Origin of the sequence: Faecalicatena contorta (assembly GCF_001404335.1) — a bacterium.
GTDB lineage: Bacteria > Bacillota > Clostridia > Lachnospirales > Lachnospiraceae > Faecalicatena > Faecalicatena contortus_B.
In genome coordinates this window covers 1-42,300 of sequence record NZ_CYZU01000049.1, presented here as the reverse complement: position 1 = coordinate 42,300, position 42,300 = coordinate 1, and the positions used below count along the sequence as shown (strand labels likewise).

Annotated in this window: 37 protein-coding genes; 8 read left to right on the top strand and 29 right to left on the bottom strand. The window is 46.3% G+C overall.

Translation table 11 applies throughout. The features are described from left to right. Positions 1 to 156: 156 nt before the first annotated feature. Positions 157 to 1,329, bottom strand: a complete 1,173-nt coding sequence (locus tag ARB69_RS19725; protein ID WP_055154794.1) for a DUF4179 domain-containing protein — start codon at positions 1,327 to 1,329, stop codon at positions 157 to 159. Then, positions 1,326 to 1,859: a sigma-70 family RNA polymerase sigma factor gene (locus tag ARB69_RS19720; protein ID WP_055154793.1), complete on the bottom strand. Its 534-nt coding sequence runs from the start codon at positions 1,857 to 1,859 to the stop codon at positions 1,326 to 1,328. Before ARB69_RS19720 ends, ARB69_RS19725 begins: the two co-directional genes overlap by 4 nt. 335 nt (positions 1,860 to 2,194) lie before the next feature. Here ARB69_RS19720 and ARB69_RS27265 point away from each other — a divergent pair, with 335 nt between their 5' ends. Next, on the top strand, positions 2,195 to 2,332 hold the full coding sequence (locus ARB69_RS27265; protein WP_167702515.1) for a hypothetical protein: 138 nt from the start codon (positions 2,195 to 2,197) through the stop codon (positions 2,330 to 2,332). 369 nt (positions 2,333 to 2,701) lie between these two features. Here the strand turns inward: ARB69_RS27265 and ARB69_RS19715 are convergent, their stop codons facing one another. The 6 genes from ARB69_RS19715 to ARB69_RS19685 all read right to left on the bottom strand — a co-directional run bounded on the left by ARB69_RS19715 (position 2,702) and on the right by ARB69_RS19685 (position 9,058). After that, the gene (locus ARB69_RS19715; RefSeq protein WP_055154792.1) at positions 2,702 to 3,157 is read right to left on the bottom strand and encodes a DUF3788 domain-containing protein; all 456 of its coding nucleotides are present in this window, start codon (positions 3,155 to 3,157) and stop codon (positions 2,702 to 2,704) included. 107 nt (positions 3,158 to 3,264) lie between these two features. Beyond that, entirely contained in the window at positions 3,265 to 4,083 is an 819-nt protein-coding gene (locus ARB69_RS19710) for a MerR family transcriptional regulator (protein ID WP_050641091.1), read from the bottom strand. 634 nt (positions 4,084 to 4,717) lie between these two features. Further along, positions 4,718 to 5,443 (bottom strand): transposase, encoded by a 726-nt coding sequence (locus tag ARB69_RS19700; RefSeq protein ID WP_242857642.1) that lies wholly within the window; start codon positions 5,441 to 5,443, stop codon positions 4,718 to 4,720. An 86-nt stretch (positions 5,444 to 5,529) separates the two neighbouring features. Next, positions 5,530 to 6,510 (bottom strand): ISL3 family transposase, encoded by a 981-nt coding sequence (locus ARB69_RS19695; RefSeq protein ID WP_055154790.1) that lies wholly within the window; start codon positions 6,508 to 6,510, stop codon positions 5,530 to 5,532. A gap of 287 nt (positions 6,511 to 6,797) precedes the next feature. Beyond that, a complete protein-coding gene (locus ARB69_RS19690; protein WP_055154789.1) occupies positions 6,798 to 8,030 on the bottom strand; it encodes a [Fe-Fe] hydrogenase large subunit C-terminal domain-containing protein in 1,233 nt (410 codons plus the stop codon). Between the two features lie 140 nt (positions 8,031 to 8,170). Then, positions 8,171 to 9,058 carry a DegV family protein gene (locus tag ARB69_RS19685; protein ID WP_055154788.1) on the bottom strand — a complete coding sequence of 296 codons (888 nt, stop codon included), beginning with the start codon at positions 9,056 to 9,058 and terminating at the stop codon, positions 8,171 to 8,173. 283 nt (positions 9,059 to 9,341) lie between these two features. On the opposite strand from ARB69_RS19685, the gene ARB69_RS19680 reads away from it, so the two are divergent. Then, positions 9,342 to 10,406, top strand: coding sequence for a uroporphyrinogen decarboxylase family protein (locus ARB69_RS19680; protein WP_055154787.1), 1,065 nt, complete (start codon positions 9,342 to 9,344; stop codon positions 10,404 to 10,406). A gap of 8 nt (positions 10,407 to 10,414) precedes the next feature. On the opposite strand, the gene ARB69_RS19675 is transcribed toward ARB69_RS19680, so the two are convergent. The 3 genes from ARB69_RS19675 to ARB69_RS19665 form a co-directional block, all read right to left on the bottom strand. After that, the gene (locus tag ARB69_RS19675) at positions 10,415 to 11,356 is read right to left on the bottom strand and encodes a CPBP family intramembrane glutamic endopeptidase (RefSeq protein WP_055154786.1); all 942 of its coding nucleotides are present in this window, start codon (positions 11,354 to 11,356) and stop codon (positions 10,415 to 10,417) included. A gap of 88 nt (positions 11,357 to 11,444) precedes the next feature. Next, positions 11,445 to 14,228 (bottom strand): ATP-binding protein, encoded by a 2,784-nt coding sequence (locus ARB69_RS19670; protein WP_242857641.1) that lies wholly within the window; start codon positions 14,226 to 14,228, stop codon positions 11,445 to 11,447. A gap of 106 nt (positions 14,229 to 14,334) precedes the next feature. Next, positions 14,335 to 14,781, bottom strand: a complete 447-nt coding sequence (locus ARB69_RS19665; protein ID WP_050641096.1) for a MarR family winged helix-turn-helix transcriptional regulator — start codon at positions 14,779 to 14,781, stop codon at positions 14,335 to 14,337. 163 nt (positions 14,782 to 14,944) lie between these two features. Between ARB69_RS19665 and ARB69_RS19660 the strand changes: the two genes are divergently transcribed. Beyond that, a complete protein-coding gene (locus ARB69_RS19660) occupies positions 14,945 to 16,633 on the top strand; it encodes an FUSC family protein (RefSeq protein WP_055154784.1) in 1,689 nt (562 codons plus the stop codon). Here the strand turns inward: ARB69_RS19660 and ARB69_RS19655 are convergent. The 5 genes from ARB69_RS19655 to ARB69_RS19635 all read right to left on the bottom strand — a co-directional run bounded on the left by ARB69_RS19655 (position 16,614) and on the right by ARB69_RS19635 (position 24,765). Continuing rightward, positions 16,614 to 19,937 carry a PAS domain-containing protein gene (locus ARB69_RS19655; protein WP_055154783.1) on the bottom strand — a complete coding sequence of 1,108 codons (3,324 nt, stop codon included), beginning with the start codon at positions 19,935 to 19,937 and terminating at the stop codon, positions 16,614 to 16,616. The two genes, ARB69_RS19660 and ARB69_RS19655, sit on opposite strands and share 20 nt — an antisense overlap. 129 nt (positions 19,938 to 20,066) lie before the next feature. Further along, positions 20,067 to 21,122 carry a zinc-ribbon domain-containing protein gene (locus ARB69_RS19650; RefSeq protein WP_167702514.1) on the bottom strand — a complete coding sequence of 352 codons (1,056 nt, stop codon included), beginning with the start codon at positions 21,120 to 21,122 and terminating at the stop codon, positions 20,067 to 20,069. 46 nt (positions 21,123 to 21,168) lie between these two features. Continuing rightward, positions 21,169 to 22,416: a zinc-ribbon domain-containing protein gene (locus tag ARB69_RS19645; protein ID WP_055154781.1), complete on the bottom strand. Its 1,248-nt coding sequence runs from the start codon at positions 22,414 to 22,416 to the stop codon at positions 21,169 to 21,171. A 454-nt stretch (positions 22,417 to 22,870) separates the two neighbouring features. Then, positions 22,871 to 23,827 (bottom strand): hypothetical protein, encoded by a 957-nt coding sequence (locus ARB69_RS19640; protein ID WP_055154780.1) that lies wholly within the window; start codon positions 23,825 to 23,827, stop codon positions 22,871 to 22,873. A gap of 77 nt (positions 23,828 to 23,904) precedes the next feature. After that, a complete protein-coding gene (locus ARB69_RS19635) occupies positions 23,905 to 24,765 on the bottom strand; it encodes a helix-turn-helix domain-containing protein (RefSeq protein WP_055154779.1) in 861 nt (286 codons plus the stop codon). Positions 24,766 to 25,192: 427 nt separating this feature from the next. Between ARB69_RS19635 and ARB69_RS19630 the strand changes: the two genes are divergently transcribed. Both ARB69_RS19630 and ARB69_RS19625 read left to right on the top strand, forming a co-directional pair. Next, complete coding sequence (locus tag ARB69_RS19630) at positions 25,193 to 26,722, top strand: DUF1538 domain-containing protein (protein WP_334291951.1); 1,530 nt, start codon at positions 25,193 to 25,195, stop codon at positions 26,720 to 26,722. Between the two features lie 23 nt (positions 26,723 to 26,745). Then, the gene (locus ARB69_RS19625) at positions 26,746 to 27,432 is read left to right on the top strand and encodes a P-II family nitrogen regulator (protein ID WP_050641103.1); all 687 of its coding nucleotides are present in this window, start codon (positions 26,746 to 26,748) and stop codon (positions 27,430 to 27,432) included. A gap of 31 nt (positions 27,433 to 27,463) precedes the next feature. On the opposite strand, the gene ARB69_RS19620 is transcribed toward ARB69_RS19625, so the two are convergent. From ARB69_RS19620 to ARB69_RS19600, 5 genes are all read right to left on the bottom strand, one after another. After that, positions 27,464 to 27,925, bottom strand: coding sequence for a GNAT family N-acetyltransferase (locus ARB69_RS19620; protein ID WP_050641104.1), 462 nt, complete (start codon positions 27,923 to 27,925; stop codon positions 27,464 to 27,466). Continuing rightward, positions 27,909 to 28,472, bottom strand: coding sequence for a GNAT family N-acetyltransferase (locus ARB69_RS19615; RefSeq protein ID WP_055154778.1), 564 nt, complete (start codon positions 28,470 to 28,472; stop codon positions 27,909 to 27,911). The genes ARB69_RS19620 and ARB69_RS19615 overlap by 17 nt, the downstream gene beginning before the upstream one ends. 93 nt (positions 28,473 to 28,565) lie before the next feature. Continuing rightward, on the bottom strand, positions 28,566 to 29,312 hold the full coding sequence (locus tag ARB69_RS19610; protein WP_055154777.1) for an EFR1 family ferrodoxin: 747 nt from the start codon (positions 29,310 to 29,312) through the stop codon (positions 28,566 to 28,568). Between the two features lie 215 nt (positions 29,313 to 29,527). Beyond that, positions 29,528 to 30,148 (bottom strand): sugar O-acetyltransferase, encoded by a 621-nt coding sequence (locus ARB69_RS19605; RefSeq protein ID WP_050641107.1) that lies wholly within the window; start codon positions 30,146 to 30,148, stop codon positions 29,528 to 29,530. Positions 30,149 to 30,208: 60 nt separating this feature from the next. Further along, entirely contained in the window at positions 30,209 to 31,564 is a 1,356-nt protein-coding gene (locus ARB69_RS19600; RefSeq protein WP_055154776.1) for an MATE family efflux transporter, read from the bottom strand. A 224-nt stretch (positions 31,565 to 31,788) separates the two neighbouring features. Between ARB69_RS19600 and ARB69_RS19595 the strand changes: the two genes are divergently transcribed. Beyond that, positions 31,789 to 32,685, top strand: a complete 897-nt coding sequence (locus ARB69_RS19595) for an AraC family transcriptional regulator (protein ID WP_055154775.1) — start codon at positions 31,789 to 31,791, stop codon at positions 32,683 to 32,685. Between the two features lie 88 nt (positions 32,686 to 32,773). On the opposite strand, the gene ARB69_RS19590 is transcribed toward ARB69_RS19595, so the two are convergent. Next, on the bottom strand, positions 32,774 to 35,002 hold the full coding sequence (locus ARB69_RS19590) for a HelD family protein (RefSeq protein ID WP_055154774.1): 2,229 nt from the start codon (positions 35,000 to 35,002) through the stop codon (positions 32,774 to 32,776). A 706-nt stretch (positions 35,003 to 35,708) separates the two neighbouring features. Here ARB69_RS19590 and ARB69_RS19585 point away from each other — a divergent pair. Continuing rightward, positions 35,709 to 36,284, top strand: coding sequence for a MarR family winged helix-turn-helix transcriptional regulator (locus ARB69_RS19585; RefSeq protein ID WP_050641111.1), 576 nt, complete (start codon positions 35,709 to 35,711; stop codon positions 36,282 to 36,284). Between the two features lie 162 nt (positions 36,285 to 36,446). Here the strand turns inward: ARB69_RS19585 and ARB69_RS19580 are convergent, their stop codons facing one another. The 4 genes from ARB69_RS19580 to ARB69_RS19565 all read right to left on the bottom strand — a co-directional run bounded on the left by ARB69_RS19580 (position 36,447) and on the right by ARB69_RS19565 (position 39,602). Then, positions 36,447 to 37,190 (bottom strand): ABC transporter permease, encoded by a 744-nt coding sequence (locus tag ARB69_RS19580; protein ID WP_055154773.1) that lies wholly within the window; start codon positions 37,188 to 37,190, stop codon positions 36,447 to 36,449. Further along, positions 37,177 to 37,911 carry an ABC transporter ATP-binding protein gene (locus tag ARB69_RS19575; RefSeq protein WP_055154772.1) on the bottom strand — a complete coding sequence of 245 codons (735 nt, stop codon included), beginning with the start codon at positions 37,909 to 37,911 and terminating at the stop codon, positions 37,177 to 37,179. Before ARB69_RS19575 ends, ARB69_RS19580 begins: the two co-directional genes overlap by 14 nt. 82 nt (positions 37,912 to 37,993) lie before the next feature. Continuing rightward, the gene (locus ARB69_RS19570) at positions 37,994 to 38,737 is read right to left on the bottom strand and encodes a MerR family transcriptional regulator (protein ID WP_055154771.1); all 744 of its coding nucleotides are present in this window, start codon (positions 38,735 to 38,737) and stop codon (positions 37,994 to 37,996) included. 43 nt (positions 38,738 to 38,780) lie between these two features. Next, on the bottom strand, positions 38,781 to 39,602 hold the full coding sequence (locus ARB69_RS19565; RefSeq protein ID WP_055154770.1) for a zinc finger domain-containing protein: 822 nt from the start codon (positions 39,600 to 39,602) through the stop codon (positions 38,781 to 38,783). 337 nt (positions 39,603 to 39,939) lie between these two features. Between ARB69_RS19565 and ARB69_RS19560 the strand changes: the two genes are divergently transcribed. Continuing rightward, positions 39,940 to 40,122 carry a DUF6774 domain-containing protein gene (locus tag ARB69_RS19560; protein ID WP_050641116.1) on the top strand — a complete coding sequence of 61 codons (183 nt, stop codon included), beginning with the start codon at positions 39,940 to 39,942 and terminating at the stop codon, positions 40,120 to 40,122. Between the two features lie 86 nt (positions 40,123 to 40,208). Here ARB69_RS19560 and ARB69_RS19555 read toward each other — a convergent pair whose 3' ends face one another. The 3 genes from ARB69_RS19555 to ARB69_RS19550 form a co-directional block, all read right to left on the bottom strand. Further along, positions 40,209 to 40,745, bottom strand: coding sequence for a CD3072 family TudS-related putative desulfidase (locus ARB69_RS19555; protein ID WP_050641117.1), 537 nt, complete (start codon positions 40,743 to 40,745; stop codon positions 40,209 to 40,211). Between the two features lie 152 nt (positions 40,746 to 40,897). Beyond that, positions 40,898 to 41,050, bottom strand: coding sequence for a hypothetical protein (locus tag ARB69_RS27260; RefSeq protein WP_167702513.1), 153 nt, complete (start codon positions 41,048 to 41,050; stop codon positions 40,898 to 40,900). Between the two features lie 11 nt (positions 41,051 to 41,061). After that, positions 41,062 to 41,832, bottom strand: coding sequence for a nitroreductase family protein (locus tag ARB69_RS19550; RefSeq protein WP_055154769.1), 771 nt, complete (start codon positions 41,830 to 41,832; stop codon positions 41,062 to 41,064). Positions 41,833 to 42,300 lie beyond the last annotated feature (468 nt).

The window sequence follows — 42,300 nt, the reverse complement described above, 5'->3', positions numbered from 1 at the left end:
TACTGGCGAAAAAGAAAAGGCCCCTTTGCAGGCGTATTCTATGCTCCTGCAAAGGGGCCTTTTCTTTTTCGCCCGTACCGGACGGACTCTCTTTTTGTACATCCGGGCGGCAGGGCTCTCCGACTTGGGGGGTATCTCGGACGGGAGCGTTCGATGCTACTCCATTCCGAAGGGAATCTCTGCCAGTACACTCATGTCGCCGTTTTTATCTATTACTTGTAGTATGAATTGTGTGGCGTCGGAGTGGTCGAATACCATTCCCTGTACCTGGCCTCCGTTTTCTGTGTCTGTTGTGCTGCTGCCGAATTCTTCATATACGCGGTTTCCGTTGGTGTCTGTCAGGATGACTGCCGGGTTTCTTTCTATATATTCTTCGGGCATGAAGAGTTCGATGTGCATGTTACTTGGTGTTTGTGTTACTTTCTGTACAATGAATCCGTTGTTTTCTGCATTTGGCTCTGCCTCTTTGTTCTGGGTTGTGTCCATGGTTGGCTTGAATTTCAGAGTCCAGCTGCCTTTTATGCTTTTGAATCCGAGTCTGCTGAAGTCTGCTTTGCCGTAGTTTTCCAGGGTTGTGTCTTCCTCTTCGCCGAATCTGTGGGCGCCTATGGCGTCTGCGTGGATTTCTATTGTTGTGTTTTCGGTGAATTCACCATTTTCTACGTAGGATGCAGGTATCCTCATGAGGGAGACATAGACTCCGTCCTCCGATTTTTTTCCGGTTAATGTTTCTGTGGTGTATGCCTCTTTTCCATCTACGGTAAGCCAGGCCCAGAAGGAAACCGGATCCCCTTCCTTGTAGGTGAGCAAATCGAGTCTGTCGGCGGTGTTCAGCTCCGGATCCTCTGTGCGCATGGAAAGGGTAAAGTATAAATCCAGTCCGTCACAATATGCATCTGTCACGCTGATGGTGATTCCCTGGTCTTCCGCTACGTTTGTGATCTCCTCTTCGGGCTCTGTTACTACCGGCTTGGAATGCTTCTCGATATTGCTGTATGCGGTCTTGTCTTTCTCGGGGTAAGGGTTATCCTCCCGCATCTTCTGCAGGCGGCCGAATACATCTCCCAATAGCGGGATATCCTTTGCCAGCGCCGGGTTTACATAAAACACGCCCGACAATACAATGACCATGCACGCGGCGGCTGCTGCAATCCCAAGCCCTCTGTACATCCTTTTCTTTTTACTGCTGCCCTTAAGTTGTTTCATACGCACCTCACCGCTTCGGATTTTGTCATACATTTCCCCCATACGGTCATCTACGATTTCCGGTATCTTTATATCATTCTGCAATGCTTCTTTCAGTTCGATATCATGATCCTGTCTCTTCATCCCTGCACCTCCATTCCATATGCTGACGTCGGGTTTTCCTTCAGATATATTTTTTTAAAGGAATTCCGCCCCCGCGACAGCCTCGTTTTTACGGTATTCTCGTTCATCTCCAGTATGGAGCCGATTTCTTTGATACTAAAGCCTTCCACATAGTAAAGCAGCAGAACAATCCGGTACTGGTCCTCCAGCTGATTCAACAGGCCTAAGAACTCCCTGCCGGACGTATCCACCTGTATTTCCTCCAATTCCGGATGTTCATATATTGGCACCATTTTCCCACGCTCCTTTAATATGCGGTTACAGTGATTAATTAGTATTCTGGTCAGCCATGTCTTAAAGAACTCCGGCTGCCGCAGGCCCTGCAGATTTTCAAAGCTGCTCAGAACCGTGTCCTGCATGGCGTCTGCAGCGTCTGCATCATTTTTCAGCATGCTGACTGCAATTTTATACAAAGCCTGCTTATGCTCTTCCATTAATAGTATAAAAGCTTCCTTATTACCCGCCTGTGCCCTTTTTACCAGATTTTTCAACTTCACACTCCCCCTTTGTATAGCAGCTTATGTCTGATATTTCATTGTCACGCCCAAACATTCTGTCCGGCGGGACTAGCGGTTATCACACCTGCTCTGTCTTGGATAATTGTATTCATAATTTTTATTCAATCGATTGATACTAATTAGATAAATAAATAGATTGAAAAGTTTCAGTATATTGAAAAAATTATACGGAATTATTTTCCATGTGAATCTCATTGATTTAACTTCTGCCTGCAGGTTCTTACTGCAATGTATAACATCCCGCATAATCAGCCTTTATTTTAGTCATAATAATAAAGCCATAATTTTATTTATGAGGAGGTGTCCAAATGGATCAAAACTATCAGATAGCCGACATATCCGGTCAATGTGTCCATGAGATTGACAAACTGCAGAAAACTCTGAAAGAAAAAACCAACCAGGAAATTGTACTGATTGCTTATACACCGGCAGAAAAAAAGGATTAAAGCAGTAAAGAAGTAAGACCGGACTCTAAAATATGAGATATGCCTAGTACAGCAGTGCATTAATCTTTCAGTAATAAGTGCCTGATATCTGCGTCAGAGGTGTGCCTGCTTTCGCGACGGCGTAGTGGTTCCTACGTCTAGCGAAAGCAGGTGCAGCTATGGCGTAGAGAGCAGGTGCTTATTGCTGAATTATTAGTGCACTGCTGTACTAGTTCTATTTGCAAAATAATTCTAACACAAAAGGTCATTTTCCTGTATAAAATCAAGAAAATGACCTCTTATTACACGTATTCTTGTTTTTAGTGAAAATCTCCCCCCTATAGAAGCGGGAGATTTTCACTTTTCTCGCTAAATACGAATCGCACTTATTTACCTGCCGGTTCCATCCCCAGCTTTTTTCTTTGGAGGATGTATCCGGATACAGAGCAGTTCTTTTACTTCCTCAAAAATCTTTTCCGTAGTCACATCGATCATCAGCCATCTGGAGCCGTTAAATACATTCGTATTCTTATAAAGCTCCTGCAGATATGAGCTGAAGGATCCCAGCATCAGTTCCGTCTCCGGCGCTTCTTTTCTCCCGATCGATATGAGGCAGGTGAAATAACCGTTATTCGGATATAAGGTGCACAATGCCCTGCTGCTTTTCTTATATTTCACATTCCATCCCGGCGCCCCGGAACATCTGCTGTATTCTATGGCCGGCTTTATGGAATACGTTTCTTCAATAAATTCACACAGCCCATCCCAAAACGGACAGTCCACATAAGCGCTGATGTCCTCAAATTCAGGTTTGTCTTCTCTTGTATATGCTTCAATCCATCCCATGATATTTCCTCCGTTAGTTTGTATTGTCATGTAACAGTCCGGGTTTGCCTGAACCGTTACATTTTCCTCTATCATACCACAATAATCAGGACAGCTGTGTGTCGTCTTTATTTCTTTTTAACCGGATAACATACTTCTGTTACCAAATCGTCCGGGCTTTTCGCCTCATAGGGGCTTACGTGGTAAATACAGAACGACGGGCCGTCGAATTCATAGCCGTTTTCCTGAATCCATCTGGCAACAGATTCGTTCACCTTTGTGATCTGGTCATAGCTTCCGCTGTATGTTGCCGAAGCCATCTGAACCGGCGCCACGGTCTTGAATCTTACATGTTCTGTATCTTTATAAGATCCCTCCACACAGGCCTGTATTTCAACATCTACATCACCGTCTTTGAATCCCTCATCGTGGAATATTGCAAGTCCGTAGCACGGCACGGCCTGTTTCAAATTCTGGGAAGCAGTCTCCTCATTTAACAGCTGCCACAGCATCCCCTCCGCGTCATATGCCGGGATTACCTGGCGCACACTGGCTACATACCTCTGGGGGAGCGTCTTTAACGTTACTTCATAATTCATAAGATTACCATCCTTTCTCAACCATCTGATCGTATTGTCCAGAACCTGTAACCGTTCCCTTGTCAGCCGTTCCTGCTCCTCAAGCTCCCTGCGCTTAACCAGCAGGAACTCTTCTATAGCCCGGGGATCATCATACTTTTCTAAGATCTCCCCAATCACTGCAAGGCCAAAGCCCATGCTTTTCAATACCTGGATTCTTTCAGCCAGCGGCAGCTGGGATACGCCATAGTAGCGGTAACCGGAGAGGTCATCCACGACCTCCGGCTTCAAAAGGCCGATCTCATCATAATGGCGCAGCATACGGATACTGATTCTTGACAACTTCGAAAAATCTCCTATTTTTAACATTGGTACCACCTCTCACATGTGTGTATTTCTGAGCTCATTTATAACATACAGTATACCATAATGTGAGAGTCAAGTACTTATCGGGATTTAGTCGGCAAGCTTTAGACTTGTCGACGGACGGGGACGCTTCATGACAGGGAGGCCGGGGAGGTGAGCTCGCCAACCAGGTGGGATCCCGGACCAGGGCAGCGGATGTGGATTGGCTATGCGTGTCTTTTCATCTTCCAGATGTGTATGAACTGGAAGCCGTATCCCCTTGCTTATGTACACCTACTGGGGACATAAAAGTCCCGCCAATTCTATATCCATACGCTGCCCCCGTTTGAGGCCCCACCATAGGAACGAGTCCTTTTCCTGCCGGTCAGATGCGCCAGCTCCATGAAGGGATAGCCGAAAGCCTCCCGGAGAACATCCATATCCTTTCAAAAACGCTCAAAGCGGACCTAAGAAATTCTTGGTGGGAAACAGCCCTGAAAATGGAGAGATTTTTGGATTCCGAATCCAAAAATCAGCTGACTCAGCGCGAGAAATCATCGGATTTCTCGTGATGTGTCAGTGGTGCGGTTCTTTCTTGAGTTTGGGTATAAAGGCACAATAGATATGCTGGCATTATATTATTAGGATGCCAGCATATTTATACTAAAGATCCTAGACTAAATGTCTTGCAAGTAGACATAAATGCAAGCCTACATTTTTTCTCCAGATTGACCAGGCCACTCCTTCCATATACGATACGTTTGATAAGTTTGAATTTATTGTTGCCTCCCTCCACCAGCCCAGAACTTTCTGGACGGGTTATTGCATTCTTGACTGAAAGGATATCTTTCTTTATCCCATTACAGAAAGACTCTAATTCGCCATCCTCATATTTTTCCAAAAACTCATCCAACTTATCCGCACTTCCTCCCATGACCACAGAATGGAATTCCTTAAAAATATTCTCAACCCTACAGACTGTCGGATATTTTTCCTTTATTATATCTATATTTTTTTCGATTTCCTTATCCTTCTTTGTCTTTGGGTTGCACGTAAGCACATATTTTAACAAGGCGCTCCTGTAGATTACAGTAACATCCGGTGGATAGACCAGGTCCGCTATATATTTGGTGTTAAAAAGCCTACGGTCCGGGAAGTTGTTCTTCCCAATGTAATATATATACTGCGCCAGGGTTCCCTTTTTTAATTGAAACCCATCCTGCTGCAGTATGTAGAAATAAATGGTCTCATTGCTGAGCCCATCGCACATCATCTTATAAATGATGTTGAGCCAGTCGCTCATGGGACTGTACCTCTTAGGGTAATCCGACGGTGTATCCATGCCCTCTATCTCCGCATCAGACATATGTACGTATCTTTTCACAGTTGCCGCCGATATTTTAAATGCATCGGCCGCTTTCTTGAGGGTCTTTTTTTCGAGATTTTCCCAGTACTCCCGTACCTGAAAGATTAACTGCCGTTTTTTTTTCTCTTTTCTGCCCATCCCTGGTATTCCTTTGATGTAAGATCGCGTTTTTTATTTTCATATATCTGCGGCGTCCCATCTGGATTAAGCGGCGGAGTATTATCATAGTCCAGCGAGTCTAAGAATGCCTTGTCCGGTTTCTTCTCCTGCCGTATTTTTTCAGGGGCATGTTCCAGTATCTCGCCGTTGCGGATGTATATCTGGTCGGGTACATCCTCCCTGAAAATTCCTGACAGATGCTTCAGCAGGTTCTCGAAGAGATGGAATCTGTCCGCAACCTGTAAGCAATCGGGCAGGATTTCGTTGATGGCAGCGGCATATGAGTTGGCGCGATCCCGGGAAACGAGCTTCACTTTTTCATGGTTTCTCAGCCATTCCTTGAATTTCTTCCCGTCACGTCCCTCAAGGAGTGCAATCAACTGGTGGCTCTTTAGATCATAGATGGCCGTGGAATAAGTCTTCCCTTTGCGGAGTGCTACGTCATCAACCCCAATTTTTTCAATGTCAGGATTATCAGTGAACTCTATTCTGTCGTATAGGCGTTGGATCGTATCATTGCTTACACGTACTCCTAGTAGTGCGAGGACTTTGCTTGCTCCTTCGTTGCTCAGAAACATTGAGACGCCGAGAATCAGTTGGTTGAGGGCATCCGTGCGTACCTGTGACGCCTTTGCAAATGGAAGGTCTTCCATAAAGACCTTCCGGCTGCATGCCGGATTCACGCAGTCATATTTATATACATTGGTATGCAGGAAGGTTTGTTTGCAGTGGATCGGTGTATCCTGAAACATGCGTTTATATGTCGCGTGGAGATGGTCACTTTCCACTCCGCACTGCGGGCACCGGCAGCTGTGGCGCCTTGATTTGACAAAAATGTGCAGGGACAACGGGTCTTCCTTGTAATCATATATAAAATGGTTCTCATCCATAAAAAAAGAAAAATCAGTACTTTCATGATACTTCATTTAAATCAGTCCTTTACTATTGATAATATCATTATACCATATATACCCATATTTGAGAATATTTTTTTGTAAAAAAGCAGGTACTATTGTACCTGCTTTATACCCAAACTCAAGAAAGAACCGTGGTGCTCCATTTTCAGGGCTGTTTCCCGCCTAGAATTTCTTAGGTCCGCGGCCGCGTTTTTGAAAGGACATGGATGTTCTCCGGGAGGCTTTCGGCTATCCCTTCATGGAGCGTCCCCATCCGCGCCGAGGCTAAAGCTCGTCGCTAAATCCCGATATGAGAGTCAGGAGAAGTTCCGGACTAGGAGATCGCTTTTTTCTATAAAGTCCTCGATTGTATCAAACCCGGACTCTTCAAGCATTTTCATAACATAAGGATTTTCCAGCGGGGTGGCAAAGGGGGCGCTGTCTCCATATGCATTTACCTGCCTGCGCCCTTCTTTTCGGTCCAGGATGGCTTTGGGACCTCCCACGCATCCGCCCTGGCACCCCATTCCTTCGAAGAAATTGGCATCCGTCTCTTTGTTCTGAATCCGTTTAATTAATTCACGGCAGGCCGGTATACCGTCTGCCTGTTCTGCCCTCACCTTTATCTTCCGATCCGGTCTCAGCTGCTTCTCGGTCTCCTGTACGGCCTCGCTCACGCCGCCGGTTCTGGCGTAGATCCGGCCCGCCCTGGAAGAATGCTCCTTTTCTTTATCGGCCAGTTCCTCCGGGTGGATGTCCGCGGCCTCAAAGATATCCTGTATTTCCTGAAATGTCAGCACGTAATCCACAGCCCCGGCAATATCCGGCTCTTTTGCTTCGCTCTTCTTTGCCAGACAGGGGCCTGCAAATACGGTGAGTGCATCCGGATGCAGCTGTTTTATCATTCGCCCGCAGGCAACCATGGGAGATACGGCCCCCGGCACATGGGGCATCAATTCATGATACATCTTGCGGATCATAGAGATCCAGATTGGACAGCAGCAGCTTGTAAGCTGGTAATCTCCCGCTTCGTTGACATGTTTATCAAACTCCAGCGCTTCTTTTAAGGTCAGGATATCCGCAAAGAGAGCAACTTCCACCATTCCCGTGAAACCCAGGGCCTGAAAAGCGGTCCGCAGCTTTCCCGGAGTGACTTTCTCCGAAAACTGTCCCAGAAAGGCCGGGGCAACCATCATGTATACAGGCCCTTCTGACTCCCTTACGGCCTTCATTGCCGGAAGCACGTCCCTGCCTGCTGTGATTTTATCCGTCTTGCACGCCTCAATACACGCCTCACACCCGGTACACAAATCCGGATTGATGAATAATTTTCCATCCTCTCCAACCTCAATTGCGTCAAAGATACAGCTGTTCTGGCACGCACGCTCATATTCGCACTCCTCGCACGGCTCATTAAAGACGACCGGTGCATGGCTCTGGGGATGGAGAAGACAATCCAGATGATAAGGGTGGTACTCGGGCGGCAGAGGCGCTTTTAGTGATATTTTCCGGTTCAGAATCTCCCGGTACAGCTCTTCAAATGTTTTCATTTTAATTTCTCCCATTTCTAACTGATATTACCAGTTATTATGGGCGGAGCGTTCCGTTTTTATGCACATCCAAAACGCCCGGATGCCGTAACGGCACCGGGCGCAGACGAACCATGTATCAGAATTATATTCGCTGTTTGTCAGTCTTTCCTTGCGTCCCCCCAGAAGAACAGGGCGACCGTTCCCGGGCCTGTATGGCTTCCGATCGTTGTCCCAACACTGTTGATCACAACTTTTCCGCTAAGCTTTGGGAAACGTTCTTCTATCATATCCGCCACTTTTCTGGCATCATTGTAGCAGTCCGAGTGGGATATAAAACACTTTCCGGAGTAATCCAGCCTGTTCTCTGCAAACAGTTCCATTTTCTTTACGATCTCCCGGATTACCTTCTTCTTTCCCCTGATCTTGAAGCGGGGAATCAAGTGCCCGGTGTGATCCATGTTGAGCAGCGGACAGATCTCCAGCGCTGTTCCAAACCAACCGGAAACCCTGGATATACGGCCCCCTTTTACATAAAAGGTGAGATCTGTTGAAAAAAACCAGTGGTGCAGATTCAGTTTGTGAGCCTCTGCCCATTGGTACACTTCCTCCAGACTCTTGCCTTCGTCCCGCAGGTCGGCCAGACGATCCATAAGCAGCCCGTAACCGGAAGAAGCCCCCAGTGAATCTACGATAAAAATCTTCCTGTCCGGAAACTCCTCCAACAATGCCTCTTTCGCCGTCTCCGCAGAATTAACCACTCCGGACAGCCCGGATGACAGGCATACATGCAGAATGTCCTTTCCCTGGATAAGTATGCTGCGGAAATACTCCATAAATTCCCCCGCATTTACCTGAGAAGTCTTGGTATCCGCCCCTTCTTTCATTCTAGCATAAAAAACATCAAAGGGCATACTCTGCCCCAAATCATCCGTATATTCCACACCGTCCAAGTAATAATGAAAGCATATGAATGAGATATCCCGTTCTTTAAAATGCTCCGGCGATAAATCCGCAGTTGAGCAACAGCTTAATGCATAATTTTCCACAATTCTCTCCCCCTTTTCTGCTGCATTTATAATTTTATCTTACTCGTATATCACAGTTATGTCAACTATTTTATATAGTTGTTAATACTACCTTGTGCATTTTTAACCCCGAAAAAATAAATATCTTCACCATATTTCTGCGAAAGATACCTGATGCCGCCCTGGTGTCTGTCTGTATCTCTGGCAGAAACGATTTTCGTACTATTTTAAAGGAATCCGGTGCATTGTTATTCCTGTCACAAACCTATAAAATAAAAGAAAAAGGATAAAAGGAGGATCCAATATGACTTCAAAAGAACGTGTAATGGCAGTTTTTTCCCATCAGATTCCGGACCGTATTCCCATGTGGTGCGGTGCGTCTCCCGATTTTATGGCAAAGGCGCGCAGCTTTCTGAATGTTAAGAATGACGAAGAGGTTCTGCGGCGTTTCCATGACGATTTCCGCCGGGTTTATTCACGTTATGCCGGACCGGACCAATTTAATCCGGACTGTGGTCCCATGAATGGAAAGACAAAATCCATATTTGGCATTGAAAGAGACGGGATTGGCTACGGACAGGCAGCGTTCCACCCCCTTGCCAATGCTGCCGTCGAGGAAATCCATGCCTATGCCTGGCCGTCTCCCGACTGGTTTGATGTCTCATATATCAGAGAAGACGCACTGGCATGGGAGAATCAATATGCTGTCCTGGGCGGGGAATGGTGCCCTATTTTTCATGATGCCATCGACCTGCTCGGCATGGAAAATATGATGATCCTAATGTATGAAAACCCGGATATCGTACACGCCGTACTTTCCCACGTCACAGATTTCTACTATGAGCTGTCCGCAAGAGTATTTGAGGCGGCCCAAGGGGCAATCGATATTTTCTTCATTGGAAATGATCTGGGCAGCCAGACCGGACCTCTGCTGGGCGAAGAATTGTTCCGCGAATTCCTATATCCTTACCTGAAGCAGCTGGCGGATCTTGGAAGGGAATACGGACTTCCTACGATGATGCATTGCTGCGGCAGCTACACCCAGCTTATGCCTGCGCTAATTGAGAGCGGCATCTCCGCCGTGCAGAGTCTGCAGCCGATCACCAGGGAAATGCAGCCGGCTTACCTGAAAAAGCACTTCGGTGAAAGGCTTATCCTCAATGGATGTATCGATTCTATCAGCGTACTGATCAATGGAAGCATCGAAGACGCAGTCAGGGTAACCCGTGAAACCATCAAATGCATGAAGCCCGGAGGCGGCTACATTCTTTCCCCAAGCCATGACTACCTTCTGGAAGAGACTCCGCTTGAGAATGTACTCGCTATGTACGATACCTGCCTGGAAGATGGCTGGTACACCGCAGATTAAGGAACGAATTAATCTTTGCAATGATTATCAGATAAAAACTCATATGTTGAAGATCTATAATAAAAGATTGCAAACATCAGGATTAGAATATTAACAATAGTTGTAAGGATTCCCCCCTCAATACCAAAGCTTCCCCCATTTAATATATTAGCTGAAGGAAAATGTGTGATCATAATGCTGTTGATATTTGATCCGCTGATCGGCATTCCATATATAACTGACTGAAAGATATTCCATGTGATATGATATCCCACACACATCCAAAGTTTACCTGATTTATAATACATGTACGAAAATACAATCCCTATAATGATAATATTCAAAATAGATAAAAATGTGGCACTCGGGATAAAAAGATGAATGCCTCCAAAAATTAAGGATGGCAACAATATAATCAAATATTTGTTGTTTGTTCTGCGCAAAATAGACATAAGCAATCCGCGGCAAAACAATTCTTCCCCAAATCCGACCAAGATCATTGTAAACAGCCATAAAACTACTCTCGGAGTGATGACTAATTCAATAGAATCGATATGTATACTTTTGGATATGAAAAGAATTAAAAAGATCAAAGTACATCCCGCAAATCCCAGCAGCCCCCCTATTATCCCTTCCGATTTAAAACTTTTTAAGTTCCCAATACCTATATCTTTCCAATCGTACCTCATAATTTTCCAGGTGATCAATGATAATGCAATGGTTACGATCTCCGTAACGATCTCCGGCATAATCTGTATTATGGCAAACTGTACATCATTCATAGTATCTACAGGCGGTATACTAAAACCTGTAGAATAATCAAGATTTCCAGTGATTTCTAATAATTTTCTCATTGTTGCAATAATGAAAATCTGGGCAACTCCCAACAAAGCATAATATAAAATTAAACAAAGAATGATGATCCAGCCAGAGCGAACCAATCCATAGCGGTTTTTAAAGATTTTTATCATAAAAATATCCTTCTCTCCTTACTTAATAATTGCACGGACACTTCGAACTCAGCCCATTAGACCCTGGCCTTGGCTGAACGTTCATTCCTTATCGTTTTATAAGGCTTGCCAGAACCTGGTAAAGGTACTCAACATCCACCGGTTTGGTCACAAAACCATTCATTCCGGCATCAGCCGCAGCGTCGGCATCCTCTTTAAACGTATTCGCAGTCATTGCTATCACAGGGATCTCTGCCGCATCGGCCCGATCCAGGCTGCGAATGGCCCTGCACGCTTCCAGCCCGTCCATGACGGGCATCTGAATATCCATCAGAACCGCCTGATATTCGCCCGGGCTGCTTTCCCGGAATAACTCGAGCGCTTGTTTTCCGTTCTCTGCCCGCTTCACCGATGCACCCTGCATCTTCAGCAGTTCAACGGCGATCTCTGCATTTAGGTCATTATCCTCGGCAAGGATAAAATTCATGTGCGCCAGGAAATGATCGGTCTCCGTCTTCTCCTGTTTTGGTTCCAGCACCCCAATTGGAAATTCAACGGTGAAATAAAATTCACTGCCCTTTCCTTCCTGGCTGGCAAGCTTCAGTTCGCCCCCCATCAGCCTGATGAGCGTCCTGCTGATGGCCAGTCCCAGTCCGGTTCCCTGGCTTTTAGAAAAGCTGGTGCCAACCTGCTCAAATGCTTCAAAAATACGATTCTGATTCTCCTCGGATATCCCCATGCCATTATCAATAACCTGGAATCTGTATGCCGCTTTCTTTTCAGAACTCTGCATCTGCGTTACACATACTCTGACCCTTCCTCCCTTAGGAGTAAACTTAAAAGCATTAGAAATCAGGTTTGTAAGCACCTGTTTCAGGCGTACCGAATCCCCGACAACCACATCATCCTGAATCTCCGTCTCCAACCGAAAGTCCAAGCCCCGCCTTTTTGCTTCCGCCGTCATCATGCTTTCCAACTCATCCAGAATCTGCTCCATAGCGAATGGCTCGCTGGTCACTGTCATCATACCGCTTTCAATTCTGCTCATATCCAGGATGTCACTGATCAGGCTCAGCAGATAACGGGAAGAGGCACGTATCTTGGAAAGATTCTCCCTTACATTATCCGGAACGCTGTCCATCATACAGGTAAGGTCGCTTATGCCGACAATTGCATTCATTGGGGTTCTGATCTCATGGCTCATCCTGGACAAAAATTCCCCTTTCGCACGGCTTTCAGCCTCGGCCCTCTCCAGGTTTGCCTGCATTTTTGCCGCATGAATACGATAGCGCGCCATAATCAGAACAAAAACAACTATCAGAAGGGATATCCCTGCCAATATGGCTATAAACAGCAGGGGATTCGCATAAATCATCTGGATTGCTGAAAGATGTCCCGTGCCTATGGATATCATATTCTGGCTCTCTATCGTCTCTTTCTCGTCACTGGTCATGGTGTTAATGGCTTTGTTCATGATCGTCAGCAGCTCTCCCTCAACCGGACTGGGCATTGCAAAACTCATTTCATTTTTTTCATTGACCACAGTATTCGGGATCACATTTTTAAACTGATTCGCCTGTATTTCCTGCTCAATTCTTGAGGAAAGACCATAATAGAAATCGACTTCTCCTCTGTTAACTGCACGCAGCGCTTCGTTCACGGTTTCATAGTACTTTACCTTAGATACCTGGATACCGCCAGGCATCACCCGGCCCTCGGTCACTGCCCCGATAAGTCCTTCTGAGGGAAATGTCACAGACTTATTACGTGCTATAATGTCATTCAGAACTGCATACGGCTTTGTTACTGCCAGATTCATCCGGGCGCCTTCGTTATCAGTGCCAAGAAAAGAGCCGAGCATATCCGCTTTTCCCTTTTTCACCAAATCCAGCGAATCACTGTAACTATCCGCATAAACAAATTCAAATTTCAGCCCTGAAAATTCTTCCACCTTTTTCAACACATCGGGAATCATACCATCATGCTGTCCGTCATCGTTTTCTATGCAATACAGCGGGTGCCATTTTTTAATAACGGCAACCTTTACCAACTTCTTTTTGCTGATGTACGCCTTCTCAGACTCGTTCAAATGTATACTTGCCATTCCCGAATCAGGAAAATTAGCCTCGTAGCGCTCCTCGGCAAAATTAGGGTTAGAGTCCATAATTTTCGCCATCGCCATATTCAATCCGTCCAAAACTTCCTGGTTATGCCCCGTTGTAACAATGTAGTGGGGCTGTGAATCAAACTTTGCCACCACACGGAACAGACCGGAATCTTCTGTGTTATTTCCCAGAAGCATATCCACCCTTCCATCTTCCAGATAATGATAGAAGTTTCCATCCACCTGCTGCTCCCGCGTTAATTCAATCAGTTCGGCTTCTATATTATTACTGTCCAAAAACACCTTGAGACGGTGGATATTCTCCGCAGCGTTTTTATAAACGCCTATCTTCTTTCCGGTCATGCTTTTCCAGTCAAAGGCTCTAATGCTATCATCCTGCTTTCTGGCCAGCAGAATAGATTTGCTGTAACCGGTATTGTAATCCGGATAAGCAAAGTATTCTTCCATTCCGTCCAAATAATAAGCTCCGCCCATTAAATCATAATCACCAGCCATGAACTCATCAATAATGGTCTCCCCTGTTGTGTCAATAAATTCATATTTCCATCCTGTATATTTAGCAATCTCATTAAGATAATCGACCACGATACCATGACGGGTTCCGTCCTCATCTGTTTCCGTATATCCTTCCAATTCCGGGAAAGCAACCCGAAGGACAAGCTGTTCCGTCTGCTCTTCTGCCTGCACAGGTGCCGATGAACAAAGCAATGCCGCTGCCGCCAACATCATGATACAGTTTTTCAATCTCCCCTTCCATAATATCGCCATATCCCTGAGCTCCTTTTTCATAATGGTTTTGTCACATCTGATTATATCATATGTCTCCTGCAGATGCGGTATATATTCCAAATATTTTTCTATTTCTCAGCCTGTGCTATTCCAATCTAGGCAGAATCTCCCCCAGTATTTCAACCGCCTCATTCAATCTCCTCAGTTCTTCCTGACTCAATTTTTCTTCCAGAGAACGAAGAAAATCCTTATTTTTCAGATAATATTCATCTAAATAGTCAACGGCCTTCTGCGTAAGCCGCAGCCAGATCATCCGCCTGTCATTTTCATGATACTGCCGTTCTATAAATCCATACTGATAGAGCTTATCCACAAGCTTTGTGGCCTGCTGTTTTGGAACCTTCAGCTGCTGAGCCAGCTCCGTCATAGTCACTGTCTCGCATTTTCTAAGTGTTTCCAGGCAGTAGTATGTCTCCAGGCTCATCTCCTTGTGCAGCGTCTCTTTAAACGGGCGTACTAATTTTGAATGCCAGTCAGGCATTACCAGAAGTAGATTTTTTACAAATTGTTCAGAATATCTTTCTTTTTTCATCTTTACTCTCCATTGACAAATGAACGCAATCGTGTTATGCTTTTAAATTAGTAAATAAAATATGACTATCATCATTGTTTAATCATTATTGTACCATCGCCAATTTCTAAATTCAAATACTATCCATAATTAAACTAAACAAATAAAGGAGATGCCGCTGTTTATGAAAAACTACATACAAAATTTCGTCGATAAAGTAAAAGCTAAATTTCGTTTCGGTACGCTGAGTTTTATTTTTATTATCGCCTACGTTAATATCTTTCAACATATCTTTGGCCCTGAAAATACCATTGTGGGCGTTATCTTTACCATTATGATGTCCGCTTCTATGGTACGGGATCTGACTGCTACCCCGGTAAGGCATCTGATCCTCCAGTCCGCCGTGCTGGTCTGGATCGCACTGGCGGCATGCTGGGTTGTATATCTGCCGATGCCGCTGTCGCTTGTCATTAATTTTATCACACTATGTATGATTTTGTATGCTTTTACTTACGAATATTCCACCCATATGTACTTTCCTTATATTCTTTCCTACCTGTTTCTCATCTTCATCACGCCGGTGGATGCCGCTCATCTGCCAAAAAGACTTGTTGGCATGCTGGTGGGCGCTCTGTCCATTATTCTGTACCAATGGGTCATGGGAAGAAAGCGTGTCGCAGAGACTGCACAGGATGTACTCACTGAAATGATTGACGATATCTCAGGTTATATTGCCTGGCTGCTGCTGGAATCGCCTGATAAACCGGATCTCTCCGATATACGGCGCAAGCTGTGCAGCCTGAGCCAGATCGTCTATGACAGAAGAAAAAAAGCGCTCTGTATCTCGGACGCCGGTTTCTGTATGGTTGAGGCTGGACGCGGCCTGGAACATCTGCTGGCTTATCTTCAGGAGATTCCGCGGAAAACAGTACATTCCGAAAAAAAACTGCTCCAGTATATTCAATCCCAGTTAAAGATGTACCGTGCTTATATAAATGCGGAGACTGCAGATTTGCAGCCGCCAGCCTCCCCTGCCTTATCCGGCATGCATGCAACTGAAACAGCCGGACGCACAGATGAACATTTAACCTTTATTTATCAAAAACTGCTGCATATGTCGGACCCGGAGAAAAAGATGCACTACCGTAAGACGGCTCTTTCTCTGAAAATACAGCTTCAGATGGCGCTGGACTGGAGTCCTGTACGGGGAATCTATGCACTGCGGGTTGCAATAATCCTGACCTGTGCTACAGCGCTCGTACAGTATTTGGCACTGCCCCACGGAAAATGGCTTCTCTTTACTCTGGCATCCGTATCGCTGCCCTACGCAGACGATGTCCCCCAGAAGATGAGAAAGCGTATCATAGCCACAATTGCAGGCGGTCTGATCTCCGTTGTCATCTACTCCCTTATTCCCTCGCCCGCCGGGCGGACCGCCGCAATGATGCTGTCGGGATACCTGTCTTTCTATTTTACAGATTATACGGAAACTTATGCCTGCTCTACCATCGGAGCGCTCGGAGGAGCAGTCTTCATGAACGTATTTGGCTTCCAGGCAGTAACCGAGATGTTCCTCGTCCGCTTCTCGTATATAGTGGTTGGTGCAGCTGCGGCATATGTTCTGAACTGTATGATGTTCCCTTACAGCCGTGACAGAGCGACCCGCGCACTGTGGAAGAAATATCAGTCCAATATGGAACTGCTGGACAAAATTAAGCACACCAAAAAGCCGGATTCTCAACTATACTATACACTGGTCATCCTGACCCATCTGCAGGAAGAAAAACTCATACAAAATGCGGAGGAAGACCATAACAATCACGGTTCATCCGGCTCAATGCGCTGGAATCTTGTCAGATCCAGCGATGCATAACTTCCAGCAGCCGTCCGATCTCCAGTGGTTTTGCCACATGCTCGTTCATTCCCGCCTGTTTTGCTCTATAAACATCATCTGCAAATGCGTTGGCCGTCAGAGCAATAATTGGAATCTTCTCTGCATCCGGACGCTGCCCGTTCACTGCAAGTTTCCGGATCGCCTTTGCGGCGCCATAGCCGTCCAGCACCGGCATCTGGATATCCATAAGAATGAGTGCAAACTCTCCCGGCAGTCTGGAGCAGAAGATATCCACTGCCTCCTGCCCGTTAGACGCACATGTAACATCCAGCCCATAAGCAGTCAGCAGTTCCTCTGCGATATCCCGGTTCAGTGCATTGTCCTCCACCAGCAGTATCCTCGTATGCCCGGGGAAACCCGCTTCGGATCCCGGATGTACCGAAAAATCGGGATATGCAGTTCCCTCTTCCTCCTGCGCAAGTTTCAGAAATATCGTAACAGTAAAACGGGATCCCTTATTCAGCTCACTCTCCACTTGGATATTGCCATTCATCATCTGAACCAAATTGCTGGTAATGGCCAGTCCCAATCCAGTTCCCTGAATTCTGCTCACGCGGGAATCTTCTGCTCGTTCGAAGGGCAGAAACATCTTACTTTTAAACTCTTCCGACATACCTATTCCGTCGTCTTCCACCACGAATTCGTAGCATCCGATCCCATACCGCCCTGAAAGCTTTTCTTCCAGCCGGACATTGATATGCCCGTTTTCATTGGTATACTTTACAGCATTAGAAAGCAGATTAAGCAGAATCTGCTTCACACGCACGGCATCCCCATATACCCAGCAGTGCTTTGGCTTCTTTACACAGGCTGTGTAAGACAGCTTATGGCTGTCCGCATCCGTACGAATAATCTCCGACACCTCCTCCAGTACACCATCGATCCGAAACTTATCCTCACTTAATGCTACACTCCCCGCCTCAATCTTAGACATATCCAGCACCTTATTGATCAATTCGAGAAGATGCCCTCCCGACAGGTCAATCTTATTCAGGCAGTCTTCCATCTTTTCCTTATCATCCAGATGGTTCTTCGCAATGGTCGTCATTCCCAGAATCGCATTCATCGGAGTCCTGATATCATGGCTCATTTTTGAAAGGAAATCAGACTTCGCCCGATTTGCCTTATTCAGGGAATCATAAGCTTCTTCCAGTGCGTGCTTTGCCCGTTTTTCTTCCTCATAATATTCAAGTTCCTTCTGCTTTTCTGCGCTGATATTCCGAAACGCTATAATTGCAGTATTTGGTTTTTCGTTTTCCGCCTTTCTGAGATGCACTTCCATACGCAGCCACAGTTCAGACTGCCTGTTCCGGAATTCTACCTCCATATGCCGGTTTTCACTCTTTAACTCTCTCAGAAGGTTTTCTTTTCTGCAGGCATCGGATACTTTATTCCAGTCAGCGATGTTAATTTCCCGCAAAATATAACTGCGGAGCTGACCGGAAAAGGAGCCGTTCCTGGGAGGCGCCATTGCACTCCCCACCTCAGGCAGACGAACCGCATAGTAAGTGTCTTCCTCCAGATTCACATAGAAAATACTCACATATACTCCATTGATTGCCTGCAGCGCAGACTGGTTCATGTAGAGGCGCTCGCTGTTTTCCGAGAGTTCCGACTTCATCCTATGGATATTATAGAGTGCGCCTACCACACGGGCTGGTTTACCATTTTCCATAACAAGCCGTCCGTTCACTCTGTACCATAAATAGCTGCCAAGACCTGTCCGCGGAGTTGAACACCGCACCTCAAACACTTCGGTCCGTCCTTTGCATATGTTATCCACTACCATCGGGACATCATCTGGATGCACGATCTTCTGTTCCAGTAATGCCTTAGAATAATGTTCTATTTCGTTGCGCAGAACCCCTTCGCCCGTAATCGGCTCATAGCTGATAAAACGGTCTGTATCCATATCGTATTCAAACATAACGGCTGAGCTGACCTCCATGGCCACACGGTACATTTCCTGCTCCCGGTTCAGCTGCTCCTGAAGAACCTTTCTCTGCGTGATATCTACAACAGTTCGCTGCAGGATATTTTCACCTTCCGACGTGGTTCCCACAATCATAGTGGTTCCCTGCATCCAGTGGACAGAACCGTCTTTCCAGATAACGCGGTATTCATTATCCTTATAATCTCCAACTTTTTCCAGCCCGTAATATATCTCATGCAGAATTTCTCTGTCTTCCGCGTTCACTGCCCCAAGCATGCCTTCCTGCCAGTCCCCCATCCCCTCTTCTACACTATGATATCCCATCAATAAAACAACGGCCTCGTTAAGAGATATCAGGCGGTAGCTGCCGTCACTGCATTGAACGAAGCGGATAATCCCACAAGGTACGGTATCGTAGATACTTGTCAGCAATTCGGTCTGCTCACGAAGACGCTGCGCATCCTCCTCAGACCCCGTTATATCCAGATACAGGCTGTTGACCATCCAGTTTCCGTCCGCGTCCTGCGCCTTTTTTCCACTGTCAATAATCCACTTCAGGCTTCCGTCCTTACACCGGACCCGGTATTTTGTGGAATACTCCAGACCGCCGTCTTTGAAGGCTTCCGCGCAGTCGGACAGCGCCTGTTCCAGGTCCGGAGGGTATACTGTCCCCACCGCAGTGCCGCCCGTGGCCTCCATGAACTCCTCCACCGTATAGCCAAACAGGCCGGCCGCCTCCCTGCTCACAAATGCAAAGGAATAGGTATCATCGTCATTGCTGATTTTAAGTCCCCCCGCAATTGAGGACATGATCACTTCCATCTGCCGGTTCTGCTGCTTCTTCTCCGCCTCCAGAGCCTGAAGGCGCTCCTGCACATATTCATAGGACTGTCTGCCGATCTTATCCGGAAACAGTTCCCCCTCCAGCAGTTCCTGGTAGGGATTGGAACAATGGATATGGGAGCAGCGCAGTCCCTCGTCCGTATCCTGGAATACAAACGTCACCCTTTGGTGTACTTTGAGGTACATCTCGGTATTGGGGTCCGTAGCTATCCACATACGCCCCATCACCACGTATACGCCTTTCACCGGAACAATGACATCATATTCTTCATCCCATATCATACATTTCGGTATGATCCCGCCGTAATTCAGAAACTGCTCCGTACAGGCTTCCCGGCCTGAGAGGCACTCCTCTTCTCCGGTGCCGAGCCAGGAAAACTGAGGAGAAAACAATGCCGTAATCCCCTCCATATCATGATCGCAATAATGCATGTGCATCATACTGCTGGCCAGGTTTTTCACATTCTCCAAATGTTGATTGTACTCTCTGTCTGTTTTTGTTCTCACGCCGTCTAAACCCGCTTTCTTCTTATTTTAACCAATCTCACATGCGGTATTTCTTTCGCATCTGGCAGGTAATTCGCTTGTTTCTTAATTATACTGAATCCCCCATTAAAACACAACGAAAATCGCGGTTCACCGGCGGCCATCTTTCTCACAGTATGGACACGTTTTGTTCTTCTGCGTCCTGCTTGCGGCGTCTGTCTGCCAGGAGTGCCCTTTTTCGCAGATCCAAAAGACCGGTTTCCTGCTTGTACAGGTCAGGTCATGGGGCTGCAGCGAACCGTTTTTCCTGTAATCCCACTCCCTTACCAGGGCCGGAAAACGGGCTGCCAGCGAATTTTCCCTGCATGCCCGGAATCCGGCACAGTAGGGACAGCCCTTTTTGCTGCCCACTTCATGGGAGATCCTCCTGCACCATTCATGATGCGGATACTTCGTACACTGCCACCAGACTTTTTCTCCGGATCCGGCCGAAACATTTTTGGGATGCAGCATTTTATTTTTTCCGTAATGCCAGCGGGCCGCCACCTCCGGATGGGTCTTATCCAGACTGTTACCGCCGCGCACATATCGGCTGCGGCATACAGGACACCTGCTGCCTGCAGTTCTGGCCTGAATCTCCTTTTCCCATTCATGCCCGGCAGAACAGATCCACCAGACTTTTTTATTGGATTTCGGCCGCACATCCTTTGGAGTAAGCGGATCGTTTTTCTCATAATTCCATTCAGCCGCAACTTTCGGATATACAGCCTCCAGATTCTCCCCTTCTGTCGGCCTGCGGCCGGAGCAGTAGGGGCATCCCCGCCCCAGAACACTGCGATTGGATATCTTAGCCTTCCAGGAATGGCCTTTTTCACAGATCCAATAGGCAAAGCCGTTGTTCGCACAGGATAACTCCCACGGAGAGCCCTCATTTTTCTCCCAGTCCCATTGTTCCAAAAGCTCCGGTTTTCTTGCAGCCAGGCTGTTCTCCCTTGTGAGCCTGCTGCCGCTGCAGTAGGGGCACCTTCCGCTTTTCACCATCTCTCTGACATTGCGCCTCCACGTATGGCCCTTCTCGCAGCGCCAGCTCACCATTGCATGGGAGCCTACCGATACGTCATCCGGCGTAAGCCCATCATTTCCTTTCGTATCCCACATCTTCGCAATCCCCGGATTCTGCACTGACAGCCGGTTCTCATTACTCACTCTGTGCCTGGAACAAAAAGGGCAGCCATAGCCGCGGTTGGTCCGTTTATTTGGGGACATTTTCCAGACATGCCCTTTTTTTGCACTGCCAGGTATAATCAGTTCCTGCTCCGTATTCCACCATCTCGGGAGTGATCGGCCAGTTCGCCTCCTTATGCCATTCCTCTGCGAGCTCCGGATATCTGGACGCCAGGCTGTTTTTCTTTTTACCTTCCACCAGAAGCGCACGGATATACTGGGCATCGCGGACGACATCCACATCCATCTTTATGTTCATCCCATAATGGCTGTTTATGTATCTCACAATCGAGGACACAACCTCATTCATATACTTGTACGACTGGTCAACACGGCAGACAATCTCTCGTTTGGTCTCTTGTTTCTGCTCTTTTGTTCTTTCTGCTTCCCTGTCCCGTTTCTCTGTCTGCTCTCTGACCGTCAGCACCCCGACCCCGACGCTTTGCAGATAGTCCGCCTTACGATTATCGTATTCCGCCCGGTCATATATCTCATGGAACACTCCATTATACTCAATCCCCAGCTGAATCTCCGGTATAAAGACATCCACTTCAAAACAATCGATCACGGCTCTGTTGGTGCAATCCGGGAAAATTTTCTTCATATAATAATAAATCACCTGTTCCGGAAAAGAAGTTTTCCCCTGCTTTTTACAAACCGGACAGCCCTGTGAATGCATCGTCCTGTTTGACACAAACGCCCGCCACTTATGCGTGGGGTTAAAGCTGCACTGCCAGTATACCTTCTTCCCGCTGAACGGATGTATCTCTTCCGGTTTCAGGTCATTTTTTTCATAATCCCATTCCCGTGCAATCCCCGGAAACAGCGCTTGCAAATTATACTCTTCACTCACCAATTCTCCCCGGCAGTAGCAGCATCCCTTAAAATCCCCCTGCTCATTCGGGCTCTTATACCAGCTGTGCCCGCGATCACATTTCCACCAGAATTTCTTACCTGAACCGGGAAGCACCTGATCCGGAGTCCTCTCATTCTTCTCATAATCCCAGCACTTTGCCAGCTCCGGATAAATCCGTTCCAGATTATACTCCTTAGACACCCGCCTGTGAGAGCAATAAGGGCAGTCCGTATACTTACACCTATTACGCCATGCAGGAGGAGCTGTCCACGTATGCCCCCGCCCACACCTCCAGGAAACCGCCTCCCTGGAACTACTCGGCACCTCCTCCGGAGAAACCCCATTCGCCTCATAATCCCACTGTTCAAGCACCTCTTCCCGACCATGCCTCTTACAATAATCATAAAAAGATATTCTCATATGTATTCTCCTAAAGCACTAATAAAGTAAGTATAACATAAAGTGAAAATTTGGAAAACCGACCTATTTCCTGACTGGTCAATTGCATCTCCCCCCTCAACTCAATCCGCCTCCACCACCACTTTCCGCTGCTCCGCCTCCCGCCCGGACGCACCAGCGTTATAGAAGCCCAAACGGAAGCCCCCCCCCCCGGAACATGATATAGGGGTCTGGAAAAGCGTAGGCACGTCTGTTAGCCGGAGTTGAGAAAAAAAGCAGAAAAACCGTGGTGATTTTTGTGATACCGAATCACAAAAATCCCTGGACCCAGCGCGTGAAGCCATCCAGGCTTCACGTGATGTGTCCAGGTCGCCCCGGTTTTTCTGCTTTTTTACTCTACTCCGGCTTACAAACGTACCCCCGCTTTTCCAGACCCCTATATCATGTTCCGGGGGGTGTCTTCCGTTATGGGCTTCTATAAAGCGTCCACTCTCCCAAAGCTTTTAAGAAATCCCACCTTATCGATGGCCTTCACCCCCATCCACCAATTTGCGCTGATTGCGAATTCTTTTGCGTATTTCTCTCCCAGATCAAACCAGCTCCATGTGATATCCCATACTCCGCCTGGATTACGCGTATCTATCAGGTAATCCAGCTCTTTCTCCACAATTTCCTCGTTTCCTTTATACATTGGACTGTTTGGTGACTCGATAAACTCCGAAGGCCTTGGTGTATACATTGCCCACTTTTCCGGGTTTCTCTCGATTCTTCTATTCGAGGCCTCTCCCATTTTCTCCAGAAGTTTCCCGCATTCCATGTCCGGGAACAGGCCTTTTTGCAACACTTCTGCCAGAAGCACGCACATGCCGCCGGCCCCCATTTCACCGAAATCTTCCGTGGATTCCGCTTTTTTAAGAAGCTGTTCTGTATACTTCAGTGCCTTTTTATATACAGATGTCTCCGGTTCTGCATAATGCAGAATGAAAGAGCACAGGCCTGCAGTAATTCCCAGACTCTGCAGTTTGTTTTCTTTTTCACTGAATGTCCACCATGGCGCATGAGGGTAATTGTCACTGGATGGGATTGAGAAAAACCATCCTTCTTCATCGCTGTATACCCCGCTGTCCAGATAGCGTAAGATCCCCTGAACCATAGGGTGATCTGTGCCTGCATGCTCCATAAACTCTATTTTTCTAAGCGTAATGGCTGCCGTCATTGTAGCGTAGGGAGAAGACTCCGGGTTCCAGCCGTCCGGTTCTACCGCATTTCCAAATCCGCCGTCCTCATTCTGATAAAATGCCAGCTCCTCTGCAACCGCCTCCCGCGTCCCATCTTCATGAAAATAATTCCACAGGGCCATCTCCAGTGGTCTTGCATTTCTATGAAACCATGTACGTATTTCCTGATATTCTTTTTGTGTAAGCGTCTTCATTATCTTATTCCTCCATCAGTCTTTTACAGAAATGTTATCAGAATCAGGCTTGTCCGTATTGTAAAAAAACGACATGGTCATTGGTTTTTTATGGCAATTTTCTTAGCCCCCTCCGGGTTGGTACCGTGAAAACGCCTGAATTCCTTCAATAGATGCGCCTGGTCCGTGTATCCGTAGCGGTATACTGCGTTCTGCGCGTTAAATGACTCCGACATCACGATCTCCCGCCATACATTCTGGTAACGCACCAGGCTGGCAATCTTTTTCGGAGGCATGCCTATCTTCTGCAGAAACAGGCGCTCGATCTGTCTCTGGCTGACCGTGCTGTACTCACAGATATCCCGGACAGCCACCGCGCCCGATGCAGACAGTATCCGTTGTATCGAATTGAGCAGATCTGGATTTTCCTCTGTCTTATCCAGCTTCTGCAGCAAAAATGCCTCCACATGTGCTATCCGCTCTTCCACCTCCGTCAGATAAAAGAACGGGTCAAAGAGCCGGCCCCAGCCTTCTCCAAGAGCCTCCAGCTCCGTCGTCTGATTACACGCATCTTTCAGATTCATAGAAAAGAAAAAACTGGCGGCCCAAAAGTGAAAGCGGATGGCAAAACTGCTGACTATATCCGAATCTTCCCGTGACTGTGTCAGAAACGGCTTGTCCTGTATCCCGCACAAATAACCGGTAATCTTCTGGCTGGTATGGTTTACATTCACAATAATATCCATACAGGTATCCGGTATCACCAGCACCTCCCTGCTGTTTCCTTCATAATTGTGACTGCCATTCTGTCTGCGGTCCATAGGTATATAATCCCCCTCCGTCCAGTAACATGCCACATAAGGTGCCAGGGAAACGCATGGACTGTACTCTCTGTAAGTATTGTCCGCTAAAAAAGGACGGGCGGTCAGCGGACGGTATATATTGTTAAATGTCAGCATACATGATCTCCTCTCCATGTCTCGTTTTATATGCCACTTAACTTTAACATACCCTAAAATGTTATACAAGCTGCCTCCTCCTGCTGATTCCCATGTATTACAAGATATGTTAACAGTTCAGACAAGTCTGAACTGTTACGCATCCAGCACATTGAAATTCGCCTGCGGCGAAGAGCTGGATGCCTGCAACCACCATGTTTTCGTACGGTCTGCGCAGTAAATGCGCAGACCTGTCTGAACTGTTACAAGATATGTTACTATACACGGCACGGTCTGAACCGATACATTTTTTATGAACTTTTCACAAAAAAATATTTCGGTGCCAAAGAATTTATGTTATACTAATACTTATAATGAAAGCAATTCTCGGTAACTGTACATTTTTTTCAGACACGTTCTAGAAAGGAGTCATGGTGAAAGTTTGAGTATTACAAAAAAATTAAATGAGAAATGGCGGGAGGCGGTAAGCGCTGTTCTGCCGATTATCGGTATCGTACTCTTTTTATGCTTTGGAGTAGCGCCGATTTCCCCAAGTATCTTACTTTGCTTTTTGATCGGAGCCGTACTGCTTTTGCTGGGCATGATGTTTTTTACGCTCGGTGCAGAGGTTGCAATGACGCCGATGGGCGAGCGGGTCGGCACCTGTCTGACCAAAAGTAAAAAGCTGTTGCTCGTAGTCGGAATTTCTTTTTTACTTGGGGCTATTATCACAATATCGGAGCCGGATCTGCAGGTTCTTGCACAACAGGTTCCGTCCGTTCCAAATATGGTATTGATTTTATCTGTAGCGTGTGGTGTGGGTGTTTTTCTGGTCGTTTCATTTTTGCGTATGCTGTTTGGAATACCGCTGCCGCCTTTGCTTCTGATTTTCTATTTTATTATCTTTGTACTGGCATTTTTCGTGCCTGAAGATTTTCTGGGGGTAGCCTTTGACTCCGGTGGCGTGACAACGGGTCCTATGACAGTTCCATTTATCATGGCTTTAGGTATTGGTATTTCCTCAATCCGAAGTGACCGGCATGCAGCGGATGACAGTTTCGGCCTTGTTGCGCTCTGCTCGATTGGCCCGATACTGGCGGTTATGATTCTGGGAATGATCTACAATCCCAAGGAAAGCGCATATGTGCCCCCTGTCATTCCGGACATTGAAAATTCAACAGAGCTATGGCATCTGTTCGCTGTTGAGTTTCCGACTTACATGAAAGAAATTGCTCTTTCTCTGCTGCCTATTGTGCTGTTTTTCCTTGCTTTTCAGCTTTTAGTTTTAAAGCTGTCAAAACGTACACTTATGAAAATATTTGTGGGCCTTATCTATACATATATCGGTCTGGTTCTGTTTTTGACAGGGGTTAATGTGGGATTTATGCCCGCCGGAAATTATCTGGGCCAGGTACTCGCGGGCCTGGAACATCACTGGACGCTGATTCCGATTGCAATGGTGATGGGATATTACATTGTAAAAGCCGAGCCTGCCGTATATGTGCTGAATAAGCAGGTAGAGGAGATTACAGACGGCGCTATTTCGGCAAAGGCTATGGGAATCGGGCTTTCCGTGGGCGTGGCGATCTCACTTGGCATCGCAATGATCCGGGTGATGACAGGGATTTCTATTCTCTGGTTTTTAATTCCTGGTTATGCTCTTGCGCTGGGTATCTCGTTCTTTGTGCCCAAGATCTATACTGCCATCGCTTTTGACTCCGGCGGCGTGGCTTCCGGCCCCATGACGGCCGCCTTCCTGCTGCCGCTGGCACAGGGAGCCTGCGTGGCCCTGGGCGGAAATATCGTAACGGATGCATTTGGATTAGTAGCAATGGTTGCCATGACACCGCTCATTACGATTCAGGTCATGGGGCTTTATGCAAAACTTGTAAACAGCAGAAACGGGCAGGATACCATACCTGCACAGCCGGCAAGTGATTTTGAGATGCTGGATGATGATGCAATTATAGACTTATAGTTCAAATAAGAATCGAGGATTTTATGAGTGAATTAAATCTGATGGTTACGATCAGTGACCGGAACCAGATCCGAAGGTTTCTGGCATTTTATAAAGAATATAGCGTTAATATCATATTAGTCTCCATGGGGCGGGGAACTGCTGAAGATGATGTACTGCATTCCTTCGGCTTCGAGGCATCAGAAAAGGCCGTTCTTTTTGCCATGGTTACAACCAAAGAGTGGAAGGCAATAAAGAGCGGCCTGGAAAAACAAATTAAAATTGATATTCCGGGCACCGGAATCGTCTTTATCGTACCGGTAAGCAGCGTCGGCGGAAAAAAACAGCTGCAGTTTATAACCGAAGGACGTGATTTTGAGAAAGAGGAGGAAAGTACGTTGAAGGACACGAAACATGAGCTTCTCGTTGTGATAGCCAACCAGGGATACACAGAACTGATTATGGATGCCGCCAGAGGGGCAAAAGCGGGCGGCGGCACAGTCATTCACGCAAAAGGAACGGGGATGAAAAAATACGAGCATTTCCTGGGGGTTTCATTGGCTTCTGAAAAGGAAATGATCTTCATTGTGGCTAAAAGCGAAGATAAAAGCAGCATTATGAGGGCTGTCATGGATCAGGCCGGACTGGGAAGCAAGGCAAAAGCGATTGTGTTTTCCCTGCCTGTTACAGAGACTGCGGGACTGCGGCTCATGGAGCAGGAGGACGATTAGCAGGACGGCCTATATCACATACTGCATCCTCCTATTCAGGCTTCACCTGATATACCATGATATGCTCTCCATGCAGATCCTGTTTTCCGTTAAAAGAAAAACCGAACTTTTCATACAGGTGGACCGCCGCCTCATTCCCTTCAATCACACTCAGATAAATTTTTCTGCTGCGGTAATTTTGGATCAGCAATTTAAGTAGCCCGGATAAAGCGGCGGTTCCGTACCCCTTCCCCTGATATTTTTCATCAATCAGCAGACGGTCCATCCACAGCCTGCCAAAGGGAAGGTACTGCCATAGGAAGAATCCATACATGGCGAAGCCAACCATTGTATCACCGTCATAGATACCTACCGGATGCCAGCGCTTACATCGGTCTGCCTCAGAGAGGCACTGCTCTACAGACTCGATAAAACCATGCTGGCTGCCGGCAATTTTTAAATTCAGTGCTGTTGCCCGATTCTCACTGGTTATAGGTTCAAAATGAAGATTCATGATGGTACTCACCTCCTACTACTTTTATTGACTGGTCCTCCCGTTTTACTGAATATACCAGGTGGGGCATATCTATTCCGTAATAATGTTTTGTAAACCTGCCGCGGACAGCCATGCCATTTCGTATTGCCACATTCTGTGAAGGAATGTTGTTGTCACGGATGATGGAATACACTTCCTCTATATGTAATTCTTCAAACGCATAATCCCTGCATGCAATGGCAGCCTCTGTGGCATATCCTTTATGCCAGTATGCCTTCTGGAAAAGGTAACCGGCCTCCAGAACTTCCCGGCCGCCTGCGTCCTGTATTGTCAGCCCACACTGGCCGATCATTTCTTCATTTGCTTTTAATATAACCGCCCAAAGGCCAAAGCCATATGTTTCATATCTCCGGATCTGCCGTTCCAGCCAATCCTGCACCTCTTTGTCTGAAAATGCATGTTCATATGCATACATTACCTCTGCATCTTGCAGAATTCTGCAGAGTGCATCGTAATCACCCTGATTCATTTTGCGTAAATATAATCGCTTTGTTTCTAATATCATAGTTCTCTCACCCTCTTTTCACTTTATAATTCGATGCCATATAGTCAGGCGCGAAAGAAAAGGCACCCAAACTGGATGCCTAACAGCAGTACATTAAAGCGGGCACTGATAGCGCGGCTGTCCCACGCTCTTTTTCCCATATTCGATTGCATTAACCGGGCAGCCGCAGATACAGGCCATACAGTGTGTACAGCGCTTCCCCCAGACCGGACGGTTATCCACAAGCTTTATATTATTGAGCGGACAGGCTTTCTCACATTTTCCACATCCGACACAAGTATCCTTAGCATAAAACTTATCTGCATGAACACATAAAGGGTAATAAAGATCATTGACAATACTGCTCTTAATTTTATCTCTCGTCGTAGTCCTCATTTCAGGAAGTTTCTTTCCATCACGAATATACTCTGCTGCCTTCTGAATCTCCGGCAGGGCCTTTTTCACAATCATTTTCGCTTCCATTTCCTCCGGCGCCGGATACATGGCAATATAGTTCTCAGGCATTACAATCTCTGCACACCCCATATATATGAAATTCTTTTGCTCACAAAGTCTCTTCAGATACTTCTCTGCATTCCCGACTCCGCCGCCGCAGGTCATGACAAAATATACCTTGTGCGGTCCCTTAAATCTGGCCCGTTGAATCCATGCCTCCACCAGTCTCGGTATCCGCCATCCATAGGTTGGTAAGACAAAAACAAGTCTTTCTTCCTGTTTTACTGCGGCCCCTTCTTTCTCCTTAATCTTGTCATTCAAGAACACAGCCGGTTCTCCCAGAACCTCCGCTATTCGTTTTGCTGCATATTCGCTGTTTCCCGTACCGGAAAAATAAAAAATCATAGACGCGCCTCCTGCACTGATGTAATTTTTTCTTTTATATCATAACCACTTTGCGTACATTATATCATGACCGCGAGCGGTCACGATGTCTCCGGCGGATGCACAGCAGCTTTCTGCGGTTCCGCAGAAACTGCCTGATGCGCAATGATATAATGGTACACTCTGCGTACATTATATCATAAATTTATCATTCATGATCACCATTTTCTCCCAGTTCAGAGGTTCTGCACCACTTCCCAGGCCTCCGTATCAAATTCCCTGTCTTTGTAATAATACTTTTTGTCTTCCTCCGTAATCTTCCGGATCACCTTACATGGATTTCCCCCTGCAATTACCCATTCCGGGATGTCCTTTGTCACCACGCTCCCCGCGCCGATGACCGTATTGCTCCCGATATGTACCCCAGGAAGAATCACTGTATTTCCGCCGATCCACACGTTATCACCTATGGTAACCTCTATGCCATATTCATATTTCGAGTTTCTCGATACCGGATGCACCGGATGGCCGGCCGTATAGATGGCGACATTCGGGGCCAGCTGGCAATTGTCACCGATTGTTACTTTTGCCACGTCTATGATCGTACAGTTATAATTAGCAAAGAAGTTCTTTCCTGTCTCAATGTTAAAACCATAATCACAATAAAACGGTGGATTAATAAAAGCATCTTCCGATTTACCCAGCATTTCTTTTATGATCTTTTTGATCTCCTCATAGTCGGAGCGGTCCACAGCGTTCAGCTTCTGCATCAGCCGTCTGCATCTTTTCTGTTCCTCCATTACGGCATCATCCGAAATATATGCCATTCCCAGATCCCTTCGTTTTCTGTTATCCATATTCATTTCCTCCTGATCTTTTTCTCTATTCTTATTGTTTCTTCCACTTTTGTTGATTGTTTATATTGTATCAGTTGTCAGATTTTTCAACCATTCATATTTTTTATAATGCCGGTATACTGCGGGAAGCTTCACGAATTCGTCCAGATTCAGCAGGAAATAAACTGCAAGAACCGGAAGCTTCCATACAAATGCCGCCAGTATCCCAATGGGAACAATAATCACCCACATTGTTACAAGATCACAGAAAAGGCCAAACCTGGTATCACCCCCGGCACAAAAGATTCCGGCTATTGTAGTAGAATTCAAGGACTTTCCTATCATGTAATAGGCACATATGAGCAGCATGGCTTTCAAGTATTCCTGTGCCTGCCCACTGAGGCCGGCCGCGAAACGAATGACCAGCGGACTGCATGCAAGAAGCAGTATCCCTGACGCCGCCCCCGCGGTCAGCGACAGCCTGCAGAGCCTGCCGCCATATTCCTTTGCCCGTTCCAGTTCTCCTCTGCCGAGTTCATTTCCAACCAGAATTCCACTGCCGGTTCCAATTCCAAGGCACATACATGCGATGATATTTTTCACGATATTGGCAATGGAATTCGCCGCAACCGCATCGCTTCCCAGGCGTCCCATAATCACGGAAAACATGGCAAATCCACAGCCCCATACCAGTTCATTTGCCAGCACGGGTACCGTATAGCGGTAAAAATCTTTTTTCAGCCTTCCATGATCCATCGTCATATATTTCCATCGGATGCGCACCGCATCTATCTTTCTGTTTTCCAGAAGAACCAGCAGCAGTTCCACGGCCCTTGAAATCGTTGTTGCAAGGGCCGCCCCTGCGATTCCCATATTGGGGAAGCCTAAAAGTCCAAATATCAGTGCTGCATTTAATATGATATTCAGGACAACGGAAATGGAGCCGTATACTGTACTTCTCACCGTCCTGCCGCTATTTTTCATAATGCACAGATAGATCTGGGAAACTCCTGTAAACAGATAGGAAGGACTGACAATTTTAAGATACGGAATTCCCAGCAGAATCAGTTCTCCATTATCTGTAAAAATGCGCATCAGCGCTCCGGGAATCAGTACCGCGCCCAGAAAGAACAAGCATGAGATCACACCGGATATCCGCAGGACAACCGCCAGAATCTTTTCCACTGATTCCGTATCGCCTTTTCCCCAGTACTGCGCCGCCAGGACAGTTGTCCCGATAGTCAGGGCCGCATAAAACAGGTTCAGTATAAATTGTACCTGGGCGGCCAGGGATACCGCCGCCAGGGCGCTCTGGTTTAAAAGACCCAGCATCAGGGCGTCTGACGCGCTGACCAGAGCTGTCATCAGATTCTGCATGGTAATCGGCAAAACAAGGACAAACAGCTTTCTATAAAATTCATTCTTCTTTATTTTCATTGCCTCCCCCCACAAATCCAGCGAATAGTTAAGTTGATCGTTATCATCTCTGCACTAGTATGATATGATAAGGTAATAGTCCAGGCCTGCCTGAACTGTTACATGATAAGAATAGCTTCCACAAGTTTTATTTTGTGATATATTATAATAATATTATTGAACCCCGCCGATTTCTATCAATATCTTCTTCACTTTTTATAATAATCGTATTTGTGAGGTGTTTTATGGCTAAAGTCACTCTGGATCTTATGCATGATGCTTCTGAAATTGTCCACTATGATACAGCAGGTATCCCTTTATATATCAGGACCGGCAATCTGGATCATTATCCGGATAAGCGCGCCCTCTGCCACTGGCATGAGGATATCGAATTTATCCGAATTCTGAAAGGCAGGATGAATTACAGCATCAATGGGAAAAAAATATTATTGAATGAAAATGACTGCCTCATGGTAAATGCAAAACAGATGCACTATGGGTATTCTCAGAACCAGCAGAATTGTATATTTATATGTATTCTGATTCACCCGCGTCTGCTTACGGCAAACCAACTGCTGAACCAGAAATACTTTGCGCCTATTTTAGATAATTCCTGCCTGGAGTATCTCCACTTCCGTCCGCAGGATGCACTTCATCATGAAATGATCGCGCTCCTTGACCAGACCATGCGGCGGAAGGAACAGGCTTTCCCTGGATATGAACTGGAAGTGGCCGGCTCTATGCTGCTCATGTGGAGCCGTCTTCTCAGTCTCCCGCAGATGGCCTCCCAAGCACCGGAGGTGCGTCCCGACTCCGATCTTACAATTCAAAAAGACATGGTATCGTTCATTTATCAGAATTACGCTGAAAAGTTAACACTAGGCGACATAGCCGCCGCGGGGAACGTCAGCCGCAGCAAATGCTGTATCATCTTCAAACTTTATCTGCAGCAGTCCCCTATAGATTTCCTGAATCATTACCGGCTCGAGGTCAGCTGCAGCCTGCTGAAAACCACCGCACTCAGGATCACACAGATCGCAACGGCATGTGGATTCAATCACCTCAGCTATTACTCGAAAATTTTTATGCAAAACTATGGATGCACGCCAAATGAATTCCGAAAGCGAAACCGGGCAGAATAAGCCCGGGCGCTTTTTACATAGCGTGCTATATATTTATTCTTCTCTTAACCACTCTATTATCTTGAAGCTGATCTCCATATCCGGAACTTTATAGTAATGGGCTCGCCTCTCCGATGCCGAATACCCCGAGACGGTGAAGGGCTCTTGTACATGCGATATATAAGAGATTTTTATCTTCTTTGCTGCTGTAGTTTTCCAGGTTGGCATCGCAGATAAGAACCGCATCAAACTCCAGCCCTTTTGACATATAGACAGGCATGACAAATCCACCCACAAGCTTCGGCATGCTCCCCTCCTGTATCAGCTGAATCTCCATCCTGTCCCTCAGACTTTCAAACAAGACACGGGCATTTTTCTCACTCTTACAGAGCAGCCCAATGGACCGGTATCCGTTCTCAAGGCAGAAACCGACCTCATCGGCAATCAGAGCGTCCAGCTCCTTCTGACTGCCGGCCATATGAATCTCAGGCTCATCCCCTTTTCGGTTAAAGCTCTTAATTTCCGGCCTGTGTTCAATAAATTTGAGGCTGTAGTTCAGTATCTCATTCGTGCATCGGAAACTCTTATCCATGGTTATCAGAGAGGATCTTCTCATGTTCAGGATATTCCTTATCTGTTCATATAGAGACAGATTCTCCTGTTTTTCCAGCGTCTGGTTAATATCTCCCAGAATTGTAAATTTGGAGTTGGAAAACAGCAGGTGAAAGGTCTCATATTGAAGGGGATAATAGTCCTGTGCTTCATCAATTACCACTTGTTTGATGTCCTGATACCTGATCCTGCCGCCCTCTGCTCCCCCTGCCGCAGAATATGCGTTCTGGGGGCCTCTCTGCGAATACCTGCCTGCTCCGTTCATTTTCAGATGTAAATATGCCAGGGCAATGGCATCATCGTAATATAAATAGCCGGTATCCAGATTTTCCTGAGTATAATCCAGTATCTCGTCCAGGCTGCTGCCGGCCGGTGAATCTCCCGACAGACTGCGGAAGTATGCTTTATCGCGGAACAGTTTCTGATAGAGGCTGAAAAGATCAGGCTCCGTAAATTTTTGAATCTCCTGCCTGATCATTATCTTTTCTGCTTTCCTGATTCTTCCCTTATTTGAATCGCGGATTAAGTCCAAAATAATATCTTCGAGCTGCTTAAGCTTAATTCCCAGGGGAGTTTCCTCTCTGCCCAGTACTTTATTGCGCAGAGCCTCTTTTCTCACAATGCACTTATCTTCATAGTACACATCTTCAAACTCAATCCACTTATGTGGCAGATCTTTGATAAACTGGTTTAAAATATCCAGGAATTGAAGTGAAGTTTTGAACTCAATGCTGCTTTTTATTATCTTATGGTATCCCCTGCTTGTAATCAGATTCTCCAGAAATTTATTTTTGGACTGGATGCGTTTTGTCTTCAGGACGGAGGCAAGAATATCTTCGAATACGATGGAGACAACATTACTTTCCCCCAGCTCCGGCAGTACCTCTGAGATGTACTGTTCAAACAGGGAATTGGGCGAGATAATCAGGATATTATTTGCCGCCAGCCTTCCCGAAAGGCCCTGATACATCAGATATGCGGCCCGGTGAAGCGCAATCGAAGTTTTGCCGCTTCCCGCGACACCCTGCACCATCATCAAATCATTTTCCATATCCCGGATAACCAGATCCTGCTCCCGCTGTATTGTCTCAACGATTGCTTTCATCTTGGAGGAAGTGTTTCTGGACAGCAGCTGCCGCAGAAATTCATCGACGATCTGTACATCCGCATCAAAAAAATATTCCAGCTTCCCGTCACGAATCTCATACTGCCGCTTCAGGTTTACCTCGCCTGCAATCCGGCCGGCAGGCGCATCATAAAAAACCTTACCGGTCAGGAAGCGGTAGAAAACACTGGCAATGGGTGATCTCCAGTCATAAATATACATTTCATGCGATGTTTCTTCTTTTAGAGAAGCGCGTCCTATATAGATTTTCTCGAAATCGTCTTCCCCCTCGAATTTAAAATCAATCCGGGCAAAATAAGGTGACTTTATGAGCTTCTCCAGTAAACATATTTTATGTTCCATTTCTTCATAGGCCACAATCTTATCCGTCACAAAATTCATATCCTGACTTAGTTCGGCAAGCGCCTCGAACCCATCCGAGGACCAGAGGTCCGGTATCGAGTGAGACGTGTTATCACGCATTTCCTTCTTTGCTTTTATAATATCCGATTTGTTTTCCTCATTGCGCTTACGGGCACGTTCCAGCTGTTTCAGTGCCAGTGCCTTTGTATCCTCTAATCTATGTTTCTCAAATTCCAGTTCAGACTGATCGTATTCCATTCAAATATCACCTTTCATCTAAAATCAGCAGGGAAACTCTTCCCCTGCTGGATTCCTGCGAACTATGCCATTGGGGTAAGTTTACCACAAATCAACTTATAAAAATAGGGGGAAAATTGTAATGTAGGCTGAAAATCGGCTAAAGGGACGCCTGTCTGAGATGGGGAGCGGGACGCCGGCAGGGCATAGAGGGGGCTTTCTGGGAGTAACCCGCTTACGGAGAAGTACTAACGCAAGAGGAGCCGCCTATGAGGGCACATCCGGCATGCAGCGAGAAAGCCTGATGCTTTCTCGCCTTAGACCGGAATGGAAAGTGATTTTGGTAAATCACTTTCCATCCCTCATAGACGGCTCCTCTTGCGTAAGTACTTCTAGACCGTGCGCTCTATACTCCCAGAAAGCCCCCTCTATGCCCTGCCGGCGTCCCGCTCCCCATCTCAGACAGGCTTGGTTCATCCGGATTTTTAGATGGTCTCATTACTGGGAGGGGTTTCCTTGGGAGAGGCGGATTGGATTGGGGGCATGTTTGGCCTTTGGCTGAAGATGTGTTTGTTGTATGTTTGTAATATGTGTTTACATTCTGTGGTGGAAATGGGCGGAATTTTGCGTTTTTTATTTCGGTGCCGAAATATATTGACACATGGAAGTGTGTGTGCTATTATAATATTACGGTACCGGAATAAATGTTGTAAGGAGATGTTTAGTTATGGAAAAAACGATTGATGAGTTGTTGTTTGAGAAGATGACGCTGTTTTTTAGGAATATGCGGCCGGAAGGGCCGGGCGGGCATCGGGGGCATGATGGCAGAGGGCCGGGATTTGGCGGGCCTGGTTTTCATGGGGAGCATTTCAGGCATCCGGGGCCTCCGGGACCTCCTGAGCCTCCTCATTCTGAGATGAGGGGGTTTGGACGGGGGCCTTTGCATGAGGGACCGCCGGATCGAAGGGGGCCGCTTGGCAGGGAACGTGTTTTGAGGATTATTCTGGAACATGAGGATGGCATACGGCAGAAGCAGATTGCAGAAGAGCTGGGAATTAATCCTTCTTCTATGTCTGAATTGATTTATAAGCTGGAATCAGACGGATATCTGGAGAGACGGGTGGATGAGAGTGATAAGAGGGCCACGCTTATTTTTCTGACGGAAAAGGGAAAAGCCAGGGCTTTTGAGGTTCAGGATGAACAGGCTGAACAGATGCAGTTCCTGTTTCATAATTTGAGTGAGGACGAAAAGATGACTTTGCTTGCTCTTCTTGAAAAGCTTACGGCGCCTGCTGAAGATTGAAAACCCAAGAGCATCCCGTAACTCACGCTATGACCGGCCGGTCTGCAGTAAAGCTGCAGAATGACAGATACTCTGTTTCGCATGAAAAAGCCGCCCAACTGGTGATTCGCTGTATGGGCGGCTTTTTCATGGTTGTGTTAATCAACTTATTTTCTACAGCCTCTATTCCCATTTGAAGAATTTAAATGAGATTCCGATGCAGACGGCAGCGATAAATATCATTACAATTACCGAAAGGAAGACTGTTTCGCTTTTATTGCCTAGAGATGCTGCTTTGAGCAGTTTGATCCCCTGTGTCATGGGTAAGAGTTCGGCTGCTTTCTGCAGTGCCGGAGGCATGACCTCATAGGGAAGCGTCGCTCCTGAAAATATTAACATTGGAAAATAGAGTATGCTTGCAATGACTCCGGCCATTTTAGTATTGGGGGCTATGCCTCCCACCATCATGCCTATACTGAAGATAGAAATTATAACTAAAATATATCCGCCCAGAAAGCCGGGAATTGAGCCGCGGAACTGATATCCAAAGAAACATTTAGCTGTAAAAAACAACAGCAAAAGCGAAAGCACTGCGTATATCGTATAGACAGCTACCTGTACCAGCAGGATCAGCGCGGGGCTGCTGGGCGTTACTTTGTAACGCTTTAGGATATGCCTGCTGCGATAGTCTGATACAACTAACGGAAGTCCCATCACACCCCCCGCGCAGATTGAGATTGTCGTCAGCGCGCCGAATGATTGTTCCAAAAAGGAATACTCTGCTCCGGCAAAGGCGGGCTTGTTTCCGTAAATAATGCCCAGAATGATCAACACAACAAGAGGGACACAGATGGCAAATATGAACATATCCATTCCCCGTAATGATAACTTCAACTCTGTTTTCAGCATTGTCTTAAACGTCTTCATCTGTCTCTCCCTCCTCGTCTGAATACCAAAGATACGCGTCCTCAAACTTGTCGTACTGACTGGTTTGAACCGCTTCGGATACGGTTCCGTAAAATACGATTTTTCCCTTTTTTAAAATACAGATCTGGTCACATAGCGCTTCCACTTCATCCATAAAATGAGACGTCAATAGAATGGTTAAGCCTTTTTCTTTTAATATGGAAAGAATTTTCCAAACTTCCCGGCGTGCCCTGGCATCCAGCCCGGTTGTCAGTTCGTCCAAAAATACAAGCTCCGGATTCGGAATGAGCGCAAGCACAATGAACAGGCGTTGTCTTTGTCCTCCTGATAAATCCTTTACCAGACTTTTTTTCTTGTCCGAAATACCAAATCTTTCGAGCAATTCCCCTGGATCCGCAGCATTGTGGTATAAAGACGCAGTCACCTCACAGAGCTCTGCCACTGTGATCTGTTCCTGGCAGCTGGTCTCCTGGAACTGAACGCCAACTTTTTCAAACAGCTTTTTCCGATCTTTCAGCGGATTCATTCCCAAAACGGAGATTTCCCCCCTGTCGGCTCTCTTCGTGCCTAAGATACATTCGATCGTTGTACTCTTTCCTGCGCCGTTGGCCCCGAGCAGTCCGAATACCATGCCCTTGTTCACGGAAAAGCTTACGTTGTCTGCCGCAGGCAGCTTATGATAAGATTTTGTAAGCTGCCTGACTTTGATTACTTCCTGCATGTCATTACCTCCATTTCTTTTTTAGAGTGCTTTTACTGCAAAAGAATACCACCAATCAAAACATTGGTGGTAAAGTGGAGGGTTATGAAAATTTATTTTTCATTTTCTGCAGCATATCCAGTATTTTCAGCGCATTCTGCTCTGCCTCTGAGAGAGAGGTCATGAGCTTATCGCATACTGCGATAATGTCTGTGTCCTCCTTTGGTGTATTAAGAGCGCCTCCGATATCAAGATCCGGATTTTCTGATAACAGGCTGAGCATATGCAGGATTGATTCCAAAGAGTAGTTTGCGCACCGCAGGGAACGGATTATTTTAAGCCGCCGTATATCTTCGTCCGTATAAACCCGATATCCATTTTCTCTGCGCCGGATCTTCAATAAGCCGTTCATCTCCCAGTTCCGCAGAGTGTGCATCGAAATGTCCAGATACCCGGACACTTCTTTCCGCTTTAAAAAGTGCTTATTTTCACCGGGCTTTCCCGATAGAATCTGTTTGACCATCTCTACGGCCTCTTCTGCGTTCTTCCTCTCCCGGCGCACCTGTTTTAAATATTCCTGGGTAAGTGCGGCGGCCGTATCATAATCCCCACCGGCCGATACCTTTACCATTTGGATGATTTTCTTCCGCAGGCCATTTTGCAGCACCTCAATCTGAAAGGCAAGACGGGCAAGCCTGAATTGCTCTATATGAACATCAGTAAAGATGCGGTACCCGTTGGGCTGCCGCCTGGGCTTCGGTATCAGTTCCAGTTCTTCGTACAGCCGCACCGTATTGGGATGGATGCCTATAATTGCTGCAACTTCTGCTGTTTTATATTTCGTCATCTGCCTTCCTCTTTTTTTAATAATAGTCTTTTCCGATGTTTTTTCAGTCCAGTGGCTGGCATACCGGGCAGTAGTAGACCGATCCTCCCATATAGGTTTCTTTGTTGATGGTCCCGCCGCAGACCGGGCATGGTTCCTTCCACGTGTTCTTTGACATTTTTGTCCGGTATCCTCCCGGATTACCAAACAGATCCTTCTCTGTATCACGGCCGCCCTGTTCTGCCATCGCCGTCAGCACGCTGACCATGCAGGAAAGCAGTCTCTGCTTCTCCTCTTCGCCCAGTGCCTGCAGCTTTCTCTTAGGATGTATCCCCGCCTCGAACAGAATATCTTGCAGAACTCCATTCCCAATTCCCGGAAAATGCTGATCCGTTGCAAGCAATGCTTTTACACTGCTCACCGGCTTACACCTTTTTATCCTGTCATAAAAGTAAATCTTAAATTCATCAGAAAAAGGAGAAACAGCATTTCTGCTTTTCTCATAGTATTCGTCAGCATAGTCTCCCCTGTGGACAATCATGCCCCCATACATAGCCACTGTAAATACCAGTGCCATGCCGTCGTCCAACACGATTAAGAGCTGATAATTTTTAGGAACTTTTTCCAGGGGGATCAGGCGGACATTCACACCGTCGTTAAAACAAAGCCTGTATCCCTCCTCAAAAATGATTTCGGCAAAAATCCCAAATCCCTCTGACGATATAATTTTCTTTCCTTTTAAAACCGTATTATATGCAGCAGGTTCCCCGTTATACCAGCAAAATCTGTGTACTTTGGTAGGCGGCAGAACTTCGCTGACAGTTCTTCCTGCAGTCGAATCTTTTAACTGCGATGCTGTCGTTAGTACCTCCGGCAGCTCAAGCATACGCCATTCCTCCTTTCCATGTTTTGCGATACCGGAGTCAGAGAGTCGCTCTCCCCAGCTCTTCCAACTCATCAAACAGGTCGTTTCTCATCTACCAGAACGCCTCAATGTGCAGAGGGACCCGAAATCCGTTGTCTGACGTTCCGGGAGATTTATTTAAGATGTGATATGAAAATTATACTACATAGAGCAGGTTAACGCCATTATAATTGATATTCTTACTCTACTTATATATGGCGTTTTTTAACAGTAATGCAGCGGCTGCCGCATTTAATCTGATTTTGGGATATCACTTATTATGACGTCCGTGCATAGTATATAGATGGAGGTGACTAATATGAATTCCTGTGAACTCGTTACTTATATATCATCCATTGCATGTTTTCTCTCAAAAAACTGCTCCACGGAGGAACTCGAGCTGCTGGCCGCCATCTTTTCGCAGCTTGGGGATACACTGGCAACAATCCTGGTAAATGAAGCCAATTGTCCATGTGATGACCAGTCCGTTTCTAATATATAGGTATTTTTCTGTACGAAAAAACTACTAACTCTTCGTGCATTGGTTAGTAGTCTTATATTTGCCTTATTGGTTCAAAACGAATCTTTTTATAAAAGTAGTCTTACCTTTTCCGTCACATTGTCAGAGCCTTTTATCCCCAGCATAGGAATGCTCAGATTCTCTGCTGCTAGCCGTCTGTTAAGTATCTCCATGAACAATCCCATTCCGTCCGTTTCCTGATCACAGTCGGAAGTCGTCTCTACGCCGCAGTTTGGAGAACGGTTCGCTCCGATGATTCCAAGAATCTGAAATCCATATTTTCGGTATTCCAGAAGCTGCAGCATCACGTAATCTGCAAGGGACGTCAGCTTTTCATACGTATCTGTCTTCTGCATCTCTCTCCGGATCCGGGTGTTTTCTACTACAACGGGGCTGTCTGCTCCCCGTATGTTTCCCCTGTCCAGCCCCAGACAGCAGAGCTCCGGACAGGGCATCTGAACGATTCCCACATCTGCATCAAGAAACATTTGTATCATATCTTTGAAAGCAGCAGGGTACACTGCAGTACCATCTGATATAGAATTCTGATTCAACAGGCAATGTGCTATCAAAACCACTTTTTGACTTCTAACATCCGTAAACATAGTATTCTCCCTCCTGCAGCCATGGTAAGCAAAAGAAAACCTCAATGGCAGGCTCCGCCTATTGAAATTCGCCTGCGGCGAAAGGCTGGACGCCTGCAGCCATCATGTTTTCATACGGTCTGCACAGTAAATGCGCAGACCTGACTAATCTATTACTCTATATGGGAAACTCCTTCATATACAAGCGCAGTTAAATCAGCAATAGCCTTCCACCGTGTTTCATCCCCAATTGCTGTAAATGCCTCTCTGCATTCCTGAAATCCCTTTGTAATCTTTTCCAGGCGTTCTGTACATTCTCTGTCCATAGATAATATCCTCACATAAATTTTACGTCCAGCTTATTGCGCTGCGCTGAACGCTGATACTTCACCTTCGGATATCCCAGCACTAACGTGGCGGCTGCTTTTTTTCCTTTTGGGATCCCCAGTGTTTTCCGGATTCTGCGTGAACTGTTTGCAGCAATTGTAAAAAAGCCGCTGAACAACACGCCTAAGCCGTTTGCTTCTGCGACAAACTCCATGTTCTGCGCCGCCAATACTCCGTTGCCCTTATCCTTTGCCGCAATCACAATTACAATAGGTGCATGGAAAAAGAAAAAATGATCGTCAATTTTATTTCTTCTTGCCATTGGGCTGAACAAATCAGCCAGCGGCTTTACTTTTCTGAATAACTGAACTGCCATCTGCTCGATTTTTTCTTTCTTTTTATCTAATACAATAAATGAGACATCCTGCAAATTCTTGGCCGTATGGGTTAGTCTTCCTGCTTCCAGGATCTGCCCGATTACTGCTTTCGGGATTTCTTTATGCTGAAACTGCCGGACAGTCCGCCGAAACCGAATAACATCCAGTACTTCCTCCGGATTCAGCCGAGTCCCCTTGTTCTCCACAGGTTTTGTAGCATATCCGCTGATTGTGATTGCTTCTTTGGGACATACTGCTTCGCAGTGCCCGCACATAATACAGTCATTGGTGTAAATATCCGCTTTATTTCCCTTCAACTCAATATTGTTGGCAGCACAGTCTTTAACACACATGCCGCAGCCAATACATTTTTCGGAATTTACTTTTATCATATGATCTGCCATAGTAATACCTTCTTTCGTTAATTTTCATTAACCATTATAGCAGACATATATAAAATTGCAGTATTGGTAAAGAAAGCGTTTACCATTAAATCTATATCTAAATATTTTTCTTACTCTTATCCACTGGTTCCCTCTTTTTCACGCTTTCAATACTGGCCCTTTCCTATTGCGTCCCCATCATCGTCAGAATTTTACCAGAACTTCTCCATATACTTTTCAGCCTCTGCCGGCTCCAGGCTGAATTTCTCTGCCGCCTTCGCTTTCGTGTCTTCCCTGGAAAATTTCACCTCGCGGCAAAGCTTGAAGTGTACCCTCTGTCAAGGACAAATTTAAGAAGAAGGGATAATATGTGTTACTATTCACAGTCGATTAGGGCATGACAAATAGAGCGGGTGTCATTTCCGCTTGATTTTTCATATTTGAATCGACTTTCAAAGAGGAGGTGATGAGGAAAAAACTTCTTCAACT

Coding starts and splice junctions, on each gene's coding strand:
- ARB69_RS19725 (WP_055154794.1), bottom strand. CDS start 1,329: ATGAAGAGACAGGATCATGATATCGAACTGAAAGAAGCATTGCAGAAT.
- ARB69_RS27265 (WP_167702515.1), top strand. CDS start 2,195: ATGGATCAAAACTATCAGATAGCCGACATATCCGGTCAATGTGTCCAT.
- ARB69_RS19715 (WP_055154792.1), bottom strand. CDS start 3,157: ATGGGATGGATTGAAGCATATACAAGAGAAGACAAACCTGAATTTGAG.
- ARB69_RS19710 (WP_050641091.1), bottom strand. CDS start 4,083: ATGTTAAAAATAGGAGATTTTTCGAAGTTGTCAAGAATCAGTATCCGT.
- ARB69_RS19695 (WP_055154790.1), bottom strand. CDS start 6,510: ATGAAGTATCATGAAAGTACTGATTTTTCTTTTTTTATGGATGAGAAC.
- ARB69_RS19690 (WP_055154789.1), bottom strand. CDS start 8,030: ATGAAAACATTTGAAGAGCTGTACCGGGAGATTCTGAACCGGAAAATA.
- ARB69_RS19680 (WP_055154787.1), top strand. CDS start 9,342: ATGACTTCAAAAGAACGTGTAATGGCAGTTTTTTCCCATCAGATTCCG.
- ARB69_RS19675 (WP_055154786.1), bottom strand. CDS start 11,356: ATGATAAAAATCTTTAAAAACCGCTATGGATTGGTTCGCTCTGGCTGG.
- ARB69_RS19670 (WP_242857641.1), bottom strand. CDS start 14,228: ATGGCGATATTATGGAAGGGGAGATTGAAAAACTGTATCATGATGTTG.
- ARB69_RS19665 (WP_050641096.1), bottom strand. CDS start 14,781: ATGAAAAAAGAAAGATATTCTGAACAATTTGTAAAAAATCTACTTCTG.
- ARB69_RS19660 (WP_055154784.1), top strand. CDS start 14,945: ATGAAAAACTACATACAAAATTTCGTCGATAAAGTAAAAGCTAAATTT.
- ARB69_RS19645 (WP_055154781.1), bottom strand. CDS start 22,416: ATGAGAATATCTTTTTATGATTATTGTAAGAGGCATGGTCGGGAAGAG.
- ARB69_RS19640 (WP_055154780.1), bottom strand. CDS start 23,827: ATGAAGACGCTTACACAAAAAGAATATCAGGAAATACGTACATGGTTT.
- ARB69_RS19635 (WP_055154779.1), bottom strand. CDS start 24,765: ATGCTGACATTTAACAATATATACCGTCCGCTGACCGCCCGTCCTTTT.
- ARB69_RS19625 (WP_050641103.1), top strand. CDS start 26,746: ATGAGTGAATTAAATCTGATGGTTACGATCAGTGACCGGAACCAGATC.
- ARB69_RS19620 (WP_050641104.1), bottom strand. CDS start 27,925: ATGAATCTTCATTTTGAACCTATAACCAGTGAGAATCGGGCAACAGCA.
- ARB69_RS19615 (WP_055154778.1), bottom strand. CDS start 28,472: ATGATATTAGAAACAAAGCGATTATATTTACGCAAAATGAATCAGGGT.
- ARB69_RS19610 (WP_055154777.1), bottom strand. CDS start 29,312: ATGATTTTTTATTTTTCCGGTACGGGAAACAGCGAATATGCAGCAAAA.
- ARB69_RS19605 (WP_050641107.1), bottom strand. CDS start 30,148: ATGGATAACAGAAAACGAAGGGATCTGGGAATGGCATATATTTCGGAT.
- ARB69_RS19600 (WP_055154776.1), bottom strand. CDS start 31,564: ATGAAAATAAAGAAGAATGAATTTTATAGAAAGCTGTTTGTCCTTGTT.
- ARB69_RS19595 (WP_055154775.1), top strand. CDS start 31,789: ATGGCTAAAGTCACTCTGGATCTTATGCATGATGCTTCTGAAATTGTC.
- ARB69_RS19590 (WP_055154774.1), bottom strand. CDS start 35,002: ATGGAATACGATCAGTCTGAACTGGAATTTGAGAAACATAGATTAGAG.
- ARB69_RS19585 (WP_050641111.1), top strand. CDS start 35,709: ATGGAAAAAACGATTGATGAGTTGTTGTTTGAGAAGATGACGCTGTTT.
- ARB69_RS19580 (WP_055154773.1), bottom strand. CDS start 37,190: ATGAAGACGTTTAAGACAATGCTGAAAACAGAGTTGAAGTTATCATTA.
- ARB69_RS19575 (WP_055154772.1), bottom strand. CDS start 37,911: ATGCAGGAAGTAATCAAAGTCAGGCAGCTTACAAAATCTTATCATAAG.
- ARB69_RS19570 (WP_055154771.1), bottom strand. CDS start 38,737: ATGACGAAATATAAAACAGCAGAAGTTGCAGCAATTATAGGCATCCAT.
- ARB69_RS19565 (WP_055154770.1), bottom strand. CDS start 39,602: ATGCTTGAGCTGCCGGAGGTACTAACGACAGCATCGCAGTTAAAAGAT.
- ARB69_RS19560 (WP_050641116.1), top strand. CDS start 39,940: ATGAATTCCTGTGAACTCGTTACTTATATATCATCCATTGCATGTTTT.
- ARB69_RS19555 (WP_050641117.1), bottom strand. CDS start 40,745: ATGTTTACGGATGTTAGAAGTCAAAAAGTGGTTTTGATAGCACATTGC.
- ARB69_RS27260 (WP_167702513.1), bottom strand. CDS start 41,050: ATGGACAGAGAATGTACAGAACGCCTGGAAAAGATTACAAAGGGATTT.
- ARB69_RS19550 (WP_055154769.1), bottom strand. CDS start 41,832: ATGGCAGATCATATGATAAAAGTAAATTCCGAAAAATGTATTGGCTGC.